Here is a 56,373-nt window from a genome sequence, read left to right as displayed (position 1 = left end):
TTTGACAGGGTAAGCCTGGATACGAAAAAAGGGGCCGTGAGGCCCCTTTGTCATTCGTCGCGTGAAGTGTTTAGCGCAGGCTGGCGCAGAAGCGCTGGATGCGATTGCAGGCTTCTTCGAGCAGTGCATCGGACGTTGCATAGGAAATGCGGAAGTTCGGTCCAAGACCGAAAGCCGAACCGTGAACCACGGCAACGCCTTCTGCTTCCAGCAGTTCGGTTACAAAATCTTCGTCCGTTTCGATGACCTTGCCAGCTTCGGTTTTCTTGCCGATCAGTCCGGCGCAGGACGGATAGACGTAGAATGCGCCTTCCGGCGTCGGGCACTGGATGCCCTTGGCCTGATTGAGCATCGATACGACCAGATCGCGGCGAGCCTGGAAGATTTCCTTGTTCTTCGGGATGAAGTCCTGCGTGCCGTTGAGTGCTTCAACCGCCGCCCACTGGGCAATCGAGCAGGCGCCGGAGGTCTGCTGACCCTGCACCATGTCCATGGCCTTGATAAGCTTCAGCGGGCCAGCGGCGTAGCCGATGCGCCAGCCGGTCATGGCATAGGCCTTGGAAACGCCGTTCATGGTCAAGGTGCGGTCATAAAGCGACGGCTCGACCTGGGCAGGGGTCGTGAAGACGAAATCGCCATAGACGAGGTGCTCGTACATGTCGTCGGTCAGGATCCAGACATGCGGGTGACGCACGAGAACGTCCGTCAGCGCCTTCAGCTCGGCTTCCGTATAGGCAGCGCCCGTCGGGTTGGACGGCGAGTTGAAGATCAGCCACTTGGTCTTCGGCGTGATGGCCTTTTCCAGGTCGGCGGCGGTCAGCTTGAAATTGTCTTCGATCTTGGTGTTGATGAACACCGGCGTACCGCCATTGATCGCCACCATTTCCGGATAGCTGACCCAGTATGGCGCAGGCACGATGACTTCATCGCCGGGGTTCAGCGTGGCCATGAAGGCGTTGAACAGGATCTGCTTGCCGCCCGTACCGACGATCACCTGATCCGGCGTGTAGTCGAGGCCGTTCTCGCGCTTGAACTTGGCAACGATGGCTTGGCGCAGCTCGGGGATACCGGCCACAGGCGTATATTTCGTTTCGCCGCGATTGATCGCGTCGATGGCCGCCTGCTTGATGTTATCCGGTGTGTCGAAATCGGGTTCGCCCGCGCCGAGACCGATCACGTCCTTGCCTTTGGCTTTCAGTTCGCGTGCTTTCTGGCTGACCGCGATGGTCGCAGATGGCTTTACACGGGAAAGGGCGTCGGCGAGAAATGCCATGATAGATCTCCATAGATGGCAGGCTCTGTTAACTGCGCTGGGAATGGCGCGGTTTTGCGGATTTTCTATGTCGCATCGGCACGGGAATCGCAACAGAAGGATTGGCATTTCGCCCGTATTTCGGGGTTTTCTCTAAAATGTGTTGCGGAAAGTGCCGGATAGATCAGCGTTGCTGACATAATATCTCAATGAAACTGATTGGACAGGCCATGACGGAGGCAGAGATAGTGCTGCGAAACAGGAGACATCCATGCTGACCATCTACGGACAACCCGATTCAGGAAATTGCTACAAGCCCCGCTTGCTGCTTGCCTTGCTGGGCAAGCCTTTTCGCCACGTGACCGTTTCATCGCGGGACGGGTCCACACGCCAGCCGGACTATCTCGCCAAAAATCCCAATGGCAAGGTGCCTTTGCTCGAGCTGGATGACGGACGCCTGCTGGCGGAATCGAACGCCATGCTTCTCTATCTGGCCGAGGGAACACCGTTTTTGCCCGCTGACGCCTATGAGCGGGGGCTGGTCTATCAATGGCTGTTCTTCGAGCAATATAGCCACGAGCCCTTCGTGGCGGTGAGCCGCGCGTTGCGGCTTTATCCGGAACGGGCCAAGCTGGCGACGCCGGAACGTCTGGCTTCGTTGCTGGAAGGCGGCAACAAGGCGCTCGCGGTCATGGAAACGCAGCTCAAAAAGACGCCTTATCTGGTGGGTGATGCTTATACGGTCGCCGATATCGCGCTCTATGCCTATACGCATGAGGCGCATCTGGGCGGGTTTGATATGCAGCAATATCCGGCGATTGAAACCTGGCTCAAGCGCGTTGCAGCCCATCCGGGGCATGTGGCGCTTGACTGGCTGCCTTGAGAATTTTCAAACGGTACAAATGATTAGAGCGCCGGTCAGACCGGCGCTCCAATTTCTTAGCCACATTCGTGCACAAGCCAGATGGAATATCCGGCGGCAAAATGTCTTAGGCTGCGACGAGGTTGTCTGCAGACGAACGGCCCGAACGGCGGTCCTGCACGATTTCGTAAGAAACCTTCTGACCTTCGTTGAGCGTAGCAAGGCCAGCGCGCTGAACGGCAGAAATGTGAACGAAAATGTCCGTGCCGCCCTGGTCAGGCTGAATGAAGCCGAAACCCTTGGTCGTGTTGAACCACTTAACTGTTCCCGTAGCCATGGGAATGTCCTTTGTAACGATAGTAATTTTTAGTCCGCATGCTCCGCATACGTCCCTGTGGATCGAATTTATGGACAGGAGATCGTCAGGAAGCACGGGCAGGCCGCACGGGTCTCAAAGTCACTCGACCGAAAAATCGATTGCCGAACTATATGCGACAAATTTGACCAGCACAAGAGAGCTAGAACCTGTGTCATGCCGTGAATTTGTTAAAAAAATCGCGGCTTTAAGGTTAACGGAACGTAATTTTTATCCAAAACGCCGCCTTTCCCGCGATTGCATGCAAGAACGGCGCTCTGCAGAAAATGTCGTGAGTCTGGTCGTTATCGAGCAAACGTTCCACCCTGTCAGAAAGGCGGGCTCACAAAACTGAGCCACGGGGCGGCAGGATATCGCGTTTCTTTGACTTTTGCGTGATATGCATAATGCGCATGGTGTGAATTGCCCGCGCGTTCGTCACAGGGATGAGCGACTGGGCATGTGGTGAGGCAAAGCATGACGTCTGAACCAGAACAGAAACAGCCGAAACGCAGTGCGCCGAAGAGGAGCCGCAAGCGCGGGAAATCCCAGCGCAGCGGCATCAAAGGCTTGCTTACCCGCCAGCCGGTCCGCGACGGCAATGATCTGTTCTCGCAGGTCTCGATGATGACCGGCGCATTCTGGAATTCGGCGGTACGCAACACACTCATCGCGCTTGGAACTGGCATTTTCGTGCTGATCGTGCTGATCGCAATCGGGCAGGTTGCGATCAACCGCTGGAACGAACCGTTCTATGACGCGCTGGCGCGCAAGGATTTACAGGCATTCTTCCATCAACTGATGGTGTTTTTCGGGATTGCCGGAAGTTTGCTGGTGCTCAACGTCGCGCAGACATGGCTGAACCAGATGTTCAAGCTGAAGATGCGCGAGGGACTGGCGCGAGATCTGGTCGGTCAGTGGCTCGCGCCAGGGCGGGCGTTCCGGCTCGCCAATGCGGGCGAGATCGGCATCAATCCGGATCAGCGTCTGCATGAAGATGCCCGCCACCTGGCCGAAACCTCCTGCGATTTGGGCATCAACCTGCTGCAATCGACAGTCATTCTGTTGAGTTTCGTCGGCGTGCTCTGGACACTCTCGAGCGGCTTCATCTTCCATGTCGGAGGCTACAGCTTCCCGATACCGGGCTATATGGTCTGGGCGGTGATTATCTATGCCGCCTCCGCATCGTGGCTGACATGGATCGTCGGGCGCAACCTCGTTAATATTAACGCCAATCGCTATGCGCGCGAGGCGGATTTCCGCGCGTCGCTGATGCGCGTCAACGAGCATCTCGATTCGATCACCCTGTCCCGCGGCGAGGCGGACGAACGCCGCCGTCTCGATCTCGATATCGATGCCGTGCTGGCCGCGATCCGCAAGATCGTCTACGCGACCACGCGCTTGACCTGGGTGACCGCCGGTTATGGCTGGCTCACCATTGTTGCGCCCATTCTGGTCGCGGCACCGGTCTATTTCTCCGGAGGGCTGACCTTCGGCGGACTGATGATGGCGGTTGGCGCGTTCACGCAGGTGCATAATTCGTTGCGCTGGTTCGTGGATAATTTCGGCGCCATTGCCGACTGGCGCGCCACGCTTCTCCGCGTCGCGACGTTCCGGCAGGCGATTCTGCGCATGGATGAATTGGGCCGTCTCGACCGTCAGGTCGATCTGGCCGTCAATGAGGACGATAGAATCAGTCTCGATGACGTGTCGATTGCAGCGCCCGATATCTGTCTGCGGCTGTCGAAGAGCGCCTTTGCGGTCAAGCCAGGCGAACGCGTGCTCGTGACCGGCGGCACCGAAACTCAACGAACTTTGCTGTTCCGGGCGCTGGGCGGCCTGTGGCCATGGGGCGAGGGGCGTATCGGCATGCCAGCCAATGACGGCGTCGCTTTCATGCCGCGCGCGCCTTATTTCCCACCTGGCGCGCTGAAGAGCGTGATTGTCTATCCGTTCGATCTGACAAAGTTCTCGCCCGAAGCGCTGGAAGGCGTGTTGCGGCGCGCCGGGCTCGCGCGGCTGATCGGCAGTCTCGATCACGTCACGCGCTGGGAGCGGGTGCTGACCGATGACGAGCGGCAATGTCTCGCCTTTGCCCGGCTCATTTTGCAGAAGCCGCAATGGATCATCATCGACGGCGCGCTGGATGGGCTCGACGCCGAGGCTTACGATCGCATCCGGGACATTTTGAACAATGAGCTGAGGCAAGCTGCCGTTATCCATCTGGGCAAGCCGCATCTGCATAATGGGCTGTTCTCGCGCCAGCTCACTCTGGAAGAGAACCCCGATGGCAAGCCGCTCGAAATTCCCGCTCTAAAGAGCGCATAAGAAAAAGCCGCCGGATCGCTCCGGCGGCTTTTCTCATTGTCTGTAAAACTTGTTATGCGCGGAAGTAATCCTGCAGCGGACGTACTTCCAGCGAACCGGCCTTCAGCGCCGCGATGGCTTCGGCGGCAGCTTCGGCACCGGCCATGGTGGTGTAGTAAGGCAGCTTCTGCATCAGCGTTGCGCGGCGGATCGACTTGGAATCGGACACAGCGCTGGCGCTGTCGGTCGTGTTGAAGACCAGATGGATCTGACGATTGCGGATCGCATCTTCCACATGCGGGCGGCCTTCGATGACCTTGTTGACCTTGATCGCCTCGACGCCATTGTCGGCGAGGAAACGCTGCGTGCCGCCGGTTGCCATCACGCGGAAGCCGAGTTCTGCGAGCTTGCGCACAGGCGCCAGAACGCGTTCCTTGTCTTCGTCGCGAACCGACACGAACACCGTGCCTTCACGCGGCAGTTCCACGCCAGCACCAAGCTGCGCCTTGGCGAAAGCCAGTGCGTAGTCGTAGTCGAGGCCCATGACTTCGCCGGTCGAGCGCATTTCCGGTCCGAGCAGTGTATCGACGCCCGGGAAGCGGGCGAACGGGAACACGGCTTCCTTGACCGCGATATGCGGGCGCGACGGTGCCTGCGGTTTGCCGCCATAAGCGCCGAGCGCTGCTTCAAGGCTTTCGCCAGCCATAATGCGGGCAGCGACCTTGGCGATCGGCGTGCCGATGGTCTTGGCAACGAACGGAACCGTACGCGATGCGCGCGGGTTGACTTCGAGGATGAAGATTTCGCCATCCTTGATCGCGAACTGGACATTCATCAGGCCGCCGACATTGAGGGCTTTGGCGAGCGCTTCCGTCTGGCGTTCGAGTTCGGCGACGGTTTCTGCCGAGAGCGAATGAACCGGCAGCGAGCAGGCGCTGTCGCCCGAGTGAATACCAGCTTCTTCGATATGCTCCATGATGCCCGCGACAAAGCTGTCCTTGCCATCGCAGAGGCAATCGACGTCCACTTCGATAGCCTGGGTCAGGTAGGTATCGAACAGCAGCGGGTTCTTGCCGAGCAGCGTGTTGATCTGACCGGTCTTGTCGTTCGGATACTTCGCCTTGATGTCTTCCGGAACGAGTTCCGGCACGGTGTCGAGCAGATAGGCCTGTAGCGTGCGCTCGTCATGGATGATCTGCATGGCGCGGCCACCCAGAACATAAGACGGGCGAACGACCAGCGGGAAGCCGAGGTCGGCTGCGACGAGACGGGCCTGTTCGACCGAATAGGCAATGCCGTTTTTCGGCTGGTTCAGGTCGAGCTTGACCAGAAGCTTCTGGAAGCGGTCGCGATCTTCCGCAAGGTCGATGGCGTCCGGCGAGGTGCCAAGGATCGGGATGCCAGCCTTTTCAAGCGCATTGGCGAGCTTGAGCGGGGTCTGGCCGCCGAACTGCACGATCACGCCGTGCAGCGTGCCCTTTTCCTGTTCAACGCGCAGGATTTCCAGCACGTCTTCCGCCGTCAGCGGTTCGAAATAGAGACGATCCGAGGTGTCGTAATCGGTCGAAACCGTTTCCGGGTTGCAGTTGATCATGATGGCTTCGTAATCGGCATCGCCGAGCGCGAAGGCCGCATGGCAGCAGCAATAATCGAACTCGATGCCCTGGCCGATACGGTTCGGGCCGCCGCCCAGAATGACGACCTTCTTGCGGTCCGACACTTCTGCTTCCGAACGCGGCTGTCCGACAAAAGGCGTTTCGTAGGTTGAGTACATATAAGCGGTCGGCGAAGCGAATTCGGCAGCGCAGGTGTCGATGCGCTTATAGACCGGATGCACGTCGAGATCGGCGCGCAGCCTGGCCACGTCCGTCGCTTCCTTGTTGGTCAGGCTGGCAAGGCGGGCGTCGGAGAAGCCCATTGCCTTCAGCATGCGCAGGTTTTCCGCATCCTGCGGCAGGCCGTGTTCGCGAATGCGTTCCTCGGTCTTCACGATGGCTTCGATCTGTTCGAGGAACCACGGGTCGATCTTGGAGGCGTCATGCACCTGCTCGACGGTCAGGCCGAGGCGCATGGCCTGCGCAACCATGCGCAGACGGTCCGGCGTCGGTGTGCCGATGGCGGCGCGGATGGCGTTCTTCTCGTCGCCTTCCTCAATGTTGGGAATGGCGATTTCATCAAGGCCGGTCAGGCCGGTTTCAAGACCGCGCAGCGCCTTCTGCAAGCTTTCCTGGAAGGTACGGCCAATGGCCATCACTTCACCGACCGACTTCATGGCGGTGGTCAGGATCGGCGAGGAGCCGGGGAATTTTTCGAAAGCAAAACGCGGGATCTTGGTGACGACATAGTCGATCGACGGTTCGAACGAGGCTGGCGTCGCGCCGCCGGTGATGTCGTTGTCGAGTTCGTCCAGCGTATAGCCGACGGCAAGCTTGGCAGCGACCTTGGCAATCGGGAAACCGGTTGCCTTGGAAGCCAGCGCGGAAGAGCGCGAGACGCGCGGGTTCATTTCGATGACGATCATGCGGCCATTGGCCGGGTTGATCGCGAACTGCACGTTGGAGCCGCCGGTTTCAACGCCGATCTCGCGCAGCACCGCAATCGAAGCGTTACGCATGATCTGGTATTCTTTGTCGGTCAGCGTCAGCGCGGGCGCGACAGTGATCGAATCGCCGGTGTGCACGCCCATCGGATCGAGGTTTTCGATGGAGCAGATGATGATGCAGTTGTCCGCCTTGTCGCGGACGACTTCCATTTCATATTCTTTCCAGCCCAGAACCGACTCTTCGATCAGAACTTCAGTGGTCGGCGATGCGTCGAGGCCGCGCTCGATGATTTCGAAGAATTCCTGACGGTTATAGGCAATGCCGCCGCCGGTGCCGCCGAGCGTGAAGCTCGGGCGGATGATGGCCGGAAGCCCAACCACGTCGAGCGCCTGCGCCGCCTTGGCAAGGGCATGGGTCATATAGCGCTGCTTGCGTTCGACTTCGCCGAGCTGCCATTCGGTTTCGAGCTTGTCGAGCGCCTTGTCCAGCGCGTCACCCGAATATTGCGCCTTGACTTCGGCGCGCTTGGCTTCGTGACGCTTGCGGTCTTCGTCCTTGATTTCGGTGGCGTTGGCGAGGCGGGATTCCGGTGTATCGAGGCCGATCTTTTCCATGGCTTCGCGGAACAGCGCGCGATCTTCGGCCTTGTCGATGGCTTCGGCATTGGCGCCGATCATCTCGACATTGTAGCGCTCCAGCACGCCCATGCGGCGCAGCGACAATGCGGTGTTCAGCGCGGTCTGGCCGCCCATGGTGGGCAGCAGCGCGTCCGGACGCTCCTTGGCGATGATCTTGGCGACAACTTCAGGCGTGATCGGCTCGATATAGGTCGCGTCCGCCAGATCGGGATCGGTCATGATCGTGGCCGGGTTGGAGTTGACGAGGATGATGCGGTAGCCTTCCTCTTTCAACGCCTTGCAAGCCTGCGTGCCCGAATAGTCGAACTCGCAAGCCTGGCCGATGACAATGGGGCCCGCGCCGATAATCAGGATCGATTTGATATCTGTACGTTTCGGCATGGGCGCTCATCCTATCTTCTTCGCGCGCATGATCTTGTCCGAAAACCGGTTCCCATTTTCGGGATCATGCTCTTGTTTCACGCATGCCTTTGTCTCGAAACCGGTTCCCACTTTCGAGTGACATGCTGCTTAGCCTGCCAGAAAAGCCCGCACGGTTTTCCGGCGGGTTGGCAGCGTATGAATTCTGTGGGCTAAGCGGGCCTTATAGGCAATGATGACCCAAAGCGGAACCCCACAAATACGCTTATTTCAAAGAAAATGCGGGCATTCACGAAAAATCTTGGCCGAGCGCAGTTTTCTTCTGCGGTGACGCGCCGGTGCGGTAACGCTCCAGCGCTGCTTTCTGGCTCGAACGGCTGACCGGGAGCAGCGTTCCGTCGCGTGTTTTGACGCTGAGCGCGCCATTGACGCGCTGCAATTCCTCGACATGAGTGTCTGCCACCCAATGCGAGCGGTGGATCTGCAAACCCGGCGTTTCGCCGATTTCTTTTACTGCATCGGAAAAGCGGATCAGGATGAGTTCCTTGCCCCGGCTGGTGACGACCTGTGTGTAATGATCGTCCGCGGACAGACGCAGCAACGGGCCGCGATTGCCGGGTTGCAGACGATTGAGCAGGACTGGGGCTTCCGGGCTCGTGTTTGAAACGGTTTTAATGTCTTTGCGAACGGTCAGATAGGCGAGGACGCAGAAGAGCGCGCCGAGCGGCAGCGAGACCGCCATGTTGCCGAGGAGCGTTTTGAACGACGGCGTTCTGATCAAGAAACCGTAGTCGACGAGGCCGACCCAAAGGCCGATGGGAATCGCTGCCAGAAGCGCGCCTGTCATCATGCGGGCAAAAGTGCTGGTGACCCACGGCTTCAACAGGGAATCCGCCAGAACGGCGAACAAGATTGCGATGGACCAGCCGCCGAACTGGATCAGCAGCCAATAGAAGAAGCGGATGGCGATGGGCATCGAACCCGTGCCCAGTGCCGCTGTTATGGTGAAGATCAGCACCACGACAAGAAACGTCATCCAGAGGCGGAGCGCGCGCAAAATGACCGTCATTTCACGAAGCGCGAATTGCACAATACCGCCAGCCACGAAGTTTTCCTGCATTCCACGTCATTCCAATTGAGCCGAGCGCAGTGTTGTCGAAGGAAGGTCGAAATTCAACCGGAGCATTGCCATGAATTTCGAGCCGCTTCTCCACGCACCGCTTGCGGTCCAGCTACACGTCGCCACTGTCATACCCGCAGCCTTGCTGGGTGCCTTTATTCTCCTGCGCCGCAAGGGTACGCGATTGCACAAGTATTTCGGGCGCATCTGGATGGCGTTGATGGTTGTCACCGCGATGACGAGCTTTTTCATACACCAGATCAACCTGTTCTGGGGTTTCAGCCCGATACATATCCTGTCTGTGCTGGTCATCGCCGGATGTATCCGGTCAGTGATCGCTGCGCGCCAGGATGAGATTGGCCTGCATCGCAAAATCGTGCGACAGGTTTATTTTCTGGGCATTGTCGGGGCTGGGCTCTTTGCCTTCCTGCCGGGGCGCATCATGCATGCGGTTGCGTTTCCGGATGCTGGCGCTTCGCACGTTGTCACGGGTGCGGTGGTGATCATCGTGGTCATGTTTGGCGGTGTCTTCTTTCGGAACAAGCTTCGTGCCGTCCGATAGCAAAACTCCCGAAAGCAAATATTGCGTGCGCGTTGCCGTTTGTGATGAGGCTTGCCATTTACTTTTTATATTGCGGTGCCAACTCTTTATGCGACAATTATACGAGATAATATTTTGCGCCGCGGGGTTTGAAGCGGCCGGTGTGAAGGGAGTGGGTGCATGCGCTGGCAAGGTCGTAGGCAAAGTGACAATGTGGAAGACCAGCGTAGTAGCGGGGGCGGCATAGGCGGCGGCTTCGGCGGTGGCGGCCCGGGTTTTCGGGTCGTGCGCGGCGGCGGGCTTTCCGGCATTCTCATTTTGATCGTGATGTTCTTCGTGCTGCGCGCCTTCGGTATCGATCCGATCCCGATTCTGTTTGGCGATGGCGGCATGGGCTCGTCCGTCCAGACACAGCAGCAGTCCAGCGGTCGTACGGCGGCTGAGGGCGGCACCGTCGCCAATGACGAGATGACCCAGTTTGCCCGCACCGTGCTTGCCGAGACGGAAGATGTCTGGAGCGGTATTTTCCAGTCGCGTGGCCAGACCTACACGAAACCGACCATGGTTCTCTTCTCGGGGCAGGTGCGCTCCGCCTGCGGTTTTGCCTCTGCCGCATCCGGACCGTTCTACTGCCCGGGCGACCGCAAGCTCTACATCGACCTGAGCTTCTATGACGAACTGGCCAACCGTTTCGGCGCATCGGGCAATTTCGCGCAGGCCTATGTGCTGGCGCATGAAGTCGGGCACCATGTCCAGAACCTGCTCGGTATTCTGCCGAAGTTCAACCAGATGCGCCAGCAGATGAACGAAGTGCAGGCCAACCAGATGTCGGTTCGCGTCGAGCTTCAGGCTGACTGCTTTGCCGGTATCTGGGGTTATTACACCGAGCAGAAGGGTATTCTGGAAGCAGGCGACCTTGAGGATGCGCTCAATGCGGCGCATCAGATTGGTGACGATACGTTGCAGCGTCGCAGCCAGGGTTATGTCGTGCCGGAAAGCTTCAACCATGGCACATCGGCCCAGCGCGCCAAGTGGTTCAAGCGCGGTTTCGATGCCGGCAAGCTCGAATCCTGCGATACTTTCAGCGGCGACATCTAAGCCGCTCTGATCCTTCCATAAAAGGCGGCTTCGGCCGCCGTTTCTTTGGGCGCGATACGGTGTTTCGCGCCAATTTCATCGACCTGTATCAAGCAGGCTTGTCGTAGAATAATTTTCCCTATAAAGGTTTCGCGACGGCGCGGCCCTTTTCCCAAATCATGCGTGACGCTCAACTTTGAGCGGCGATGACGCGCGATCCTTTCCAACAATCAAATCATGATGCTTCCTGCGGCAATCCGCATGAGCATATTCAGGTGTTCCAATGCTTGACCCCAAATTCGTAAAACGGGGCCTTTGGCTGGTCTTCATGACGCTGTTTCTCGATATTATCGGGATCGCGATCATCATGCCGGTTCTGCCGGCCTATCTGGAAGAACTGACCGGCGCGGATGTCAGTACGGCTGCCGTCGATGGCGGCTGGCTGCTTCTCGTCTATGCGGCGATGCAGTTCCTGTTTGCGCCGATGATCGGCAATCTCAGCGACCGTTTCGGACGGCGACCAGTTCTGCTGGCCTCCATTCTGACATTTGCAATCGACAATCTCATCTGCGCGCTCGCAACCTCATTCTGGATGCTGTTCGTCGGTCGTGTGCTGGCGGGCATCAGCGGCGCAAGTTTTGCGACCGCATCCGCCTATATTGCGGATGTCAGCGATGACAGCAATCGCGCGCGCAATTTCGGCCTGATCGGCATAGCCTTCGGCGTCGGCTTTGCGCTCGGTCCTGTTCTGGGCGGTCTTCTGGGTGAATTCGGCCCGCGCGTTCCGTTCTACGGCGCGGCGCTCCTATCCTTCATCAATTTCGTGCTGGCATATTTCCTGCTGCCGGAAACGCTCTCCCTGCAAAACAGGCGCAGTTTCCAGATTGGGCGCGCCAATCCGCTCGGCGCGCTGAAGCAGTTGCGCAGCTATCCTGGCATTGGCTGGGTGATGGCGGTCTTCTTCCTGTACTGGCTGGCCCATGCGGTCTATCCGTCGGTCTGGGCCTTTGTCGGCGCCTATCGTTACAACTGGAACGAGGCCCAGATCGGTCTTTCGCTCGGCATGTTCGGCATCGGCACTGCGTTCGTCATGGCGGTGGTACTGCCACGCGCTCTGCCTGTTCTGGGCGAGCGGCGCACAGCCATTACCGGCGTGTTCTTTGCCTGCGTCGGCATGATTGGTTATGCCGTCGCCTGGGAGGGCTGGATGGTCTACGCGGTCATCCTCATGACGGCGCTGGAAGGCTTTGCCGATCCGCCGCTGCGCAGTATCGCTGCGGGCAAGGTGCCGCCTTCCGCGCAAGGCGAATTGCAGGGCGCGCTGACCAGCGTGTCGAGTATCACGACGATCATCGGTCCGCTCATCTTCACGCAGCTCTTCAGCCATTTTACCGGAACGAACGCACCGTTTGACTTTCCGGGCATGCCCTATGCGGTCGCGGCTGGGCTGATCTTCATCGCGCTGGTCGTGGTGGTGGCGCGGGTTTATCCCAAGCCAAAGCCGAAACCTGTGGACGCTTAAAAGCCCACATCTGATCATGAAAAAAGCCGAGGTAATTGCCTCGGCTTTTTATTTGTTACCAATATGTTAATCGCAAAATCTCAGATTTTGATTCACGCCGCCTGTTCGCGTTCCGGCAGGAGGGCTTCGCCCTTCTTTTCGCGGATCAGATTGATGAACCGGCGGAAGAGATAATGCGAATCCTGCGGGCCGGGCGACGCTTCCGGATGGTGCTGCACGGAGAAGACCGGCTTGCCGATGACGCGCAAACCGCAATTGGTGCCGTCGAAAAGCGAGACGTGGGTTTCTTCGACATTCTCCGGCAGCGATTCGGAATCCACCGCAAAGCCGTGGTTCATGGAAACGATTTCTACCTTGCCGGTTGTGTAGTCCTTGACCGGATGGTTTGCGCCGTGATGGCCTTGATGCATTTTCTCGGTGCGGCCGCCAAGCGCCAGCGCCAGCATCTGGTGTCCAAGGCAGATGCCGAAAACCGGCAGGCCGCTGTCAACCAGCTTGGCAATGGTTGGCACGGCATATGCGCCGGTGGCTGCCGGATCGCCGGGGCCGTTCGACAGGAATACGCCATCGGGATTATAGGCCAGCACGTCATCGGCGGTTGCCGTTGCAGGCAGAACCGTCACCTTCGCACCAAGGCCTGCAAGCAGGCGCAGAATGTTGCGCTTCACGCCGAAATCGAGCGCGACCACATGATATTGCGGGCTGTCGAGTTCGCCGAAGCTTTCGCCCTTGATCCAGGGCGTTTCGTTCCAGACCTGGCTCTGGCCGATGGTGACATCCTTAGCGAGATCGAGATTTTCCAGACCGCTCCAGCCGGCAGCGCGGTCCTTCAAGGCGTCGATGTCGAACTTGCCGTTCGGATCATGCGCGATGACGGCATTCTGCGCGCCCCGTTCGCGGATCAGCGCGGTGAGGGCGCGCGTGTCGATGCCTGCAAGCGCAATGACGCCGCGGGCTTTCAGCCATGCATCCAGGTCTTCGCTGGAGCGATAATTGGACGGTGCGGTGATATCGGCCTTGAAGATCGCGCCGACCGCGCCGTGGCGGTTGGCTGGCGTCAGGTCTTCGATGTCTTCGACATTGGTGCCGACATTGCCGATATGCGGGAAGGTGAAGGTGACGATCTGCCCGGCATAGGACGGATCGGTCAGGATTTCTTCATAACCGGTGAGCGCCGTGTTGAAGACGACTTCCGCTTCGATTGCGCCGGTCGCGCCGAGGCCCTTGCCTTCGATCACGGTGCCGTCAGCAAGAACCAGAACGGCGGTTCGCTTTTCGGTTGTCCAGGGTGCGGTTTTCGGGGTCGTTTCGGTCATGTGTGCACTCCTGTTTGATTTGCGGCACCTAGATCCGCGCCGCGTTTAATGTTTTAGCGTTTCCGTACGCGCTGATGTTCCATCCCTCCAGCTTCACCTGTTACCGGTGAATGGCTTGAAAGACGGAGCGTCAATGGTCATATACGCGCCAACAGGCGACGGGGTCATATATGCGCCAAAAGGCAGCGGGGATTTCAAATCTCCCACTGTGAGCATGTACCGATGTCCTGCTAAGCCTTGATCAATAGAGAAACTTGATCGCCGGGTCAATCGTCCGAGCGGGCTCATTGGGGAAATAATCGCGAGCTTTCTCGCATTATTGTTCTGCGAGGGGGTAGTTCGGACAGTGCGTGACAGCGCGCGATTGCTTTATGGGTCACGTTGCGCGTAAGAAGAAACAAACACCGTCAGGAGATAATTCGATGCTTCGCCAGGAGATTTCCCAGGCCCTCACAACCGCGCTCAAGGCGCAGGACAAGCGCCGCACGTCGACGCTGCGCCTTATCCTGGCTGCCGTGAAGGATCGCGATATCGCAAACCGTTCCGCAGGCAAGGACCCGGTCGGAGACGAGGAATTGCTGGGCATTCTCGGCAAGATGGTCAAGCAGCGCGAAGAATCGGCGCGCATCTATGAAGAAGGCAGCCGCATTGAGCTCGCTGACGCCGAGCGCGAGGAAATTGTCATTATCTCCGAGTTTCTGCCGCAGCAGATGACTGAGGAAGAAGTGAAGAAGGCTTGCGAGGACGTCATCGCCGAAATTGGCGCGCAGGGTCTGCGCGACATGGGCAAGTGCATGGCCATCCTGAAAGAGCGCTATGCCGGCAAAATGGATTTCACCAAGGCAAGCGCGCTGGTGAAATCGCTTCTGCAGTAATCCTTGCTCTGACACGAAATGAAGAAGGCCCCGCCAAAAGCGGGGCCTTCTTGTTTCACCAGCCATGCAGATGTTATGCCGGGCAATCGAAAACAGTCAGTGAGATCGTTTGTCATGACTACTGCTCTGCTCATCATTGATGTTCAAAACGATATTGTGGCCGGGATGGGTACGCCTGAGCGTCAGCCTCTGATTGACCGCGCTCTGGACGATGTTGTTGCCCGATTGAGCGCGGTGAAGGCAAGAGCACATGCTGCCGGGATTCCGGTTATCCTCGTGCAGCACGATGGCGGACCGGGGGATGTGCTCGAAAAGGGCACGCAGGGTTGGGCGATCCGGGACGAGCTTTCACCTCAGGCAAACGACATCGTGGTTGAAAAGACCAGTTGCGATTCATTTCACGAAACTGAGCTTCAGGACCGGCTGAATGAACTGGCGATCACGCATCTGGTTATCGGCGGTTGCCAGACGGAGTACTGCGTTGACACGGCGGTGCGCCACGCAATATCGCTCGGCTATGATGTGACATTAATTGCCGATGGGCACGCGACTGGCGATACGGCGAGCTTGCAGTTCTCCGATATCGTGGCCCACCACAATGAGACGCTTAACGGGTTCCGGGCAGGAAGCACCCGTGGCCGAACCGCCAACGCCGCCGATATAACGTTTTAACCGCGTTAGCTCTGCTTGACGGTCTTGAGGCGGGTTTCGCTCAGCAGGCCCTGTTCTTCCAGAACCGGATAGGCCATGGAAGCCAGCAGCGAATTGATCTGCTTCAGGTCGCGGATCGTATCGAGATGGATGGTGCTGGTCTCGATGCTGCGGGTTGACCCTTCGCGCAGACGCGAGAAGTGGCGCAGGCTGGTCTGCTTTTCCAATTCGCGCAGGCGGTCCTTTTCCTGAACGAGCTGGCGCGCCGTGCGCCCGTCACGCGACACGACCACATTGAAAGCCAGATGCGCATTGGCCAAAACCATCGCGTGGAAGTGGCTGAGTTCCTCCCAGCCTTCCTCGGTGAATTCCAGCTTGTGGTCCATCTTCTTTTGCACCTGCGCCAGCATGTTGCGCACGATGATGTCGCCCACCTGTTCGAGCTTCACGCAGGCGCCAAGCAATTCCTGCATCCGCAAGGATTCGAACTCGTTGAGATCGTTTGCGGCCAGTCGGGTGAGGTAAAGTTTGATCGCCGCATGTTTCTTGTCCACACGGTCGTCGAGGGCGGCCAGCTCGTTGATACGGGCCTGATCCGGCTTTTCGTAGAGATCGATGATGCGGCGCAGCATCACCTCAACCGTATCGCAGACACCCACCACTTCGCGGGTGGCATTGGCCAGCGCCTGAGACGGACGGTTGAGCACGCCCGTGTCGAGGGCGCTATACTCTTCCATTTCGATGGGCTGCGCGGGTGCAGCCGTCTTGTCGGCATTGAGGCGAACGAGCGCTTCGGTGGTGCGCAGTACCAGCCCGGAGAGGGGAATTCCCGCCAGCATGACGATTACGTTGAACAGAATATGCGCGTTGACGACCTGCGATACGGGATCAGCGCCGAGGAATGCAATCGACGGCTTGAAGGTCTCATAAAGCACCAGCATGACCAGCGAGCCTGCGCCGCGCATCAGCAGGTTGCCGAGCGGCACCACGCGGGTTTCCGGCGGAGCATTGCGGGTGAGGATCGGCGCGATGATCGATGAACCGAGATTGACGCCAAGCACCATGACCACAGCCAATTCCGGATGAATGAGGCCGCGCGATGCGAAGGTGGTCAGCAAAATGACGGCTGCAACGCTGGAATGGAACAGCCATGTCATCAGCGCGGCCAGCAGATAGGTGGTAATGGGATCGCTCGACAGATAATCGACAATCACTGGCAGAAGCTCGCTCTGGCGCAGGGGCTCGGTCGCTTGCCCGGTCATTTCCAGCGACATGATCAGAAGGCCGATGCCGACCAGAATGCGCCCGATCTGCCGCCAGTCGCGGCGCTCGGTGGTCATGAAAATGCCGGTGCCGATCACAAGGCAGAGCGGAACGAGAATGGTCAGGTCATAGCTCAAAATCTTGACGACCAGCGCCGAGCCGAGTTCACCGCCGCGCACAGCCATCAGGCCCGCGACGCCGCTGACGAAGCCAGATCCGACGAAGGAACCGACCAGAAGTGTCACTGCCGTGGAGCTTTGCAGGGCGACCGCAAGCACCAGACCGAAGGCAACCGATAGAAGCGGGTTCTGCATCTGGTTGCGCAGGCGTCTGCGCAGACGGTCGCCATAAGCGCGCTCCACCCCAGTTCGCACCATGCGGGTGGCCCACAAAAGCAGGGCGACAGCCCCGGCAAGGTGCAAAAGGACCAAGGAACCATTCACGGCGAAATCCCTTCGGGTTGGCGGTTGACGTTGAAAGCTGGAATTATCTCTATAAAGCGAAGAAATTATGTTCCGGCTAATGAAATATCCAAGAGATATGGGCTTATTCGCGCATAAAATCAACAGGGCAGTACCGAATGTAAAAGTTATATGACAGTTTTGTGACAGCTGCGTGGCCATCATGCAGTTCAGACAGAAGACTGTGATTAGCGGGGAGGGATATCCGCGCGCGATGGACTGTCACAACCAGCGCGCCTATATACTCTATGCAAGACACGCCCGCAGTCGGGCCGAGCTGAAAGTGAAATCTGTAATGCGTTTCCCACCCTCCTTTCTCGATGAGATCAGAGATCGTGTGCCGATCTCGACGCTGATCGGAGCACGGGTTTCGTTCGACCGCAAAAAGAGCAATCCGCCGAAGGGCGATTTCTGGGCCTGTTGTCCGTTCCACGGCGAAAACACGCCGAGCTTCCACTGCGAGGACCGCAAAGGACGTTACCACTGTTTCGGCTGCGGCGTGACTGGCGATCACTTCAAGTTTCTGACCGAACTGGAGGGCCTGAGCTTTCCCGAAGCCGTGGAGCGCGTGGCCGATATGGCGGGCGTTCCCATGCCCGCGCGCGATCCGGAAATGGAAAAGCGTGAGGCTGAGCGCGCAACGCTTTATGACGTCATGGAACTGGCGGCGCAGTTTTTCGAAGGGCAGCTCCAGAGTGCAGCTGGCGCGAAGGCGCGCGCCTATCTGCGCGATCGCGGCCTTTCCAGCGCGACACAGCAGGCGTTCCGTATGGGTTATGCGCCGGAATCGCGCAATGCCCTCAAAGAGTTTCTGGCCAGCAAGGGCGTGTCCCGTGATCAGATCGAGGCTTGCGGTCTGGTGGTGCACGGCGAGGGCATCGCCGTTTCCTATGACCGCTTTCGCGACCGCGTCATGTTCCCGATTGAGGATCTGCGCGGACGTATCATCGCGTTCGGCGGTCGTGCGCTTTCTGCCGATGCGCCTGCCAAATATCTGAACTCGCCGGAAACCGAACTGTTCCATAAAGGGCGGGTGCTTTATAACGGTCTGCGCGCGCGCAAGGCCTGCCAGCCGCAAAACGGCGAACCGGCCAAGCCGATCATCGCCGTTGAAGGCTATATGGATGTGATCGCGCTGGCGCAGGCGGGGTTTCACCATGTCGTGGCGCCGCTCGGTACGGCGCTGACCGAGGAGCAGCTTGAACTTCTCTGGCGCATCAGCCCGGAGCCGGTGCTTTGCTTCGACGGCGACGGCGCGGGTCTCCGCGCCGCCTATCGCGCTGCCGATCTCGGTCTGCCGACCTTGCAGCCGGGCAAATCGCTGCGTTTTGCGCTGTTGCCGGAAGGGCAGGACCCGGACGATCTGGTCAAGGCGGAAGGTCCGGCGGCGTTTCAGGCCGTGCTGCGTGACGCCAAGCCGCTGGTCGATATGATCTGGACCCGCGAAACCGTGGGCGGCGTGTTCGACACGCCGGAAAAACGTGCCGAACTCGAAGCGCGTCTGCGTGAGATCACTAGCCGCATCGCCAATGAGGATATTCGCCGCCATTACGCTCAGGACATGCGCGAACGCGCCCAGGCATTCTTCGGGCAGGGGCGGCAGCAGGGCGGCCAGCGAAACGGGGCGTTCAATCGGCGCAACGATAACGGGCGCGGACGCGGCGGTCCCGGCATGGGCGGCGGTGGACGCCTGACGATCTCCGACAGCCTTGTTCGTTCCACGCTGGTCAAGGGCGGGCGGCCCGGTGCGGGCACCCATGCGCCGCTGCGGGAAACGGCAATTGTGCTGACATTGCTCAATCATCCTCGTCTGATCGAGGAAGATTTTGAAACGATTGCCGGGCTCGATCTGGCGCATGATGCGTTGAAGACGCTGCATCTGGCCATGCTCGACGTTCTGGCCTCAGACCATGTGGACGATGGCCTGGCCATGCGTCACGCGCTGGTCGGTGCCGGGCACCGTGATTTGATCGAAACGCTGGAACAGGCTGTGAAGGGCGCACGACTCTGGACGGCAACCGCGCTTGCGGCGGAAGACGATGCGCGGGAAGCTTTGCGGCAGGCGCTTCACTTGCATCAGCGCGCCCGCACACTACATAAGGAGCTGCGAGCCGTTGAGGCCGCACTGGAAACCGATGAGACGGGCGAACTTTATGCGCGCCTCATCGATATACAAAATCAGATTTTAAAGGCAGATGCGACGGAAGCGCTGATTGATGGTTTCGGTCTGTCGTCCGGACGCCCTCCCGGCGGTTTCTGATTCGGATTGCCCGAATCACTTTATTGAAAAGCGCCGGGTATACGGGGTTGCAGATGGCCAATCGCGCTCTAATTAGAGCATTTCCAGCAAAAGTGCGTAGCGGTTTTGCGTAGGATAATGCGTAAAAACAAATAGATAGAGCGGTCTCCCGATTCCGTTTTAACCGGAACCGCTCTAGCCCGCGAATGGGTCGCGACAACAAATGATTCGCTTTTTGGAGGCGAATCAGGTGAGTCGCTCTTGACGTATGGCGTAAATGACGGAATCACGACAGTTCGAACAAGGATAGAACGGATACCGATGATGTTCCGATACCTCTGCTCCGTGTGAAGCGGGATGCGGGACAAGGGCAAAAACCGTTGCGATGACCTGAAGTCACCGGATCTGCCCACAGAAAATCGATCACGATGGAGCCTGATACCGAGGGCAGGGTTAATCCGCCATTAACGGCAAATCAGCTACTCGCAGAATCAACCGGCGGCTTGCAGCCTCGCAAAACCGTTCGGACACTCTATATATCTTAAAAGCGACCGGGGTCGCCTGGAGAAGAACATATGGCAACGAAGGTTAAGGAAAACGAAGAAGCCGAAGTCGAGCGCGAAGGTGCCGCCGACGGTCCGCTTCTCGACCTTTCTGACGATGCTGTCAAGAAGATGATCAAGGTCGCGAAGAAGCGTGGCTATGTGACCATGGACGAGCTGAACGCCGTTCTTCCTTCCGAGGAAGTGACGTCGGAACAGATCGAAGACACCATGGCCATGCTGTCCGACATGGGCATCAACGTCGTTGAAGACGACGAGCAAGACAACGATCGCGAAGAAAATAACGACGACGACGCGGAAGAAGGCGGCGATCTGGTCGAGGCGGGCGGCACTGCCGTTGCCACCACGACGACCAAGAAAGAGCCGACCGACCGCACTGACGATCCCGTGCGCATGTATCTGCGTGAAATGGGTTCGGTGGAGCTTCTGTCGCGCGAAGGCGAAATCGCCATTGCAAAGCGCATCGAAGCCGGTCGCGAAACGATGATTGCCGGGCTGTGCGAAAGCCCGCTGACCTTCCAGGCCATCATCATCTGGCGCGATCAGCTGAATGAATCCAACATTCTCCTGCGCGAAATCATCGATCTCGAAACCACCTATGCCGGTCCGGAAGCCAAGCAGGCCCCGGTAATCGAGCGTGTGGAAGAAGAACGCCCGCGCGACGACAAGCCGGCGCGCCGTTCGCGTGACGACGACGACATCACCAATGTCGGCGGCGACATGCCGGCGGAAGAGGAAGAAGAGGACGAGGACGAAGCCAACCTGTCGCTGGCGGCCATGGAAGCCGAACTGCGTCCGCAGGTCATGGAAACGCTCGACCTCATCGCCGATACCTACAAGAAGCTGCGCAAGCTGCAAGACCAGCAGGTTGAAGGCCGTCTGGCCGCGACTGGCGAACTCTCCTCCAGCCAGGAGCGCCGCTATAAGGAACTGAAAGACGAGCTTATCACGGCCGTGAAGTCGCTCTCTCTCAACCAGAACCGCATCGAACAGCTGGTCGAACAGCTTTACGATATCAACAAGCGTCTGGTTCAGAACGAAGGCAAGCTTCTGCGTCTGGCTGAATCGTTTGGCGTGCGCCGCGACGAGTTCCTCAAGGAATATCAGGGCCACGAACTCGACCCGAATTGGGTTGAGCGCGTCGGTCTGCTGTCGGCTCGCGGCTGGAAGGATTTCGCCACCAAGGAAGTGGGCACGATTGCCCGTCTGCGCAGCGAAATTCAGAATCTCGCCACTGAAACCGCGATTTCGATCGGCGAATTCCGCCGCATCGTCAATCAGGTGCAGAAGGGCGAACGCGAAGCCAGCATCGCCAAGAAGGAAATGGTCGAGGCCAATCTGCGTCTCGTGATTTCCATCGCTAAGAAATACACCAACCGTGGTCTGCAGTTCCTCGATCTCATTCAGGAAGGCAATATCGGCCTGATGAAAGCGGTCGATAAGTTCGAATACCGTCGCGGTTACAAGTTCTCGACCTATGCGACCTGGTGGATTCGTCAGGCGATCACCCGTTCGATTGCCGATCAGGCGCGCACCATCCGTATTCCGGTGCATATGATCGAAACGATCAACAAGATCGTTCGCACGTCGCGCCAGATGCTGCACGAAATCGGTCGCGAGCCGACGCCGGAAGAACTGGCGGAAAAGCTCGCCATGCCGCTCGAAAAAGTGCGCAAGGTGTTGAAGATCGCCAAGGAGCCGATCTCTCTCGAAACGCCGGTCGGCGACGAGGAAGATTCACATCTGGGCGATTTCATCGAGGACAAGAACGCGCTTCTGCCGATTGACGCCGCCATTCAGGCGAACCTTCGCGATACGACGACCCGCGTTCTGGCTTCGCTGACGCCGCGTGAAGAGCGCGTTCTGCGTATGCGTTTCGGTATCGGTATGAACACCGACCACACGCTTGAAGAAGTCGGTCAGCAGTTCTCGGTTACCCGCGAACGTATCCGTCAGATCGAAGCGAAGGCGCTGCGCAAGCTCAAGCATCCGAGCCGTTCGCGCAAGCTGCGTTCGTTCCTCGATTCTTAAAACCGGAGGAAACCATGTCGTTTTTGAAGCGCCTGTTCGGCGGCGGTGGCGAAGCCGCTGAGAAATCAGCCGAGCCGAAAGAGGCCGGTCGCATCGAGCACAAGGATTTTCTGATTGTTGCCACACCTTACAGCGAGGGCGGTCAGTATCAGGTGTGCGGTGTGATCTCCAAAACGATCAATGGTGAGCTGAAGGAATATCGTTTCGTTCGCGCTGATCGCTGCCCTGGTATCGAAGATGCCGCCAGCATTGCGCTGAACAAGGGTCGTCAGATCGTGGATGAGCAAGGCGAGCATATCTTCCGCTGATCATCTCCATTTCAAATGAAAGCGCCGCGCATGGGATCATGCGCGGCGCTTGTTATTCATCTGTCCGGCGGACCGGATCAGTGCGGATGGCACACAAAAGCAACCATTCTGCGCACAATCGGCAAAAGCATCAGCAGAACGGGGAAAGCTACGATCCACGAAACCACCCATGAACTCATCCAGTTGGATGCAAGTTCGGGATGGGCAAAACCAAGGCTTTTTGCCGTGGCGATCAGGGAAACCACAAGCGTCATCAGCATCGAAAGAATGAGCGGCATGACGATAGAGGCGTAACGCGCTGGCAGCTTTCTGCGACGCGCTGGGTCATAATTTGACATAAGAATACCTGAAATTCAGAGCGGAAAGCGGAACACAACGTCAGTGCATCGGCGGCCGTTTCCGGTCGGTTGATGCGTTGCCTGACGTTAGACGCTTACGATCATTGAGATGACGGTTTTGCTTAGCCCAGGCAGATCGGGCTTTCAATAGTCAATTGGCAGTATCAATTAGAGCAGTTCCTGTTTTATCGGAATCATTGGGACTGCTCTATCCATTTGTTTTTTCGCATTGTCCTACGCAAAACCGCTTCGCACTTTTGCTGGAAATGCTCTAGCCGTGATTGGGGCGGCGATTTGTCCACGCTATTCCCGACATAATTCCGATATAGGCTCAGACATGACCGACAAACCTTTCTGGAAAACCAAAAAGCTCAATCAGCTGACCCGCAGCGAGTGGGAAAGCCTGTGCGACGGTTGTGGCCAGTGCTGTCTGCATAAGTTGCTGGACGACGATACCGACGAGATTTATTTGACGAGCGTGGCCTGTACGCTGCTCAACCCGGAAACCTGCCAGTGCCGTGATTATCCAAATCGCAGGGCTACCGTGCCGGATTGCGTATTCCTGACGCCGAAAATCGTCGATGAAGTGAACTGGTTGCCTTTCACCTGCGCCTATCGCCTCGTCGCCGAAGGCTCCGACCTTTATTGGTGGCATCCGCTGGTTTCCGGTTCGCGGGAAACCGTGCATGAAGCCGGAATTTCCGTGCGCGGCAAGGTAACCGCCTTCGATCACGACATGAAAGACGACGAAGATTATCTCGATCACATGGTCGTGCCGGATTGAGCTGAGCGTAATTTATAACATTGCTTAAATTTAATAGAGAGCGGAATGGTTTTTGTACCTCTCTTAATCCTTTGAACTTATTGTATTTTATGACGTACCTTTGAATGTCCTCGGCTTTACTGAATGGCCGATGAACGACGGCTTTTCTTTTCGTTCATCTTCCAGGGGCTAAGTGTCGGCTGTCTCAGGCGGAGGGCCTGACACTCAATTGGAAGAGGTTCAACATGTCCGCTATTTCGCTCAAGTCGTTTGCCGTTACCGCTGCGCTCGGTCTTGCCGCTGTCTTTACGGTCGGCGCATCGGCGAATGCCGCGTCTCCGATGAGCGGCCCGGCTGTCAGCACCGCTGCCCATGCCGCAGTTATTGATGTCGATTATCGCGGCCGCCCGCATCATGGTCGCCCGGCCTATCGCGGGCCAGCCTGCTCGGTTGAAACTGCCAAGATGAAGGCGCATCGCATGGGCATTCGCAATGCGCGTGTCATGTATCGCGGCAAATCCGTGCAGGTGCGCGGCTATCGTCACGGCCGTCCAAGCGGCGTTGTATTCGCCAATGCGCGCGGCTGCCCGATCATCCGTTAATGGGATGCACAGATAAAAGAAAAAGGGGCGCCTGTCGCCCCTTTTTGTTGTCTGGAACTGTCGTTATTCCTTGGGCTGTGTGATCTCGTAGACGACATTGACCGAAACATTGAAGCTGTTTTCGCCAGCCGCGACCGGCACCGAGTCTTCCGGAGCGGCGGCAGCCATCGTTTTGAACTGGCCACGTGCGATTGGCATCGGCATGGGCGGACGGCCCTGTTCGGTGATTTCAATAACGCGACCGAGACCGACCCCTGCGGCATCGGCAAGCGTCTTGGCCTTGGCGGCAGCGTCGGCCACGGCGCGCTTGCGCGCTTCGTTGATGGTCGCAGCCGGATTGTCGTTGACGAAGCTCAGATCGCCGCCCTGATTGACGCCGAGCGTGATGGACTGGTCCAGCACTTCGCCCACCTTGGCGAGATCGCGAACGCGCACCGTCAGGCTGTTGGAGACCGCATAGCTTGTGATGCTGGGCTCCTTGAGGCCATTCTTGTCATCGGGAAAGACATAACGCGGCTGAATATTGATGCCGCCGGTCTGAAGATCGCGTTCTTCGATGCCAGCCTTTTTCATGGCGTCGAGAACCTTGGCCATGGCTTCGTTATTGGCGGTCATCGCTTCGCGCGCGGTCTTTGCTTCGCGCAGAACGGTGAGATTGAGAATCGCCATATCGGGAGCGGCAGTCGTGGTGCCTTCACCGGTCACGGCAATGCGCGCAGGCTGTCTCGACATCTGGTTCTCCTGGGCTGCGGCAGGCAGGGCGAGAGCGCCTGCGAGCATGATTGCCGAAAAAGAGGCTGCTATAAGCGTGGTAGCGCGGTTTTTCATGAAATCTCCTGTAGAGAATGTTGAGGCAGCTTATTGTGAGCGATCCGGATTTGCCGGCCCGCTTTGTCATTGAAATCGTTAGTTTCTTAAGTTCCCTCTCATGCGCATCGCCATGATATAAGAATGGAAATGCCCGTTTAATGCAACCGGGAGCTTCAAATCCTGACCATCGTGGCCTGCTGATGCCATGCATCGCAATCGAATATGTGCGCATTAGGGCGGCTGACAGATTTGACAGTTGTATCTTCCTTTTCTTTAGGGTACGTGCAGTGTTGCGTGGGGCCTGTAGCTCAATTGGTTAGAGCCGGCGGCTCATAACCGCTTGGTTGGGGGTTCGAGTCCCTCCGGGCCCACCATTCTCTTTAAAAGCAACGACTTGCAGAACGGCCTTCGTGTTTCGGCGGCTGGGCATATTCCGTTTGTGCTTCTCCTCTTTCAGACCCCCACCATTCTTGATCCTGACCGCCCTGCTGGCCTCGCGCTGCTCGAATTGCGGAACCATATTCTCAAATTTTCAACAAATTTTTAGGTCTTTGTTAAGGAAATAGTAACGCAATGTTATAATTTTTTAACATGCGTGATTTTGTAATATTATGGAGGTTTTGGGCGATGAGAAAAAATGCAACCACCGTTGCGTTAGCACTGGCAGGGTTGGTAGCGAGTTCTCTCGTGGCGACGGCAAAGACGAATTATATCGGAGAATTCAGGGACTGGGGTGTTTATCAAAACACTGATCTTCCCGGTAACAAATGCTATGCTTTGACGGTTCCGATTAAATTTCATCCCGTCGATGTCAGGCACGGCGATAATTTCATTATTATTTCCAAGTCGGGCGGGCAATACAGCCCTCAGCTTGTCATGGGCTATGATCTCAAGTCAGACAATGCCGTGAATGTCATGGTTGACGGCACCGCATTTCCATTCTTCAGCGAAGGCAATCGCGCCTGGGCGGAAAATGTCGCCGACGAAACGCGGATCATAAAGGCAATGCGTGCAGGCAAGACGGTCAATGTACAGGCGGTTTCGGCGCGCGGCACGCAGACGCGCTATACATTCTCGCTGATCGGGCTGTCAGCATCGCTCCAGCGCGTGGATGGCTGCTAATACAGCCACCAGAGAAAGACCCCGCCATTGGGCGGGGCCTTAGGGGGGCGTTAAAGTCCAAGGAACTTGAACGGTTCGGTTTCCTTGAACTGATCGTTGGCCAAGCCGGAGAAGGTATTGGTCTGGTCGGGTCCGAGATCAAGCTTCTTCACCTTGCCGGTTTCGGGCGAAAAATCGACCTTGTTGAGGTCAATCCAGAATGTATTCGGCGTCAGTGCGGATTCGAAGAAATAGAGCTTGCGCTTGTGGTCGGCCACGGTGCGCCAGCGGGTCGATGAAATATTCGGCTGATCCGGCGTGCTGATGCCGAACGGCACCGAGACATTGCGAATCACGCTAAAAACGCTGGCAATGGTCTTCACAGGATCTTCTGTTTTCGGAATGGCGTCGACGTAGAACGAAGCCCGGGCAAAGCGGTCAGCGGCGCGATTGGTGCCCGGCAGCATGACGGTTCCGCCGATATCCTTCCAATAGGCGTTGAGCGCCAGCTGCTGGTCGAAGGTGGGCGAATTGGTCATCACCGGATATTGCTTGCCGTGGTGGATGACCTGCTTGCCATCAATATATTCGATGATGGCGCTGTCGCCGCTGGAATCGGACATGGCGAGATGCAGCGTCGCGAGGCGATCTTCGCCTGGCACCTTGTCCGTCACGATATTGAACGGATTGTCGCTCAGCGCTTTGACGGCTTCATCGACGGTTGCAAAATTGTCGAGGACATATTGCGCCCAGGCGGCAATGCTGAGGCTTGGATGCTTTTCATCGAAGGGTGGATATTCCGATTCCACAAGCCAGAGCACGCTGGCCGAAAGTCCCGCTTCATTGAGGCCGTCGGTGGTTGAAATGTCATAGCCGGATGCAATGACGCTGCCATATTTGGATTGCCACTGCACGGAATTCGGCCCAGCTTCGCCGGAACGCTTCATGCCGCGCGGGAAAATCCACAGATTGGTCGCCACATCGACCTTCCAGTCCATGGAACGCGCCGTGATGATCTGGTCATTGGCGCCGTGATAGACGAGGCGTGTGCAGGCCTTGGCGACAGGAGCAGCAATCATGCTGCCTGCTACGAGCATTGCCGTGCAAGTAGCAGCAAAAGAACGTTTCAATATCGTCATGGATGGCCCCTGTTGTGACTTCGTTTCAATGCAAGATCGGAACGGATCGGCGTGCAAAGCCCCGTAGCGCGATATAGGGCAAAGGGTAGCGAAGAAAAGCGTAGGCGCTGCCGCTTTCCGTCCTGTGAACTAGTGATGTCCTGTATTGCCGTCGGGCTTGCGATTGGCGCCCAGAAGGATGACTTCCAGAAGCCACGGCGTCTTTTCGATGACTTCGGACAGATCGTTAGCGTTAATGCCGAAACCGGCTTCCTTCAGCAGCGTGTCTGCGGCTGCGCCCGAACCGTTCTTCTTGTCGAGAGACAGATGGTGCGCGCGGCGCAGCAGCATTTCCGCCGGGGTAAAGCCGCCTTCCGCGAGGCTCTTTTCTATTCGGCGTTGAAGCTCTTCTGGAAGAAGCATAGTGCAATTGCCCTCATCGATCCTTGGTGTTGTTTGATACCGTACGGTTTGGATAGGTTCCGCCCGACGTTTCACCCATCACTATAGATAGGCCTATTGAACAATTTGAGAATATGAAAAGTAAAATCGTCGGATCACCCACGGAGGAAGGCAGTTCCGTCGATGAACAAAATTTTGCCGTTGTTTCCCTTGTTTGGCGATTTGATGCCTCTTACATAAGGCACTAGCCCGTCCGGGGAACGACATGGTGATTTTGATCGGTGTCGGGAAGGGTTTTGTCTATAGTCAAAACAGTAAAACGGTTTGCAATGGCCACCCTACGTTATTTTACATGGCCCATGATCTTTACAGTCGTGGGTCTCGCGGCTGCCGTCTGGCTCGGATACGAGATGACGGGCACTTTCGGGGGAATGGTATCCGTTTTCATCATCTGCGCCGTCCTGAGCGTCCTTGAGATTTCTCTTTCCTTCGACAATGCCATCGTCAATGCGCGCATTCTGCGCGACATGACACCCGAGTGGCAGCATCGCTTCCTGACATGGGGCATCGTCATTGCTGTTTTCGGCATGCGGATCGTTTTCCCGCTGGCCATCGTAGCGGTCGCCATGTGGACGGACCCGATTTCAGCGCTCAAACTCGCCATCTGGCAACCAAATGAATATGCCCGGGTGATTGCGGAATCGCATACCGGTATCGCGGCATTCGGCGGCACCTTTCTGCTGATGGTGGGCATGAAATATTTTTTCGACGTCGAGAAGGATGTGCACTGGATCAAGGCTATCGAAAGCCGCATGTCCAAATTCGCTTCCGTGCAGGGCGTGGAAATCGGCGTTGCCATCGCGCTGATCCTGTTCTTCTCCTACCAGCTGGATGCCGTTCATTCGCACACATTCCTCGTTGCAGGCCTGTTTGGACTTCTGACCTTCCTCGCGGTCGAGGGGCTGGGCGAAGTGCTGGATGCCACGCAGGAGCAGATGGACATGGTCCATCGTGGCGGTCTTGGCGCTTTCATCTATCTCGAAGTCCTTGATGCGAGCTTCTCGTTTGACGGCGTCATCGGCGCCTTCGCGCTGACGACAAACCTCTTCATCATCGCCATCGGTCTTGGCATCGGCGCCTTTTATGTGCGCTCGCTCACCATCATGCTGGTGGAGCGCAAGACGCTCGGCCAATACCGCTATCTGGAACATGGCGCGTTCTATGCCATCCTCGTTCTGGCGGTGGTTATGTATGTACAGACGCTGGTTCACATACCGGAAGTCATTACCGGCCTCATCGGCGCAGTGCTGATCGGCCTCTCCTTCATGTCGTCGCTGCGCTATAACCGGCTTAATCCGCACTGGCAGGACGACAGCGAAGAGGCCATTGGCCATTAAACTTCGACATCGATGACAAAAGGCGGCTTAGGCCGCCTTTTTTATTGCCCCGGATGATATGGTTTGCCAGTAGCCAATTTGGCCGAATCGACAGAACCATCGAGGGGAACCCATGATCATTACTCGCTTGAGCAAGACGGCTTTCGTGGCGGCGATCGCATTCTTTGCCACGTTGGTGGCCTTCGGCAATATCACCGATTACGGCACCAATTTCGCATTCGTTCAGCATGTGCTGATGATGGACACGATCTTTCCCGATGCATCGATCAAATATCGCGCCATCGACAATCCAACCCTGCATCATGCGGGTTACATCCTTATCATTGCGGCTGAAACGCTGACCGCGATCCTGTGCTGGATCGGCGCCTTCGCGATGCTGGGGCGGTTGACGGATCGCGCCGCCAGTTTCAACCGTTCCAAGAAGTGGGCCATTGCCGGGCTTTCGCTCGGCTTTCTGGTCTGGCAGGTCGGCTTCATCTCGATGGGCGGGGAATGGTTCGGCATGTGGATGTCGCAGACATGGAATGGCATAGAATCGGCCTTCCGATTCTTCATCACCATCATTGCCGTGCTGATCTATGTGGTCATGCCCGATGGAGAGTTAGAGTAAATGTGCGGCTGAAGCAGGCTCGTCAACCAGTTCGACGCCAGCCTGCTTCATCTGTTCCAGCATGGCGTTCATGGAGCCGTTGAGGTCAATGCCGCGGCAGGCATCGAGCCGTACACGCACCTGAAATCCTTGCGCAACCGCATCCAGCGCGGAATAGGCGACGCAGAAATCGGTTGCGAGACCGGCCAGCGTCAGCGAGCCGATGCCGCGCTCGCGCAAGTAACCGGCAAGGCCGGTCGGCGTTTCACGGTCGTTTTCGAAGAAAGCCGAATAGCTGTCGATGCCGAAACGGAAGCCTTTGCGGATGACGAGCTGCGCCCGCGTCCATTGCAGGGCAGGGTGAAAATCTGCGCCATAGCTGCCTTGCACACAATGATCCGGCCAGAGCGTTTGCGGCCCGTAGGGCATCTCAACCGTGTCGAAAGGTGCCTTGCCCGGATGGGTGCTGGCGAAGCTCGAATGACCGGCAGGGTGCCAGTCCTGCGTCAGGATGACGTGCTCGCTTTCCTCGATCAGCCGATTGACGGCGGGCAGGATTTCATCGCCACGGGCGACGGCCAGAGCGCCGCCGGGGCAGAAATCGTTCTGGACATCGACGACAATAAGGGCATGACCGATCATAAGCGCTCCTGCTTCGTTTCCCAGCTTTTCACCGCGACTATAATGAGCCCGTTTCGTTGAAACCAGCGAATATGCACGTTCTGGTATAACATGGATAAGGATGCTAGGGACGCCACTGACCAGTGACAACAAAGGCAGGGATCACCATGACAGACGAAATCACGCGCGATAGCAACGGCACGCAATTGAATGACGGCGATTCCGTCACGCTCATCAAGGATCTGAAAGTTAAGGGAACCTCGACGACGCTGAAACGCGGCACGATGGTCAAGGGCATTCGCCTGACCGGAAATCCCGCCGAAGTCGATTGCAGTACCAAACAGGTCAAGGGTTTGGTGCTGAGAACCGAGTTTCTAAAGAAAGCTTGATTTAAGCGTCGATCTCCACGCGACCGCGCGGACGGCTGCAACAGGCGAGAATGTAGCCTTCCGCGATTTCATCATCGCGGATGCCGCCATTGTGGTTCATTTCGGTCTCGCCGCCGAGGCACTTGACCTTGCATGTGCCGCAAATACCGAATTCGCAGGCGCTCGGTATTTTCAGGCCGCCATTACGGGCGGCGAGCAGGATGGTGTCGTTTTCGGTGCATTCGACTTCGACGCCCGAAAGGCTGAAGACCACGCTGGCTGCCGCCACCGCGGGCGCTGCCGGAGCCGCAGCAGCGGCGGCAGGCGCGGCGGGTGCAAGTGCGCTGGGTACAGGCACCGACGAGATTTCGCTCGCGGGTTGAAAACTCTCCTGATGATAATTGGCCATGTCGAAGCCGGATTGTTCCAGCAATCCGCGCACGCCGTTCATGAACGGCTCTGGGCCGCAGCAGAACACCTTGCGGTGCTGGAAATCCGGTGCCAGCAGTTCAAGCCGCGCCCGGTCGATGCGTCCGTGCAGGCCCGGCCAGACATGGCGGGCGGATGACTGCTCGACAATAAAGGCAAGCCGCATTGCATCCATACGACCGGACAGCAGTTCCAGTTCCTTGCGGAAGATGATGTCATCCGGTGTGCGGGCGCAATTGATGAAGGCTATGTCGGTTCCCGGTGCGCAGTCGAACAGCCAGCGGGTCATGGAAACCATCGGCGTGATGCCGGAACCAGCCGAGATGAACAGGTATTTTTCGCTCGGATGATTGGCGAGCGAAAAGTCGCCGTTCGGGCCGTAGGCCTTGATCTTCATCGGCGGGCGCAGATTGTCGAGCATCCAGCGGGTGCCGATGCTGTCCTTCTGTGCCTTGACCGTCACCGAAATATGGTAGGGCCGCGACGGCGTGGAGGACAGCGTATAAGTTCTGAGCACAGGGCCGAGACCGTCGGCCCGTTCCAGCGGCAGTTCCAGCGTGACGAACTGGCCCGGCGTATAGCGGAACCAGTTGCCTTCCTCGGTCTTGAAGGAGAAGGTCATCACATCGGGCGCTTCTTCGATGGCCGAAATGCATTCCAGCATTTGCAGCCTGTCGTTCCACGGCAGCATCTCGTCCAGATATTTCAGAGGCTGCATGGCCTTCTCGCTTCTCAATTCGTATTTCGGTCCTGTGCCGATCAGGCCACGCGGCTAAGCTTGGCCGTTTCACCGCTGAGGCGCGGCGTGATCGTGTTGGTGTACCATTCGAGGAACTGCATCACGCCGCCTTCATGCTCGACCGAATAGGGCCCGGGCTGGTAGGCGGGCGAGCGGATGCCGACGGCATTTTCCTCGACGATCTGCCGATCCTGATCATTGGTCTGTAGCCACACATGGGTCAGCTCGTCCAGATCGTAATCGACGCCTTCAACCGCATCCTTGTGCACCAGCCACTTGGTGGTGACGAGGGTTTCTTCCGCGCTGATCGGCAAGACGCGGAAGGAAATGGCGTGGTCGGCCATCAAATGGTTCCAGGTGGTCGGATAGTTGAAAAGCAGCATCGCGCCGATATTGGTGCTACCTGCAACCTGATCGCTCAGTGGCTTCTTGACGGCAGCCTTGCCCGACATGGTGTAGCTCACGGCATCGCGCAGAAGCGGAATGCGGGTGATGCGATAACGACCATCTTCGGACATTTTGAATTCCGCAGGCAGGCCAGCGCTGGCGCAGTTCTTCCAGAGCTGGTTGATTTCCGGGTCTTCCATCACGCCCTGAACGCCGGTCGCCGATGGCGCTTCGGGATAGGTGCGGCAGAGTTCCGGATGGTTGGCGGCGCAGTGATAGCACTCGCGATTGTTTTCCCAGACGAGCTTCCAGTTGCCCTTTTCGATGATCGAGCTTTCGAAAGCGACCTTCGCGTCCTTGATATTGTGCGGCGCGAGATAAGGTTCGACGAGATTGCGGAAGGAGGCAAAATCCGGCGCTTCGTCGGCGACGCAGATATAGATATAGCCTGCGACGGTCTCGCAATGCACCTGCTTCAGGCCATAGTCGGCGGGCTTGAAGTCCGGGCCGACCTGACGCGCGAAGAGCAGGCGTCCATCCAGCTCATAGGTCCACTGGTGATAGGGGCAGACGAGCTTGGCGGCCGTGCCTTTTTCGGCAGAGCAGATGCGCGAGCCGCGATGGCGGCAGGAATTGTGGAAAGCGCGAATGCTGCCCTGCGCGTCGCGCACGATGACGACCGGATAGGCGCCGACCTGCACGGTCATGTAAGAGCCGGTCTTCGGGAGTTCGCAATCATGGCCGACAAACAGCCAGTCGCGATAGAAGATGTTTTCCAAATCCAGCTTGTAAAAATCCGGATCGGTGTAAAACTTCTGCTCCAGGCTGAAATTGGGATCGCGCCCGGTCAAAAGCCCCAGCATTTCCCCCAGCACTTTATTGCGAACGTCCATCATCACGACCCTTGCTTCATCTTCGTTAGGATCGGCATTTGCTGTTCTCCCAGCGACCTTGGCCTGATCCGGTGTTCCCTTTGCCTTCCAGAAGCCCGGCTTTTGCCGCTACATCAATGGCTTGTTCGTTCCCGTATCGGGTTTCGAACTGGCTTCCGTTGTCATGATTCAATCACTGAACTGTTCTAAACGCGCATTGGGATGCGACATGGATTTCGCGTAAAGACGACACGCCAAAATGTCGCTTTTGCGGCAGGCGGGACGGACCGCAAATATGCGTGACCGCTGACATGCAAAGCATTTCCGGGATTGCCAACAGGCAGAAAAGATAGTTACCACACGAACCAGACAAAAACTGTTTCATTCCGTGGGAGGCCCAGAGGTCATGAAGCGCTCAGAAATCAACGAGATTATCCGCGAAAGCGACGCGTTTATCCGCTCATTCGGCTATATTATGCCGCCCTTCGCCTATTGGACCCCGGAAGAGCTGAAGCAGCGGACGAGCAGCGACGCCGCTGCCATCCGCGATGCGCGTCTGGGCTGGGATATTACGGATTACGGCCAGGGCAAGTTCAAGGACCTCGGCCTTTTCCTGTTTACGACACGCAACGGCAATGCCGATGACCTCAAGCGCGGCGGCGGCATGCTTTATGCCGAAAAGATCATGATCTCGCGCGAGAACCAGCTGTCGCCGATGCATCGCCATGTGGTGAAGGCCGAAGACATCATCAATCGTGGTGGCGGTACGCTGGTGCTTGAACTGTTCAATTCGCTGCCGGACGGCAGTGTCTGCGAACAGTCCGATGTTACGGTCGCGACCGATGGTCGTCTTGTGACGCAGAAGGCGGGCGCGCATCTGAAACTGTCGCCCGGCGAAAGCGTGACGCTTCTGCCCGGCAACTGGCATGCCTTCTGGGGCGAGGGCGGCGACGTGCTGATCGGCGAAGTCTCGACCGTCAATGACGATCTCACCGACAATATTTTCCGCGAGCCGATTGGCCGTTTTTCGAATATTGAAGAAAACGAGAAGCCCTTACACCTCTTGGTTTCCGATTACGACAAGTGGCTCTGAGCCAAACTGAAGGACTGAACATATGAAGCTGGCGATGATCGGAACGGGCTATGTGGGTCTGGTGTCGGGTGTGTGTTTTGCCGAATTCGGCTTCCACGTCACCTGTGTCGACAAGAACCCGTCGATCATCGAACGGCTTGAGGCGGGCAAGGTCACGATTTTCGAGCCGGGCCTCGACGAATTGCTCACCCGCAACATTCGTGATGGACGGCTGGATTTCAGCACCGATCTCGCATCGAGCGTCGCCGATGCGGATGTGATTTTCATTGCGGTCGGCACGCCTTCGCGGCGCGGCGACGGGGAGGCGGACCTGCAATATATCGAGGCGGCGGCAGATGAGATTGCTGCGGCAATGAAGCCGGGCGCCGTGGTTGTTATCAAATCCACGGTCGTCGTCGGCACCAATGCGCGCATCCGCGACCGCATAGCAGCGGCGCGTCCGGGTGTGCCGTTCTCCATGGTTTCCAATCCGGAATTCCTGCGCGAAGGCTCGGCCATCGAGGATTTCATGCGGCCCGACCGCGTTGTGGTCGGCGTAGAGGACGAGAGCGGCAAGGCTGCGATGCAGCGCCTCTATCGTCCGCTTTATCTGCGCGAAACGCCGATGGTCGTGACATCGCTCGAAAATGCCGAGATCATCAAATATGCAGCCAATGCATTTCTGGCAATGAAGGTGACCTTCATCAATCAGGTCGCGGATCTGTGCGAGAAGACTGGCGGCAATGTGCAGGAAGTGGCGCGCGCCATCGGGATGGATAACCGCATCGGTTCGAAATTCCTGCATGCTGGCCCGGGCTTTGGCGGCTCCTGCTTCCCGAAAGACACACGCGCCTTTGCAGCAACCGGCAAGCGCTACGCCGCGCCGCAGTCGTTGATCGAGGAAGTGATCGCCATCAACGAAACGCGCAAGCAGTCAATGGCGGAGCGCATCGTTTCCGCCGCGAAGGAAAGCGGTGCAAAGACGGTCGCGGTGCTCGGCATCGCGTTCAAGCCGAATACCGACGATATTCGTGAATCTCCGGCCCTGGATATTGTGACGGCGATCCAGAAGGCAGGACTTTCGGTGCGCGCCCACGACCCGGAAGCTATGGATGCGGCCAAAGCCGTTCTGCCGGGTGTGATCTGGTGCAATTCGGCTTATGAAGCGGCGGAAGGGGCCGGCGTGGTGGCGCTTCTGACCGAATGGAACGCCTATCGGGCGCTGGACCTGAAGCGCGTCGCAAAAGCGATGGCTGGCAACGTACTGATCGACCTGCGCAATGTTTATAAGGCGGAAGATATTGCCGAGACCGGCCTCGATTATCGGTCGGTCGGCCGTAGGCTGAAAGGCTGAAGCTTGGGGCGAGCTTTATTCGCTCGCCGCGAGCTGCTTCTTCTCATTGGCGATAAGCCAGAGATTGCGGACATAGACGATGAGGCCAAGACCCTGTCCCGCGATGAAGACGGGGTCTTTACGCTGGATCGCGTAGATGAGCAGCAATGCGCCGCCGAAGAGCGAGAAGAACCAGAAGGCCACCGGCATGACGCTTTTCTTGGCCTTCTCCGATGCCAGCCATTGCACGACAAAGCGCATGGTAAAGCAGGCCTGTGCAACGAAGCCAAGCACGATCCAGCCGTCCCACTGAGCCACGAAAACTTCGTGCAGCCACTGCGACAGGCTGTTGAAAATATCAGTCATGGGTAATCTCCGTCACGCGCGGCACAACCTTGCGGCGCTTGCGCAGCCACCAGACGCCGTAAAGATCGAGAATGCCGCGCAGTCCGCGATCAAGAATACCGTAATTGGATTTGCCGTGGCGGCGTTCGCGGTCGACCACATCCACATGCACGACGTCGAAACCTTCGCGCAGCGCCAGCGATGGCAGATAGCGGTGCCAGCCGTCGAAGAAAGGCAGCTGACGGAACAGGTCGGTATGCAGCGCCTTGAGGCCGCAACCGGAATCGCGCGTCTTGTCTTTCAGGATCGCGCCGCGCAGATTATTGGCGAAGCGCGACGACAATTGCTTCAGCTTGGTATCGGTGCGCTTCAGGCGCTGGCCAGCGGCAATCCCATAGCCTTCGCCAGCTTCGACGAGCGCATCGACCAGCACCGGAAGATAGGCCGGGTCGTTCTGGCCGTCGCCGTCCATCGTAACAACAATATTGCCGCGCGCGGCAAAAACACCGGAACGCACTGCCGCACTCTGGCCGGATGATCGGTCATGGCGCAAATGGCGCAGCGGCTTGCCTGCATGGATGCGCCGGGCGAGAACATCGCTTGTCGAGTCCGTCGAACCGTCATCGACGACAATCACTTCATAGGCGCGACCCTGCATCGCGGAATCCACTTCATCCAGCAAAAAGGCCAGATTATCCGCCTCGTTGCGGCAGGGGATGACCACAGAAATTGTCGGTGTTTCCACGCAGAGTGTTCCTTCGTTCCTTGCGCTATTCTTCAAGCGCAGGCTCCGCTTTTGATGTTCGGAGCCCCGGTATCGCGCAAGCCGCGGCTTGTTTTTTCAGCATCGGCTTTCCGGAAACCGATAATCGCTTTCGGGGCCGATGCTCTAGCACTGAATACCCGAAGAAGCCAAGATGCTTCAAGAAATCGTGAGCCGAGCTCGATACAGAAGATAATAGCCGCCTTTTAACTGGACCTGGTTGAAGACGGAAGGGTCTCCGCCAGCCAATCCAGAAATTTCTGTGTCACGTCGTGCCGGTTGATGTCGTTGAGGCTTTCATGGCGCGTTTCAGCGAGGATTAGGCAGGTCACGCGCGTGAAACCCATGCGCCGCAAGCGTTCCGCCAGCCGGGAGACCGCAGCGCCTTTGGCGGTGGCCGGATCTTCGCTGCCGCCAACCAGATGAAAGGGCAGGCTGCGCGGGATTTTGCCGAAGTTGCGGTCATCCGCGCCGCGTGCGGTCATGTGCACGAGATCGAGCCACAGCGACACGGTCGCGTCGAAGCCGCAGAGCGGGTCGGCGACATAGGCATCGACCTCCGCCGGATCGCGTGACAGCCAGTCGAAAGGCGTGCGATGGCCGGGGATGGCGCGGCCCCAGGCGCGGAAGGTCAGTTTCGGCAGAAGACTGCTTGGAACATCCGAGCCTTTCAACATACGCTCTATATAAAGAAGTGCTGCAGCGGCTTTGGCTTCAAGGCCACCGTCGAAATTGGCATTCCAGATTGCAGCGGCGTCCACCGTGTCGGCATGGTCGAGCACATAGTTCAGGGCAATCAGACCGCCCATCGAATGCCCGAACAGGACCACCGGCAAGTCGGGATACTGGTCATGGATGTGGCGGTTCAGTGCCCGTACATCCTTGATGGCCACATCATGGCCTTGCTTTTGTGAAAACATTCCTTTTGGCGCATGAGCCCCGATATTCACGCCATGTCCACGGTGGTCATGCGCATAGACGTGATAGCCAGCCTGAGCCAGCGCTTCGGCAAAGCGGCCGTAGCGGGCGGAATGTTCCGCGAGGCCGTGGCAGATTTGAACGACCGCGCGCGGCGCATCGGCAAGAAGACTGCGGAACGGCAGTTTCGTCGCGTCGGAAAGGGTGAGGTGGTGGATGGTTTCAAACGACATTTCGCCATCTGATTTTATGCCGCGCAAATAGTCAATTCCCCCGTTGGGCGCGGCATTAAAAGAGGCATGACAACGTTGTATGAGCGAATTTTAGGCAAAAGCGTTTTTTGTGCAAATTCTGCTTGAAATGCGTGAAAAGCTGGGCAAATCTACATTCAACGGGGAAATACAGGGGCTTTGACGGATATAAAGGGCGTCATTTAGAGAAATCCAAGCCATCATTTGCAGGCCGTCCGATGAAAGGGAGGAAACTTTCGCGGACGGTGGCCAGAGGGGAAACCGGGTGACGGAAATATCCGCGCCCGGTTTCATTCTTTTAAGCTCAACTTTTCCGGTGCGTGCTTCTTCGGGCACTGCCTTGCCCGTCATTTATGTTTTACGCGATGCCGTTTGCGTCCGCACTCTATTTGGCCTACATACGCCTCAGCAATTTCCGCGCGGTTCGGCTTTGTATAACCCGCCGCGCTTTCTAACCCGTGGAGACGACGCGCTTTATGGCACGCCAATTCATTTATCATATGTCCGGCCTGAACAAGGCATACGGAGCCAAGAAGGTTATCGAAAACCTTAACCTGTCATTCTATCCAGATGCGAAGATCGGTATTCTCGGCCCCAACGGCGCCGGCAAGTCGACGATCCTCAAGATCATGGCCGGTCTCGACAAGGAATATACCGGCGAGGCCTGGCTCGCAGACGGTGCTACTTGCGGTTATCTCGCGCAGGAACCGTATCTCGATCCAGAAAAGACTGTGCTCGGCAACGTTATGGAAGGTGTGGCTGCGAAGACGGCCATTCTTGAGCGTTACAACGAGCTGATGATGAACTATTCCGATGAAACCGCAGACGAAGGTGCGGCGCTTCAGGATGTCATCGACAGCCAGAACCTCTGGGATCTGGAGAGCCAGGTTGAAATGGCGATGGAAGCGCTGCGCTGCCCGCCAGCCGATGCCGATGTCACCAAGCTTTCGGGCGGTGAGCGTCGCCGCGTTGCGCTTTGCAAGCTGCTGCTGTCGAAGCCCGACCTGCTGCTGCTCGACGAACCGACCAACCACCTTGACGCTGAAACCACCGCATGGCTGGAAAAGCATCTACGCGAATATGAGGGCGCTGTCCTGCTTATCACGCACGATCGCTACTTCCTCGACAATGTGACTGGCTGGATTCTCGAACTGGATCGCGGTCGCGGCATTCCTTACGAAGGCAACTACTCGGCTTATCTCGAAGCCAAGGCCAAGCGTATGATTCAGGAAGGACGTGAAGAAGATTCGCGTCAGAAAGCGCTTGAGCGTGAGCGCCAGTGGATTGCCGCAAGCCCGAAGGCGCGTCAGGCCAAGTCGAAAGCCCGTATCAAGGCTTACGATCAGCTCGTTGAAGCTGCGGAAAACCAGCGTCCGGGCGATGCCCAGATTCTGATCCCGGCAGGCGAGCGTCTCGGTCAGGTGGTTATTGAAGCGGAAGGTCTGACCAAGTCGTTTGGCGACCGCATGCTGATTGAAAACCTGACCTTCAAGCTGCCTCCCGGTGGCATTGTTGGTGTTATCGGCCCGAACGGTGCTGGTAAGTCGACGCTGTTCAAGATGATCACCGGTCAGGAAAAGCCGGATTCCGGTTCGATCCGCATCGGTGATACCGTGCATCTCGGTTATGTCGATCAGAGCCGCGATCATCTCGATCCGAACAAGAATGTCTGGGAAGAAATCTCCGGCGGCAACGACATCATCAAGCTTGGCAAGTTTGAAATGAACTCGCGCGCTTATTGCGGCGCGTTCAACTTCAAGGGCGGCGATCAGCAGGCCAAGGTCGGTAATCTCTCCGGTGGTCAGCGCAACCGCGTGCATCTTGCCAAGATGTTGCAGGCAGGCGGCAACGTTCTGCTCCTCGACGAACCGACCAACGATCTTGATACGGAAACCCTGGCAGCGCTTGAAGACGCGCTCGAAAAATACGCGGGCTGCGCCGTTATCATCTCCCACGATCGTATGTTCCTCGATCGTCTGGCGACGCATATTCTCGCTTTCGAAGGCGACAGCCATGTCGAATGGTTCGAAGGCAACTTCGAGGATTATGAAGCGGATAAGGTCCGTCGTCTTGGACCGGAAAGCGTCAACCCGAAGCGGGTGACGTATAAGCCGCTCACAAGGTAATGATTTTAAGGCCGGTGCATCGCACCGGCCTTTTCATTTGTCGAAAGGAAACAGGATGAAAGACTGGTCCGCAAAACAGTATCTGAAGTTCGAAGATGAACGCAGCCGCCCGGCGCGCGATCTTCTGGCACAGATACCCCTGACCGCGCCGCGCAAGGTGGTGGATATCGGTTGCGGACCCGGCAATTCGACCGAGCTTCTGGTCGAGCGCTGGCCGGACGCGCAGATTTCGGGCTTCGACACCTCGCCGGATATGATCGCCAAGGCGAAGGCCCGACTGCCGGATGTAGAGTTCTTCATCGGGGATGCCGCCAGTTTCGAGCCCGATGCCGAAACGGACGTGCTGTTCTCCAATGCGGTCTTCCAGTGGCTACCCGACCATATCGAGCAGTTGCAGCGGCTTTTGTCTCTGCTGCAACCGGGTGCGTTTCTGGCGATCCAGATGCCGGATAATATGGGCGAACAAACCCATATCGGGATGCGCGACGTGGCCAAGACCGCGCCTTTTGCGGCCAAGATCGGCAAGACGGGCAGGGGGGCCTTGCCGCCGGTCGCCACCTATTACGATGCTTTCGCCGCCGATGCGGCGCGGATCGATATCTGGCATACGATCTATAATCACCCGCTCGCAGGCGTCGATGCCATAGTGGAATGGGTCAAGGGCACTGGCCTCAGGCCGTTCCTCGATCCGCTGGATGCGGACGAACAGGCGGCCTATCTCGCAGCCTATAAGGCGCGCATCGCGCCGCATTATCCGGCGACCCGTGACGGTAAGGTGCTGCTTCGATTCCCTCGTATCTTCATGGTTATCCAGAAGCGATAATCATGCCGAAACCGGCCACTACACGGGGATGTGATTGGCGCTCCTGATGTCGTTGGCCGGATTGATTGAGGGTTTTTCCAATTATTTCAAAGAACTGCGGCAGGCGGTAGCGGGTCAGTGACCATCGTCCGCTTTGCTGTTGGTTATAGATCGATAGATTGCATACAAACGATTTTGCACCTATGGTCTGGTCGCATTCTGGACCTGCGCTAATTTAGCAAATTAGCGGGCAATCTTGTAACGGTGCGCTTCATCCAACATTATCGCTGTCGTTCGATGTGGGTAGCAGAATCCGCTTTTGGGAGTTTTTAACATGAGCAATGCAGGAACGCATGTCGATGCCAATGGCGAGGTCGAAGCGGCGCATGACGCCCACGATACGCGCCGTCGTGTCTATGCGATTGTGGCCAGCGCCTCGGGCAATCTGGTCGAATGGTATGATTTCTATGTTTATTCGTTTGGGGCGCTTTACTTCGCAGCGCAGTTTTTCCCCGCCGAGGATCAGACCAGCCAGCTTTTGAATGCGGCTGCGATTTTCGCGGCAGGCTTTCTGATGCGCCCGATCGGCGGCTGGCTGTTCGGCCGTATTGCCGACAAGCTTGGACGCCGCACATCGATGCTGATTTCCGTCACCATGATGTGTTTCGGCTCGTTTGCCATCGCCATCCTGCCGACCTACGCCTCGATTGGCGTTCTGGCTCCGGTGCTGTTGCTGATCGTGCGCCTGTTGCAGGGGCTTTCGGTCGGGGGCGAATATGGCACGACAGCGACCTATATGAGCGAAGTGGCGCTCGCAGGGCGTCGCGGCTTCTTCTCGTCGTTTCAATATGTCACGCTGATCGGCGGCCAGCTTCTGGCCGTTCTGGTGATCGTGCTTCTCCAGTTCATGCTCACATCCGAGCAGCTTCACGCCTGGGGCTGGCGCATCCCGTTTGCAATCGGCGGTCTGGCAGCCATTGTGGCGCTCTATCTGCGCCGCACGCTGCATGAAACGACCACGGAAGAAACCCGCAGCAGCAAGGCTGCCGGCAGCTTCGCCACCATCTGGAAACATCACCGCAAGGCGTTTCTGGTTGTCGTGGGCTTCACGGCAGGCGGTTCGCTCGCCTTCTATACCTTCACCACCTATATGCAGAAATATCTGGTCAATACGGCTGGCATGAGCAAGGAAACCGCCAGCGAAACGATGACCTTCGTGTTGCTGGCCTATATGCTGATGCAGCCGCTGTTCGGCGCTTTGTCCGACAAGATTGGCCGCAAGACCATGATGATCGGCTTTGGCGGCATTTCCATCCTCACCACCATTCCGTTGATGACGCTGATCGGCTCGGTGCAGAGCTCGACCATGGCCTTCATCTATATCGTGATCGCACTGGCCGTGGTGAGTATGTACACGTCCATCAGCGGTATCGTGAAAGCCGAACTTTTCCCGGCGGAAGTGCGCGCGCTTGGCGTAGGCTTCTCCTATGCCATCGCCAATGCGCTTTTTGGCGGCACGGCGGAATATGTTGCGCTGTGGTTCAAGCAGCAGGGGATGGAAAGCGGCTTCTTCTGGTATGTGACCGTCATGATGGTCATCGTCTTCGCGGTCAGCATCTTCATGCCGAACCCGCGCAAGCACGGTTATCTGCAGGGGCATGGTTCCGTAGATTGATCAAAACGCCGCCTCCGGGCGGCGTTTTCACATCTCCACCGCTTCGTCGTCCTCCGGCGACAAAAGCCGGGTCGCGCGCCACTCGGTCAGCTTGGCGTTGATCGCATCGAGCACGAAGAAGCGCGCGGAATCCTTGTCATATCCGTCGTCGCGCAGCGCGTCGTAATCGGTATGGGCATGGCGCACATGCGCCACTGTTGCCAGCCAAACCGCCGTCGATGGCGGCAGGGCCTTCATATGCGGGGCAAGAGCCGCAGCCCTGATTGGTTCCGAGTCCGAATAGGGAACCGCCGGGAGCAGCAATGTGAGCGATTTGGCAATGGCCTTTTGACGCGTCGTGCTTGCACCCATGGCGCTTTCCTTTCCTGCATCTGCTGTGAACGAATCCCCAGCTCCGTTCATTCTGCCATGAAAAGCGCTTGCGTAGGAACGCCTTTCCATATAAACATATCTTTATATGTTTTTGATCGCAGCCAAGGCTGCATCGCAGCGGAAGAGCTTGAGGACATGGCCGGTTTGCAGTTGCAACTCGATCAGATGGTGGATGTGCTGAAGGCGGTGGCAGAGCCAAGCCGTATGCGCATTCTGGCGCTTCTGGCGCGGGGAGACCTGACGGTTTCCGATCTGACGACCATTCTCGGCCAGTCGCAGCCGCGTGTGTCGCGTCATCTCAAGCTTCTTGGCGAAGCCGATCTCATCGACCGCTATCAGGAAGGGGCGTGGGCCTATTTCCGGCTGGCGGATAATGCGATCAGCGGCGATCTGGCGCGCGGGCTTCTGGAGCGGCTCGATCGCTCCGATGCGCTGGTCGAGCGCGATCTGGAGCGGCTTTCGCAGGTGAAATCCAGCCGTCAGGAAAAAGCTGCGGCCTATTTCAGTGCCAATGCGGGCAGCTGGGGCGAAATCCGCAAGCTGCATGTTTCGGAAAATGCGGTTGAAACCGCACTCAAGAAGATTGTCGGCGAGAAGCCATTTCAGGCCATGCTTGATGTCGGCACCGGCACCGGGCGGTTGCTGGAACTTTTCGCGCCGCTTTATGCGCGCGGTCTTGGCATCGATATCAATCGCGACATGCTGGCCGTAGCACGTGCCAATCTCGATCTTGCAGCCATTGGCAATGCGCAGGTGCGCCAGGGCGATGTTTATGCCCTGCCGGTCGAGCGGGAGAGCTTCGATCTGGTGACGATCCATCAGGTGCTGCATTTTCTGGACGATCCGCTTGCGGCGATCCGTGAAGGCGCGCGGGCGCTGCGCCCGAACGGTCGTCTGCTGATCGTGGATTTTGCGCCGCACACGCTCGAATTCCTGCGCGAGGATCACGCGCATTTACGCCTTGGCTTCAGCGACGAGCAGATGCTGGGCTGGATGAAGGATGCAGGCCTTGAGCCTGAAAAGACGCTGGAATTAAGCCCGAAAGGCGCAAGCGGAGATGAGGGACTGACCGTCAAGCTTTGGCTTGCGCGCGATCCGCGTCTTCTCATTGCCGATCCGGCAACGAATGAATCAAGCATGACGGAGACAGTGTGATGGGTTTTTATGGTCTTTCCCGCCGACCGGATGTCGGCCAGACCACCCGGGTATCGTTCGAATTCTTTCCGCCGAAGTCGGAAGAAATGGAACAGCGCCTTTGGGAAACGGTCACACGGCTGGCGCCTTTGCAACCGGAATTTGTGTCCGTCACCTATGGCGCGGGCGGCTCCACGCGGGAACGCACAATCCGCACCGTCGCGCGTATCCTCAAGGAAACCGATATTCAGCCTGCTGCACATCTGACCTGTGTGGATGCAACACGCGAGGAAGTTGACCGCGTGGTGCGCGAGTTCGCCGATCTTGGCGTCAACCGTTTCGTGGCGTTGCGCGGTGACCCGGCTGCGGGTATTGGCGAAAAATATGTGCCGACAACCGGCGGTTATCTGAATGGCGCTGATCTGGTCGGCGGCCTGCGTCAGATTGCGGATTTCGACATTTCGGTTTCCGCCTATCCGGAAAAGCACCCGGAAAGCCCGGATTTCGCGACCGATATCGACATGTTGAAGCGCAAGGTGGACGCTGGCGCCACCCGCGCCATCACGCAGTTCTTCTTCGAAAACGATCTCTATGAGCGTTATGTCGAGCGGGTGCGCCGCGCCGGGATTTATATCCCGATCGTTCCGGGCGTGTTGCCGGTGCATAATTTCAAGCAGGTCAAGAATTTCTGCGCCCGTTCGGCGACGCATATTCCAGCCTGGCTGGCAGAGCGTTTCGACGGGCTGGACAACGACCCGCAGACGCATCAGCTGGTGGCTGCGGCCATTGCCGCCGAACAGGTCATGGACCTGATCGAACGCGGCGTGCAGGACTTCCATTTCTATACGATGAACCGCGCCGATCTTCCCTTTGCGATCTGCCATATGATCGGCATTCGCCCGAAGTCGGAAGCGGCTCTGGAGCCTGCATAAAAGCTTCGCATAACCAAGAAAAAGCCCGCCGAAATGGCGGGCTTTCTGTTTCTTGCGAGACCGGTCTATCCTCGAAACCGGTGTCGCCGTAAAGGTTTGATGCGTCAGCTTTACGGTATGACGCCTGCTATCAACGCTGCAACAAATGCAAATGCTGCACAGATCATGAGGACATTCAAAGATCGTGTCAGTCCCATCGGTCTGTCTCCTTCATATGCGCCCGACAAGTGCCCGGCGCGCGCTGGTAGAGACTGGAATCTAAGCGCAAAAAGCCGCGAACAAAAGAAGATTTCGTGCTGCAACTTGGCGTGATTGCGAAAAAAACCTTCTGTTTACCACCTAAGTTATTGAAATTTCTGACCGCAAAAATCTGTTCACATTTCATGAAAAAGACACAGAACTGACAGGATTTACGGGGAAATAGCCACAATTCACACAATGTTCCGGGGGCGAAATCCCGTTTCTGGTCAGCGGATCAGGGCGAGAAAAGCGGAGAGCGTCACCACCGAAATCACCGTCGAATAGAGAATGACATTGGAGGTGATGGCCGCCTCGCGCCGGTAATGTTCGGCGAGCATGAAAGGGCCGGTGCCCGTCGGCAAGGCGGCGAGAAGGGCAGCGCTCTCAGCCATCAGCGGCGGCAATCCGAAAACATAGACCGCAAGCAGCCATGTGGCGAGCGGCTGGACGATCAGCTTGACCGAAACGAGGAAGGCAATGGCGTTGACGCTTTCGCGCTCAACCTTGCGCGACTGCGCGAGGAACAGGCCGAGCGCCACAAGCGCGCAGGGCGATGCAGCGCCGCCGAGCATTTTCAGAAAAGTTTCGGCAGGGGCGGGGATCGTCAGCCCGAGGAAAGAGAAGATCGCTCCAAGCGCCGGTGCAAGAAGCAGCGGATTGCGGATGAGGGAGCGAATGACTTTCCAGGCGAGATGAAACGGTTTCTTCTCGGTTTGCAGGCCGATTTCGATCAGGATGATCGCAAAGGCGAAGGTGACGCAAACGGTGATGATCATCGAAATGGTGGTTGCGACCAGAACGCCGGAACCGAAAGCGATCATCGACAGCGGAATGCCCATATAGCCTGTATTGGGGTAGGCGGCGTTGAGGCCGTCGAGCGCCGTATCGGCAAGCGGCAGCTTTCCGCGCAACCGCACCAGAAAGGGCAGGACGAAGGCGATAACGCTGCTCAAGAGGAAGACGGCGATGAAGCCCGGCTGCCAGAGTTCGCTGCCGTGGGTGTTGGCCATGATGTCGAACAAAAGCGCAGGCAGCGCCAGATAGACCACGAAGCGGTTCAGTTCTGCAATGGCGTGCGGCCCCAGTATTTTCAGCTTGAACGCGCCCCATCCGGAGAAAATCAGCGCAAATACAGGCAGGACGACGAGCAGGGTAGTGAGCATGGGGCAGGCATTCGCAGTCGGTGTGTCGGAAAGGAAAAGGCGCGGGGGGTGCCCGCGCCCTCATTGTTACTCAGAGCTTGTCCAGCAGCTCCTGGGTTGGCCAGGAATCGGCGGGCATGCCAAGCCGCATCTGTTCGGCGCGCACGGCATCGCGGGTCAGGAGACCGTAAACACCGTCGATCTTGGGGCCCATATCGTAGCCGCGTGCCTGAAGCTTGGTTTGCAGCTCCTTCATCTGTTCCTGCGTCAGGCCCGGAACGGGATTGCCGGGATCGAATGCAGGCGCACCGGCAAGGCGCGTCGCGAAATAGGCGGCGGTCGTCGCATAGACGATGGACTTGTTCCATTCGACGAAGACGTCGAAATTCGCATAGGACAGGAAGGCAGGGCCCTTGCGGCCAAGCGGAAGCAGCAGCGAGGCATCGCCGTCATCCGGTCCGAGCGGGCCGTTCACGCCAGTCACACCCTGCTCAGCCCACCAGGAATGCGGCTTACGATTGGTGCGGATGGCTTCTTCCCAGGGCAGATCCTTGGTGATGCGCACTTCTTCCAGCCACGGCTGGCCGCGCTTCCAGCCGAGTTCCGAAATCATGCGACCGGCGGTCATCATGGCGTCGGGAACGCTGTTCTTCAGATCGACCTTCCCGTCGCCGTCGCCATCGACGCCGCGCTCCAGATAATCCTTGGGCAAAAGCTGCATCATGCCGATTTCGCCAGCCCATGCGCCGGTCGTGCTGGCATCGACAACGCCCGTGTCGAACAGCTTGAGCAGCGCGATCAGCTGCGGACGGAAGAGGTCCGGGCGGCGGCAATCATAGGAAAGGGTGACGAGCGCATTCAGCGTGTCGAAATCGCCCTGAATCGCGCCGTAATCGGTTTCAAGGCCCCAGAAGGCGGCGAGCACGGGACCCGGCACACCATAGGTGTCTTCGACTTTCTTGAAGACATCGGCATATTTGATCAGATTTTCCTGACCTTTTTTCAGGCGCGCTTCGGAGATGAGGCGCTTGGAAAATTCGGTGAAGGTCAGGTTGAAGACAGTCTGCTTGCGATCCCGGTCGAGCACCTTCTGCTCAAGCGATGCCTTGTGCAGTTCGTTGATGCCCTTGTCGCCGACACCGGCTTCGCGCGCTTCCTTGGCCAGATTTTCGATCCACTGGCCAAGATCGGTTTCGCATTCCGGCTTGGGTGCGTTGACGGCAGTTTCGGTCGGAGCCGCAGGCGCCGGAGAGGCACTGGCGGTCTGCGCATGCGACACGGCGGTCGAAGCGAGCAGGGCGACTGTCATGATGGAAGCAACAAACTTCATCGGTAACTCACACTCGTTTTGCAGGGAGCAACAGGTCCCTTCCAAGGATTGCCAAGCACTATAGTTGCAAATTCGTCAGGCCGAGGCGAAGCGAGTGAATTTTCGAGTACCGGAGCACAGGAAATTGCTCGTTCCAGACCGGCATCACGAAGAATGCAACTGTTGAGCTAAGCTATTGCCCCAACAAGCCATGGAAATGAAGCAAAACTTGATGTGTGAGGTCAAACAGGCCCGTCTTAACGGGCCTTGTTGCTTTCCAGCCACTTTTTCCATGTGGCGGCGTCGCCTGCGAAGACATTGATGTCCGCGTCGCCCTTGATGCCCGGAATGACGCCCGTGCCGGTATATTGCCAGAAGGTCCACGGATGCGGGCCGTATTTCTCATCCGGATGACCGGCGACCGAGCGAAGCCAGAATGGATAATCCGGTATCTGGCGCAGGTCGTTGTCGTCGAAGAAATCGACGGTCGTGTAGATGATCGGGCGCTTGCCATAGTGCTTTTCAAGCGCGGCAAGGAAGATGCGCATTTCCTTGCGCACAACAGCCGCATTGGGCCGCAATTTGCAGGTGGGCGATTGCGGATTCCATTCCATATCGAGAACCGGCGGCAGCGCGGACGGATCGCGCGGCACATTCTGGATATACCAGCGCGCCTGTTCGATGGCCGGACGGCAGAAATAATAGAAATGATAAGCGCTGCGGGGAATGCCCGCCTCGCGGGTGCCGTTCCAGTGCTCGAGGAAGCGGTCGTCCAGACGATCACCGCCCTCGGTCGCCTTGATGAAGGCGAAGGAGATGCCGCTGTCGCGCACGGCGCTCCAGTCGGTGTTGACCTGATATTTTGAAACGTCGGTGCCGTGGATCGGATAGTGCCATGGCGTCTTGCCGGTCCAGTCATGCGGATCGCTGTCGCCAAAGCGCGGGGCTTTTACCGATCCTGATGGCGGCGGGATGCGGGCAACCGTGCCGTGCTTTTTCACATCGGAAAAATCGTAATCCACCGTGGTACAGGCGGAAAGGGCAAGAACGCCAAAACAGGAAGCGAGAATGCTGCGGCTGGCCAGACGGCTCATGAGACGTTTCATGCAGGGTTTCCGGTGTCGCGAATCAGTCCCTACAACGGTTACGCGATCCGCGACCGGTCGTCACCAGCCTGCAGCGTTGTTACTCCGAATTTTATACAAAAGCCCGAATTATGACGATCCAGGCAAAGCCGCGATAAAGCACGCGGCGTTCCACCGACAGGCCGCGCTCCGTTGCAAGCCGCTCGCATAGAGTGAACATGTCCTGGCGCGGGGTGACGTGAAACCAGTCGAGCCATGTATAGAGCCCGCGCTTGAACCACCGGGGCAAGCCGCTTTGATTGCCGAAATCGACGACATGTAATTCGCCCTCCGGTCCCAGATGCCGAATGCTCTCGCGAATGACCGATTGCCATTGCGGGATCATCGATAGGGCATAGGAAATGAAGATGCGGTCGAAGCCGGTCTGGTGAAAAAGCCGTTCGGGATCGAACTGCGCCGCATCGGCCAGTTCCAGCCGGGTCCGGTTTTCAATCCCCGCACGTCTGGCGGCACTGCGGGCGGTATCCAGCATTTCTGCTGAAATATCGATGCCATAGAGTTTTGCGTCGGCGTAATGCTGTGCGGTTTTGACGAGATTGCGACCGGTTCCGCAGCCGATTTCCAGAACGCTGCCGCCATCCGGCACATCGAGTGTCGCGATCATCTGGTCGCGACCCAGAAGATAATATTTGCGGGTCGCATCATAGAAGTGGCGCTGATGGCGGTAGACCCGGTCCATCAGGCTTGCATGGCTTGCGCCCTGACCGTTGCCCTGTGCATGCAGCATGTCATGCGTCCTTCAGGACATAGAGGTGAAAGCCGCCATAGATCGATGAGCGGTCGCGTTCGTGCAATGTGCGGGATTCGTCAGCGCGATATTCCCAGCGGTCGAGGATTTCCGGGGCAACGCGACCGGGCAGCAGGCTCGGCTCGGCGGCGGTGCGGAAGATCACGCGCGCGCCCGGCGCGGCAGTGCGGGTGATTTCGCTCCACACGGCATTGAGCTGGCTGTCGTTCATCCAGTCCTGCGCGTCGAGAAGAATATAGCGATCCACCGACGCCGCAGGTTTGGCAGCCAGAAAGTCGGTGTAATTGGCGTTCTGCACTGTCATGCGGTCGGCACGGGCGCGCACCGTTTCGAAATTGGCGCGCGACAGATAAGGCGGCAGCGGACCGGTTTCCTCCCCGGTCTCTTCATTACGGCTATAGCCGCGCCCGAAAGCCTGCCAGGCAAAGTAGTTTTCCGCCAGCGGAAAGCCACAGGCGAGTTTTTCGAGGCGGCTGCGCAATACGTCGGCCATATTGCCGTTTCCGGCGGTGGCGAGAGCGTCATACTGCTGGGGCGGGATGCCAAGGCCGAACAGCGAGGATTTGCGCGCCGTCGCCCAGCGCACCATGCGTTTTTCGAACAAAGGCGCAAGCGCCGTGTCGAAGAAGCTGCGCTGTTCTTCCATGGTGCGCGACTTCAGGATATCGCGCGGGTCGATGCCATAAAGGCGCGCCACGCGATGCCCCATGCCGATGAACACACCCAGCAGTCCGTGGCGATAAAGATCGCGCCGGAAGATCGAAATGCGCTGGCGGCCGTTCCATTTGCGCTTTTCCCAGTAAGCGCGGCTTTCGGCATCGAGATGCGGACGCACGAAGCGCTTGTAGGCGGCGAGGTTGGTCTTGTCGTCCGCCTTGCCGTAGAAGCGGTAAAAGGCGCTGTAATCCGGCAGATGCTTCAGCGCAGCCAGTTTCAGCCGGTTGAAGGCGACATGGGCCTCGTTGAGATCAACAGCCTCGACGCGGGCAGGGTCGGCGGTCAGGTATGACAGGGCGTTGCAGCCGCCGGACGCGATGGTGACGATGCGATGACCGGGCTGGATGGCGAGGGCCGCCATATCCACATCCGGATCTTCCCAGATTTGCGGATAGACGAGCCCCTTGAAGAGCCAGGCAAACAATCGTTCCGAAAAACCGGCGCGGGAAAGCGCATGGTTCTGGGTTAGTGCACGCTTCAGAATTGTACCGTCGGCTGATTGGTCGGCCATCAAATTCCCCTCTGGGACGAATCCCGCGCTTGGTTTCAAAAAAGTTAAACACTGGGCATGACATCGCTGTGACATGGGGATTGACGGATGAACGACCGCTTTCTGACAGGGAAATGCGGGATTAAGTGTCTGCAATCTTGGCGTTTTATTACGAACGGTAAGACTAATTGAGAGAACCTTTCCTTTGGCCTGCCGTTTTCTTCTGTGACGGTGGGTATCGACAGGACTTCTGTGCCTGATCCAACCGCAAAAGTGATCGACCGGAAGGAGCCGGTCATACACGAAGAGAGCAGAGGGGTGTCTGCGCAAACTGCGCCATGCTCAACAGGGATAAGCTCGGATCGAGCAACCCACGCTAGGAAGGAGAGCCAACATGAAGAAGTTTCTAATTACATCTGTTGCCGCTGTATCGCTTCTGGGCCTTGCTGCCTGCAACGACAAGAAGGATGACGGAGCGAGCAACGCTCCGGCACCGGCCCCGACCACGCCGGCACCTTCGAACAATGATACGACGACCACGCCTGCAACGCCGGCTCCGGCTACTCCGGGCACGGGTACGGGTGGTACGGGTAGCGCACCTGCTAATTAAGCTTGATCGTTATTTAGCGCCAAGCAAGTGCGGGCAAGTTGCAGCCGGTGAGCCGTCATAGGCCCGTATGGTAAAAGTCATAGAGATGGCGGTCCAGGAAGCTGGATCGCCATTTGTTCCAGAAGGAATTGCAATGAATGAATGATCCTGCGGCATTTTACGGGAAAGACGGCACGCAAGCGATTTCCGTGTTTAAACGCAGGTTGTCTTCGGTTATGGCTTTGGTCATGAACCGTAACACCTTGTTTTTTGTTGCCGCTATCGTTCTGGTTGCGCTTGCTGCTTGCGGCAAAGGCAGTGATGAAAAGGCTGCCGCTCCGGCGCAGGAGGGCGCTGCTGTTTCGCAGCCTGCCGCGCCAGCGGAAGGCGCATCGGAGAAAAAGGGGCCGGATCTCGTCAAGGCCTTGCGCGAGAAGGCGGGTGTGAACACGCCCGAGGAACAGGCGGCTGCCATTGAACGCGCCCGTACCAATGCCGAAGCCGCCGCAAAGGCTGTCGGGCAAAATGCCGAGCAGGCGCAGGCTGCCGGGGAAGCTGCCGCCGCGACGGCACAACGCTCCTTCAATGAGCGCCAGAACGCCGTTCAGTCCAATTAATCGGGAACGGTGTCCATTTCTTATCACAGACCGGTGATAAGAGCATATAAATCATTGTTTTTTTGACTTCGCCTCATGCGGGCGGTTTTCAGCGGCTACAGAATTTTGTAGAAAAGCACCATGTCGATTTGGGTTCGCATCGGTGAGTTTGTGGCGTCAGTGACGTCAAACGCTATTACAGGCGTTATTGAGGCTGTGCGCACCGTTTTTGAAGGCGATGCCGATACCCGCAGGCGGGTTGCCTTCTCCATTGCCATGATCGCGCTCTCGGCAAAAATGGCGAAAGCCGATGGTGTAGTCACGCAAGACGAGATACGCGCCTTTCAGGATATTTTCGCGGTGCCGCAGGAAGAAACCGCCCATGTGGCGCGGCTCTATGATCTGGCCAAGCAGGATGTGGCAGGCTTTGAAAGCTATGCGCGGCAACTGGCCGGTCTTTGCCGCGAAGGGCAGAGCGAATGCCATCTTCTGGAAGATATTCTCGATGGGCTGTTTCATATCGCCAAGGCGGATGGCTATGTCCATGAGAAGGAATTGGCCTTTTTGACCGAAGTTGCAGGCATTTTCGGTTTTGACGAAGTCGCTTTTGATCGCATCGCGGTGCGGCATGTGCAGCGCGGCGAGGGCGACCCTTACGCCATTCTCGGCCTTGAGCGCGGTGTGTCGTTCAACGATGCGCGCAGCCGCTATCGAACGTTGGTTAAGCAGCATCATCCCGACCGGCTGGTTGCCGAAGGTCTGCCGCTCGAATTTATTGCTATTGCCAATGCGCGTCTTGCTGCCATAAACGCGGCCTGGGCGAGCATAGAAAAGCATTTGGAGGCTGCGTAATGCAGACGTCAAGCGACGCAACCGGATTTCAGGACGACGAATTGGCGGAACTGGCGCTGGAAAAGCCCGATTTTCCCGATGCTACTCTCAATCCTTCACCCAATTACGGTCCGCGCCGTGACGGCAAGACGCCTGTCTATCTGATCCAGCATTATACGGGTCTGGCGACCGCACAGGAGGCGATCGATATTCTCAAATCGCCCAAGATGGAGGTCTCCGCCCATTATCTCGTTCACGAGGACGGGCAGGTGGTGCAGATGGTGTCGGAAAAGGCCCGCGCCTGGCATGCAGGCAAGAGCTTCTGGAAGGGCGAAACCGACATTAATTCCGCTTCCATCGGCATTGAAATCGTCAATCCGGGCGTTCTGCAAGACTATCCGCCGTTCAAGGACGCGCAAATCGAGGCGGTGATCCGTCTCAGCCGCGATATTTGCGAGCGCTATGCCATCCTCCCTGAAAACGTGCTTGCCCATTCGGACATCGCACCTTCCCGCAAGACCGATCCGGGTCACAACTTTCCGTGGAAACGTCTGCACGAGGCGGGCATCGGCCACTTCATCGAGCCGACACCAATTCGCGGCGGACGTTTTCTGGCGCGCGGCGAGCAGGGGCAGCCTGTTGAGGCCTTGCAGTCCATGCTGGCGCTTTATGGCTATGGGATCGAGATCACCGGTGTCTTCGATGAGGATACGGAAACGGTGGTCAAGGCATTTCAGCGTCACTTTCGGACACAAAATGTAGACGGTGTGGCCGATGTTTCTACCATAGATACCCTCTACAGGCTGATTTTTTCCCGACAAAATGTTACCGCCTGAATGGGCGGTACGGATGGCCCACCTTTCGCAATTTAATTAGAATTTCGTTCAAATTTTCAAAAATTTAGCCGAATCAAATTGTCCGCCCTGCCTGCATAGCAGGGCGTCGGCTCGTGTCTGATTGAGTCGGTTTTATTACAACCTGTAAGACGATTTTACTTTTGCAACCAATCTTCGGCTGCATTTCCCCGTCAGATGATCGATTAATCCCGGCGCAAATGGGCCTTCGAGAGCCGATACCGACCGGGACCTGAATAACGGGATCGTCTCCCCCAAGACGGACGCTCCCTCATAAGAAACGTTCCAAGACGGTAGGTTATGAAAGTAAAATTTGTTATTGTTAGCGCCCTTGTTGGCGCGATGAGTTCGTTTGGCCTGAATCCGGCGCTTAGCGCCCCTGCAAGTGAACCAACCAACCTCGCAGCACTTCTCAAGGCCCGCCAGCAGAACAAAGTTGCTGAGGCTGATAAGGCAAAGCCTTCGGTCAAAAAGGTTTCAGTCATCACAAACCGTGCCGCGCCTGCGGGCAAGGGTTCGAAGTCCGGCGGTTCCAGCCGTGCGACCAAGAGCGGTGGAAGCTACTCGCAGATCATTAATCGCTACGCTTCCACCTATGGCGTGTCGTCCTCGCTCGCTCATGCGGTCGTGCGCCACGAAAGCAATTTCCAGCCGAATGTGCGCGGTGCTGCGGGCGAAATCGGCCTGATGCAGATCAAGCTCTCGACGGCGCGCGCCATGGGTTATTCCGGCTCGGCCAAGGGGCTCTATGAGCCTTCCACGAACATCCAGTACGGCATGAAATATCTCGCCATGGCCCAGAAGCTTGGCGGCGGCAGCACCTGCGGCACGATCCTGAAATACAATGCCGGTCATGGCGCAACGCGCATGAACCCGATCTCTGCAAAATATTGCAGCTCGGTGAAGGCATATATGGCCGGGCTTTAAGCTTCGCCTTCGGAGTTCGCTCCAGAATTTACGTCGGCGGTTGCGTAGAGTTTCAAGCCGTTTGATGTGAACGAAAAGCCGGTAGCGGTTTTGCTACCGGCTTTTCTGTTGCTTTTTCGCACAGAAGCGAATTTATACGCGGTGTCAGTCGGTCGGGCAGCCGCGCCTGTCATATGCCGAAAGGCGGCAGGTGAGGAAAGTCCGGGCTCCATGGAAACACGGTGCCGGGTAACGCCCGGCGGGGGCGACCCCAGGGATAGTGCCACAGAAAGTAAACCGCCTCGTCTTCCGTATCGTTGTGCGGCAGCTGCAACGACAGGGATGACGAGGTAAGGGTGAAAGGGTGGGGTAAGAGCCCACCGCGTCTGCAGCAATGGAGACGGCGCGGTAAACCACACCGGGAGCAAAACCGAATAGGGACGGCGCGTCGGTTCGCAAGAGCCGGCAATCGGTTTCCGGATCAGTCGTCCGGGTGGGTTGCAAGAGGCGGGTGGCAACATCCGTCCCAGATGAATGGCTGCCACGTCGGGCGAAAGCCCGGCCATACAGAACCCGGCTTACAGACCGGCTGACACTTCTTCGATAGAGCGGTTCCGGTTAAAACGGAATCTTAGAACCGCTCTACCTATTTGTTTTTGCGCATTATCCGACGCATCGAAGCAGGATCAGAAATCAGTCCAGTGGACTGATTTCCCTGCGCAGGCGCTACGCACTTTTGCTGGAAATGCTCTAGCGAAAAAGCCCGGCTTCGAGCCGGGCTTTTTGCTTATGCGCAGTTGCTTGGGAGGCTCGCGCTTGACCGATCAGATCGGCACGCCGGTGAAGAAGTCGTAGATGAGCTTCAGGTTCAGCACGACGATGATGACCGCAGTGATGGCGGCCAGGATGGTGACCCAACGCGGCGCGACCAGCGATCCCATCTTCTTCTTTTCCGCCGTGAACATGACCAGCGGTATGACCGCGAAGGGCAATTGCAGGCTCAGCACAACCTGCGACAGGATCAGAAGTTGCGTCGTGCCCTGCGAGCCGTACATGATCGTCACGACGGCGGCGGGCACAATGGCCACAAAGCGCGTGATGGCGCGGCGCAGCCACGGCTTCAACCGGATACGGATAAAGCCTTCCATGACGATCTGCCCCGCCATGGTGGCGGTGATGGTCGAATTCAGGCCGCAGCATAGAAGCGCGATGGCGAAAAGCATTGGCGCAAGCGATGATCCGAGCAACGGGTTGAGCAGGGCATGGGCCTTGTCGAGATCTTCGACGCCGGTATTGCCGGTCGCGTTGAAGCTTGCGGCGGCGAGGATCAGGATCGAAGCATTGACCAGCAGCGCGAAGGTCAGCGCGATGGTGGAATCGAGCGTCGAATAGCGGATGGCTTCGCGCTTTTCAGCGGTCGTGTGTCCATAATCGCGGGTCTGCACGATGCCCGAATGCAGATAGAGATTATGCGGCATGACCGTCGCGCCGATAATGCCGAGCGCTATGTAAAGCATATCCGGGTTGCGGATGATCTCCACCGTCGGCGCAAATCCGAGAATGACCTCGTTCCATTTCGGCTGCGCCATCAGGATCTGGATCAGGAAACAGAGCGCGATGACGGCCAGAAGCGTCATGATGAGTGCTTCGACGCGGCGGAAGCCCTTATTTTGCAGATAAAGCACCAGAAGTACGTCGGCGGCGGTGATGATGACACCGAGTTCGAGCGGAATGCCGAACAGTAGATTGAGGCCGATCGCCGTACCGATGACTTCGGCAAGATCGGTGGCGCAGATTGCCAGTTCTGCCAGCAGCCAGAGCGGCCAGGCGAGAAAACGCGGATAGGCGTCGCGGCAGGCTTGCGCCAGATCGCGTCCAGTCGCGATTGCAAGCCGCGTGCAGAGCGCCTGCAACAGAACGGCCATCAGGTTGGACAGAAGCACGACCGACAGCAGCGCATAGCCGAAGCGGGAACCGCCGGCGAGCGAGGTCGCCCAATTGCCGGGGTCCATATAGCCGACGGCGACCAGATAGCCGGGACCGACAAAGGCCATGGCTCTGCGAAATCGCGAACCGGAGCGATTGACCGCCACGGAGCGATGAACATCGGACATGGAGGCTTCGCCTCGATCCCGCCGCCAGCCTTCAAAGGTGACGTCATGACCTTCGGAGGGGCCCGCACCATGGGGTGTCATGCTAAATACCTTTATTACCAATATGCACTTGCAAACTATTTGCATTTAATAATGGCATATGGGTGGTG

The 56,373-nt window shown here is 57.7% G+C and carries 51 protein-coding genes, 1 tRNA gene, 1 other RNA gene and 1 pseudogene; 30 read left to right on the top strand and 24 right to left on the bottom strand.

The window, feature by feature from the left end:
• Positions 1–70 precede the first annotated feature (70 nt).
• Positions 71–1,273: a pyridoxal phosphate-dependent aminotransferase gene (locus tag JAU75_RS15120; RefSeq protein WP_199057329.1), complete on the bottom strand. Its 1,203-nt coding sequence runs from the start codon at positions 1,271–1,273 to the stop codon at positions 71–73.
• Positions 1,274–1,523: 250 nt separating this feature from the next.
• On the opposite strand from JAU75_RS15120, the gene JAU75_RS15115 reads away from it, so the two are divergent.
• Positions 1,524–2,135, top strand: a complete 612-nt coding sequence (locus JAU75_RS15115) for a glutathione S-transferase family protein (RefSeq protein ID WP_199057328.1) — start codon at positions 1,524–1,526, stop codon at positions 2,133–2,135.
• Between the two features lie 106 nt (positions 2,136–2,241).
• Here JAU75_RS15115 and JAU75_RS15110 read toward each other — a convergent pair whose 3' ends face one another.
• Positions 2,242–2,451: a cold-shock protein gene (locus tag JAU75_RS15110; RefSeq protein ID WP_078338706.1), complete on the bottom strand. Its 210-nt coding sequence runs from the start codon at positions 2,449–2,451 to the stop codon at positions 2,242–2,244.
• A gap of 495 nt (positions 2,452–2,946) precedes the next feature.
• Here JAU75_RS15110 and JAU75_RS15105 point away from each other — a divergent pair, with 495 nt between their 5' ends.
• A complete protein-coding gene (locus tag JAU75_RS15105) occupies positions 2,947–4,797 on the top strand; it encodes an ABC transporter ATP-binding protein/permease (RefSeq protein ID WP_199057327.1) in 1,851 nt (616 codons plus the stop codon).
• Between the two features lie 52 nt (positions 4,798–4,849).
• Here JAU75_RS15105 and carB read toward each other — a convergent pair whose 3' ends face one another.
• Together carB and JAU75_RS15095 are read right to left on the bottom strand one after the other, a co-directional pair.
• Positions 4,850–8,338: a carbamoyl-phosphate synthase large subunit gene (gene carB, locus JAU75_RS15100; protein ID WP_199057326.1), complete on the bottom strand. Its 3,489-nt coding sequence runs from the start codon at positions 8,336–8,338 to the stop codon at positions 4,850–4,852.
• 268 nt (positions 8,339–8,606) lie between these two features.
• Positions 8,607–9,422 carry a LytTR family DNA-binding domain-containing protein gene (locus JAU75_RS15095; protein WP_371836185.1) on the bottom strand — a complete coding sequence of 272 codons (816 nt, stop codon included), beginning with the start codon at positions 9,420–9,422 and terminating at the stop codon, positions 8,607–8,609.
• 85 nt (positions 9,423–9,507) lie between these two features.
• Between JAU75_RS15095 and JAU75_RS15090 the strand changes: the two genes are divergently transcribed.
• The 3 genes from JAU75_RS15090 to JAU75_RS15080 all read left to right on the top strand — a co-directional run bounded on the left by JAU75_RS15090 (position 9,508) and on the right by JAU75_RS15080 (position 12,577).
• On the top strand, positions 9,508–9,999 hold the full coding sequence (locus JAU75_RS15090; protein WP_199057324.1) for a DUF2306 domain-containing protein: 492 nt from the start codon (positions 9,508–9,510) through the stop codon (positions 9,997–9,999).
• 159 nt (positions 10,000–10,158) lie between these two features.
• A complete protein-coding gene (locus JAU75_RS15085; RefSeq protein WP_199057323.1) occupies positions 10,159–11,076 on the top strand; it encodes a neutral zinc metallopeptidase in 918 nt (305 codons plus the stop codon).
• Between the two features lie 262 nt (positions 11,077–11,338).
• The gene (locus JAU75_RS15080) at positions 11,339–12,577 is read left to right on the top strand and encodes a TCR/Tet family MFS transporter (protein WP_199057322.1); all 1,239 of its coding nucleotides are present in this window, start codon (positions 11,339–11,341) and stop codon (positions 12,575–12,577) included.
• 92 nt (positions 12,578–12,669) lie between these two features.
• On the opposite strand, the gene carA is transcribed toward JAU75_RS15080, so the two are convergent.
• Positions 12,670–13,893: a glutamine-hydrolyzing carbamoyl-phosphate synthase small subunit gene (gene carA, locus JAU75_RS15075; protein WP_199057321.1), complete on the bottom strand. Its 1,224-nt coding sequence runs from the start codon at positions 13,891–13,893 to the stop codon at positions 12,670–12,672.
• Positions 13,894–14,315: 422 nt separating this feature from the next.
• On the opposite strand from carA, the gene JAU75_RS15070 reads away from it, so the two are divergent.
• Both JAU75_RS15070 and JAU75_RS15065 read left to right on the top strand, forming a co-directional pair.
• A complete protein-coding gene (locus tag JAU75_RS15070; RefSeq protein WP_199057320.1) occupies positions 14,316–14,768 on the top strand; it encodes a GatB/YqeY domain-containing protein in 453 nt (150 codons plus the stop codon).
• Between the two features lie 114 nt (positions 14,769–14,882).
• Positions 14,883–15,440: a cysteine hydrolase family protein gene (locus tag JAU75_RS15065; protein WP_199057319.1), complete on the top strand. Its 558-nt coding sequence runs from the start codon at positions 14,883–14,885 to the stop codon at positions 15,438–15,440.
• A 5-nt stretch (positions 15,441–15,445) separates the two neighbouring features.
• Here JAU75_RS15065 and JAU75_RS15060 read toward each other — a convergent pair whose 3' ends face one another.
• Entirely contained in the window at positions 15,446–17,125 is a 1,680-nt protein-coding gene (locus tag JAU75_RS15060; RefSeq protein WP_199057318.1) for a Na/Pi cotransporter family protein, read from the bottom strand.
• A gap of 313 nt (positions 17,126–17,438) precedes the next feature.
• Here JAU75_RS15060 and dnaG point away from each other — a divergent pair, with 313 nt between their 5' ends.
• From dnaG to JAU75_RS15040, 3 genes are all read left to right on the top strand, one after another.
• On the top strand, positions 17,439–19,403 hold the full coding sequence (dnaG, locus tag JAU75_RS15055; protein ID WP_199057317.1) for a DNA primase: 1,965 nt from the start codon (positions 17,439–17,441) through the stop codon (positions 19,401–19,403).
• A gap of 554 nt (positions 19,404–19,957) precedes the next feature.
• Positions 19,958–21,976: an RNA polymerase sigma factor RpoD gene (gene rpoD, locus JAU75_RS15045; RefSeq protein ID WP_199057316.1), complete on the top strand. Its 2,019-nt coding sequence runs from the start codon at positions 19,958–19,960 to the stop codon at positions 21,974–21,976.
• A 14-nt stretch (positions 21,977–21,990) separates the two neighbouring features.
• Complete coding sequence (locus tag JAU75_RS15040) at positions 21,991–22,284, top strand: HlyU family transcriptional regulator (protein WP_199057315.1); 294 nt, start codon at positions 21,991–21,993, stop codon at positions 22,282–22,284.
• Positions 22,285–22,361: 77 nt separating this feature from the next.
• Here the strand turns inward: JAU75_RS15040 and JAU75_RS15035 are convergent, their stop codons facing one another.
• Positions 22,362–22,622: a DUF2798 domain-containing protein gene (locus JAU75_RS15035; protein WP_199057314.1), complete on the bottom strand. Its 261-nt coding sequence runs from the start codon at positions 22,620–22,622 to the stop codon at positions 22,362–22,364.
• A 337-nt stretch (positions 22,623–22,959) separates the two neighbouring features.
• Between JAU75_RS15035 and JAU75_RS15030 the strand changes: the two genes are divergently transcribed.
• The gene (locus JAU75_RS15030; RefSeq protein WP_199057313.1) at positions 22,960–23,406 is read left to right on the top strand and encodes a YcgN family cysteine cluster protein; all 447 of its coding nucleotides are present in this window, start codon (positions 22,960–22,962) and stop codon (positions 23,404–23,406) included.
• Positions 23,407–23,630: 224 nt separating this feature from the next.
• Entirely contained in the window at positions 23,631–23,987 is a 357-nt protein-coding gene (locus JAU75_RS15025; protein WP_199057312.1) for an antifreeze protein, read from the top strand.
• 63 nt (positions 23,988–24,050) lie between these two features.
• On the opposite strand, the gene JAU75_RS15020 is transcribed toward JAU75_RS15025, so the two are convergent.
• Positions 24,051–24,815, bottom strand: a complete 765-nt coding sequence (locus JAU75_RS15020) for an SIMPL domain-containing protein (protein WP_199057311.1) — start codon at positions 24,813–24,815, stop codon at positions 24,051–24,053.
• A gap of 279 nt (positions 24,816–25,094) precedes the next feature.
• Here JAU75_RS15020 and JAU75_RS15015 point away from each other — a divergent pair.
• Positions 25,095–25,171, top strand: a tRNA-Ile gene (locus JAU75_RS15015).
• A gap of 253 nt (positions 25,172–25,424) precedes the next feature.
• Entirely contained in the window at positions 25,425–25,919 is a 495-nt protein-coding gene (locus JAU75_RS15010; protein WP_199057310.1) for an invasion associated locus B family protein, read from the top strand.
• A 50-nt stretch (positions 25,920–25,969) separates the two neighbouring features.
• On the opposite strand, the gene JAU75_RS15005 is transcribed toward JAU75_RS15010, so the two are convergent.
• Together JAU75_RS15005 and JAU75_RS15000 are read right to left on the bottom strand one after the other, a co-directional pair.
• Entirely contained in the window at positions 25,970–27,037 is a 1,068-nt protein-coding gene (locus JAU75_RS15005) for a linear amide C-N hydrolase (RefSeq protein WP_199057309.1), read from the bottom strand.
• Positions 27,038–27,166: 129 nt separating this feature from the next.
• Complete coding sequence (locus JAU75_RS15000) at positions 27,167–27,439, bottom strand: hypothetical protein (protein ID WP_199057308.1); 273 nt, start codon at positions 27,437–27,439, stop codon at positions 27,167–27,169.
• Between the two features lie 308 nt (positions 27,440–27,747).
• Here JAU75_RS15000 and JAU75_RS14995 point away from each other — a divergent pair, with 308 nt between their 5' ends.
• Together JAU75_RS14995 and JAU75_RS14990 are read left to right on the top strand one after the other, a co-directional pair.
• Complete coding sequence (locus tag JAU75_RS14995) at positions 27,748–28,815, top strand: DUF475 domain-containing protein (protein WP_199057307.1); 1,068 nt, start codon at positions 27,748–27,750, stop codon at positions 28,813–28,815.
• 112 nt (positions 28,816–28,927) lie between these two features.
• Positions 28,928–29,425, top strand: coding sequence for a DUF2165 domain-containing protein (locus tag JAU75_RS14990; RefSeq protein WP_199057306.1), 498 nt, complete (start codon positions 28,928–28,930; stop codon positions 29,423–29,425).
• Here the strand turns inward: JAU75_RS14990 and pncA are convergent.
• Positions 29,417–30,046, bottom strand: a complete 630-nt coding sequence (gene pncA, locus JAU75_RS14985) for a bifunctional nicotinamidase/pyrazinamidase (RefSeq protein ID WP_199057305.1) — start codon at positions 30,044–30,046, stop codon at positions 29,417–29,419. The two genes, JAU75_RS14990 and pncA, sit on opposite strands and share 9 nt — an antisense overlap.
• 146 nt (positions 30,047–30,192) lie before the next feature.
• Between pncA and JAU75_RS14980 the strand changes: the two genes are divergently transcribed.
• Positions 30,193–30,414: an alkylphosphonate utilization protein gene (locus JAU75_RS14980; protein ID WP_121536434.1), complete on the top strand. Its 222-nt coding sequence runs from the start codon at positions 30,193–30,195 to the stop codon at positions 30,412–30,414.
• 1 nt (position 30,415) lies between these two features.
• Here JAU75_RS14980 and JAU75_RS14975 read toward each other — a convergent pair whose 3' ends face one another.
• Both JAU75_RS14975 and JAU75_RS14970 read right to left on the bottom strand, forming a co-directional pair.
• The gene (locus JAU75_RS14975) at positions 30,416–31,540 is read right to left on the bottom strand and encodes a hybrid-cluster NAD(P)-dependent oxidoreductase (RefSeq protein ID WP_199057304.1); all 1,125 of its coding nucleotides are present in this window, start codon (positions 31,538–31,540) and stop codon (positions 30,416–30,418) included.
• A 41-nt stretch (positions 31,541–31,581) separates the two neighbouring features.
• Positions 31,582–32,841: an aromatic ring-hydroxylating dioxygenase subunit alpha gene (locus tag JAU75_RS14970; protein ID WP_199057303.1), complete on the bottom strand. Its 1,260-nt coding sequence runs from the start codon at positions 32,839–32,841 to the stop codon at positions 31,582–31,584.
• Between the two features lie 385 nt (positions 32,842–33,226).
• Between JAU75_RS14970 and JAU75_RS14965 the strand changes: the two genes are divergently transcribed.
• Both JAU75_RS14965 and JAU75_RS14960 read left to right on the top strand, forming a co-directional pair.
• Positions 33,227–33,913, top strand: coding sequence for a D-lyxose/D-mannose family sugar isomerase (locus JAU75_RS14965; protein ID WP_199057302.1), 687 nt, complete (start codon positions 33,227–33,229; stop codon positions 33,911–33,913).
• A 22-nt stretch (positions 33,914–33,935) separates the two neighbouring features.
• Positions 33,936–35,246: a UDP-glucose/GDP-mannose dehydrogenase family protein gene (locus tag JAU75_RS14960; protein ID WP_199057301.1), complete on the top strand. Its 1,311-nt coding sequence runs from the start codon at positions 33,936–33,938 to the stop codon at positions 35,244–35,246.
• Between the two features lie 15 nt (positions 35,247–35,261).
• On the opposite strand, the gene JAU75_RS14955 is transcribed toward JAU75_RS14960, so the two are convergent.
• The 4 genes from JAU75_RS14955 to JAU75_RS14940 all read right to left on the bottom strand — a co-directional run bounded on the left by JAU75_RS14955 (position 35,262) and on the right by JAU75_RS14940 (position 37,853).
• A complete protein-coding gene (locus JAU75_RS14955) occupies positions 35,262–35,591 on the bottom strand; it encodes a lipid-A-disaccharide synthase N-terminal domain-containing protein (RefSeq protein ID WP_199057300.1) in 330 nt (109 codons plus the stop codon).
• A complete protein-coding gene (locus JAU75_RS14950) occupies positions 35,584–36,315 on the bottom strand; it encodes a glycosyltransferase family 2 protein (RefSeq protein WP_199057299.1) in 732 nt (243 codons plus the stop codon). Before JAU75_RS14950 ends, JAU75_RS14955 begins: the two co-directional genes overlap by 8 nt.
• Positions 36,316–36,539: 224 nt before the next feature.
• Positions 36,540–37,484: an alpha/beta hydrolase gene (locus JAU75_RS14945; protein ID WP_199057298.1), complete on the bottom strand. Its 945-nt coding sequence runs from the start codon at positions 37,482–37,484 to the stop codon at positions 36,540–36,542.
• Between the two features lie 90 nt (positions 37,485–37,574).
• Positions 37,575–37,853: a hypothetical protein gene (locus JAU75_RS14940; RefSeq protein WP_199057297.1), complete on the bottom strand. Its 279-nt coding sequence runs from the start codon at positions 37,851–37,853 to the stop codon at positions 37,575–37,577.
• Between the two features lie 125 nt (positions 37,854–37,978).
• On the opposite strand from JAU75_RS14940, the gene ettA reads away from it, so the two are divergent.
• The 3 genes from ettA to JAU75_RS14925 all read left to right on the top strand — a co-directional run bounded on the left by ettA (position 37,979) and on the right by JAU75_RS14925 (position 42,105).
• Positions 37,979–39,628, top strand: coding sequence for an energy-dependent translational throttle protein EttA (gene ettA, locus JAU75_RS14935; RefSeq protein WP_199057296.1), 1,650 nt, complete (start codon positions 37,979–37,981; stop codon positions 39,626–39,628).
• A gap of 55 nt (positions 39,629–39,683) precedes the next feature.
• Positions 39,684–40,451 carry a trans-aconitate 2-methyltransferase gene (tam, locus tag JAU75_RS14930; protein WP_199057295.1) on the top strand — a complete coding sequence of 256 codons (768 nt, stop codon included), beginning with the start codon at positions 39,684–39,686 and terminating at the stop codon, positions 40,449–40,451.
• Between the two features lie 313 nt (positions 40,452–40,764).
• Positions 40,765–42,105, top strand: a complete 1,341-nt coding sequence (locus JAU75_RS14925; protein WP_199057294.1) for an MFS family transporter — start codon at positions 40,765–40,767, stop codon at positions 42,103–42,105.
• A 27-nt stretch (positions 42,106–42,132) separates the two neighbouring features.
• On the opposite strand, the gene JAU75_RS14920 is transcribed toward JAU75_RS14925, so the two are convergent.
• Entirely contained in the window at positions 42,133–42,456 is a 324-nt protein-coding gene (locus tag JAU75_RS14920) for a DUF2293 domain-containing protein (RefSeq protein ID WP_199057293.1), read from the bottom strand.
• A 156-nt stretch (positions 42,457–42,612) separates the two neighbouring features.
• On the opposite strand from JAU75_RS14920, the gene JAU75_RS14915 reads away from it, so the two are divergent.
• Both JAU75_RS14915 and metF read left to right on the top strand, forming a co-directional pair.
• On the top strand, positions 42,613–43,632 hold the full coding sequence (locus tag JAU75_RS14915) for a metalloregulator ArsR/SmtB family transcription factor (protein ID WP_199057292.1): 1,020 nt from the start codon (positions 42,613–42,615) through the stop codon (positions 43,630–43,632).
• Complete coding sequence (metF, locus tag JAU75_RS14910; RefSeq protein WP_199057291.1) at positions 43,632–44,543, top strand: methylenetetrahydrofolate reductase [NAD(P)H]; 912 nt, start codon at positions 43,632–43,634, stop codon at positions 44,541–44,543. The genes JAU75_RS14915 and metF overlap by 1 nt, the downstream gene beginning before the upstream one ends.
• Positions 44,544–45,010: 467 nt before the next feature.
• Here metF and JAU75_RS14905 read toward each other — a convergent pair whose 3' ends face one another.
• The 5 genes from JAU75_RS14905 to JAU75_RS14885 all read right to left on the bottom strand — a co-directional run bounded on the left by JAU75_RS14905 (position 45,011) and on the right by JAU75_RS14885 (position 50,355).
• Entirely contained in the window at positions 45,011–45,946 is a 936-nt protein-coding gene (locus JAU75_RS14905; protein WP_199057290.1) for an AEC family transporter, read from the bottom strand.
• Positions 45,947–46,016: 70 nt separating this feature from the next.
• A complete protein-coding gene (locus tag JAU75_RS14900) occupies positions 46,017–47,255 on the bottom strand; it encodes a lytic murein transglycosylase (RefSeq protein WP_199057289.1) in 1,239 nt (412 codons plus the stop codon).
• A 236-nt stretch (positions 47,256–47,491) separates the two neighbouring features.
• Entirely contained in the window at positions 47,492–48,328 is an 837-nt protein-coding gene (locus JAU75_RS14895; RefSeq protein WP_199057468.1) for a GH25 family lysozyme, read from the bottom strand.
• A gap of 103 nt (positions 48,329–48,431) precedes the next feature.
• The gene (locus JAU75_RS14890; protein WP_199057288.1) at positions 48,432–49,106 is read right to left on the bottom strand and encodes a class I SAM-dependent methyltransferase; all 675 of its coding nucleotides are present in this window, start codon (positions 49,104–49,106) and stop codon (positions 48,432–48,434) included.
• Between the two features lies 1 nt (position 49,107).
• Positions 49,108–50,355, bottom strand: a complete 1,248-nt coding sequence (locus tag JAU75_RS14885) for a DUF3419 family protein (RefSeq protein WP_199057287.1) — start codon at positions 50,353–50,355, stop codon at positions 49,108–49,110.
• A gap of 373 nt (positions 50,356–50,728) precedes the next feature.
• Here JAU75_RS14885 and JAU75_RS14880 point away from each other — a divergent pair, with 373 nt between their 5' ends.
• From JAU75_RS14880 to rnpB, 6 genes and pseudogenes are all read left to right on the top strand, one after another.
• Complete coding sequence (locus JAU75_RS14880) at positions 50,729–50,944, top strand: hypothetical protein (protein WP_199057286.1); 216 nt, start codon at positions 50,729–50,731, stop codon at positions 50,942–50,944.
• Positions 50,945–51,085: 141 nt separating this feature from the next.
• Positions 51,086–51,540, top strand: a pseudogene (locus JAU75_RS14875) (antifreeze protein).
• Between the two features lie 120 nt (positions 51,541–51,660).
• Positions 51,661–52,371: a DnaJ family molecular chaperone gene (locus JAU75_RS14870; RefSeq protein WP_199057284.1), complete on the top strand. Its 711-nt coding sequence runs from the start codon at positions 51,661–51,663 to the stop codon at positions 52,369–52,371.
• Positions 52,371–53,186 carry an N-acetylmuramoyl-L-alanine amidase gene (locus JAU75_RS14865; protein WP_199057283.1) on the top strand — a complete coding sequence of 272 codons (816 nt, stop codon included), beginning with the start codon at positions 52,371–52,373 and terminating at the stop codon, positions 53,184–53,186. The genes JAU75_RS14870 and JAU75_RS14865 overlap by 1 nt, the downstream gene beginning before the upstream one ends.
• 318 nt (positions 53,187–53,504) lie before the next feature.
• Positions 53,505–54,131 carry a transglycosylase SLT domain-containing protein gene (locus JAU75_RS14860; protein WP_199057282.1) on the top strand — a complete coding sequence of 209 codons (627 nt, stop codon included), beginning with the start codon at positions 53,505–53,507 and terminating at the stop codon, positions 54,129–54,131.
• Between the two features lie 144 nt (positions 54,132–54,275).
• Positions 54,276–54,707: RNase P RNA component class A (gene rnpB, locus JAU75_RS14855), an RNA gene on the top strand.
• A gap of 227 nt (positions 54,708–54,934) precedes the next feature.
• On the opposite strand, the gene JAU75_RS14850 is transcribed toward rnpB, so the two are convergent.
• Positions 54,935–56,305 (bottom strand): Nramp family divalent metal transporter, encoded by a 1,371-nt coding sequence (locus JAU75_RS14850; RefSeq protein ID WP_199057281.1) that lies wholly within the window; start codon positions 56,303–56,305, stop codon positions 54,935–54,937.
• Positions 56,306–56,373 lie beyond the last annotated feature (68 nt).

This window comes from Ochrobactrum sp. Q0168 (genome assembly GCF_016427605.1).
Taxonomy (GTDB): Bacteria; Pseudomonadota; Alphaproteobacteria; order Rhizobiales; family Rhizobiaceae; genus Brucella.
The sequence above is the reverse complement of the archived record's forward strand: the minus strand, read 5'-3'. Positions and strand labels throughout refer to the sequence as shown.

What these genes read in the sequence shown, in the direction of transcription:
- JAU75_RS15120 (WP_199057329.1), bottom strand. Translation starts at nt 1,273, where the DNA reads ATGGCATTTCTCGCCGACGCCCTTTCCCGTGTAAAGCCATCTGCGACC.
- JAU75_RS15115 (WP_199057328.1), top strand. Translation starts at nt 1,524, where the DNA reads ATGCTGACCATCTACGGACAACCCGATTCAGGAAATTGCTACAAGCCC.
- JAU75_RS15110 (WP_078338706.1), bottom strand. Translation starts at nt 2,451, where the DNA reads ATGGCTACGGGAACAGTTAAGTGGTTCAACACGACCAAGGGTTTCGGC.
- JAU75_RS15105 (WP_199057327.1), top strand. Translation starts at nt 2,947, where the DNA reads ATGACGTCTGAACCAGAACAGAAACAGCCGAAACGCAGTGCGCCGAAG.
- carB (WP_199057326.1), bottom strand. Translation starts at nt 8,338, where the DNA reads ATGCCGAAACGTACAGATATCAAATCGATCCTGATTATCGGCGCGGGC.
- JAU75_RS15090 (WP_199057324.1), top strand. Translation starts at nt 9,508, where the DNA reads ATGAATTTCGAGCCGCTTCTCCACGCACCGCTTGCGGTCCAGCTACAC.
- JAU75_RS15085 (WP_199057323.1), top strand. Translation starts at nt 10,159, where the DNA reads ATGCGCTGGCAAGGTCGTAGGCAAAGTGACAATGTGGAAGACCAGCGT.
- JAU75_RS15080 (WP_199057322.1), top strand. Translation starts at nt 11,339, where the DNA reads ATGCTTGACCCCAAATTCGTAAAACGGGGCCTTTGGCTGGTCTTCATG.
- carA (WP_199057321.1), bottom strand. Translation starts at nt 13,893, where the DNA reads ATGACCGAAACGACCCCGAAAACCGCACCCTGGACAACCGAAAAGCGA.
- JAU75_RS15070 (WP_199057320.1), top strand. Translation starts at nt 14,316, where the DNA reads ATGCTTCGCCAGGAGATTTCCCAGGCCCTCACAACCGCGCTCAAGGCG.
- JAU75_RS15065 (WP_199057319.1), top strand. Translation starts at nt 14,883, where the DNA reads ATGACTACTGCTCTGCTCATCATTGATGTTCAAAACGATATTGTGGCC.
- dnaG (WP_199057317.1), top strand. Translation starts at nt 17,439, where the DNA reads ATGCGTTTCCCACCCTCCTTTCTCGATGAGATCAGAGATCGTGTGCCG.
- rpoD (WP_199057316.1), top strand. Translation starts at nt 19,958, where the DNA reads ATGGCAACGAAGGTTAAGGAAAACGAAGAAGCCGAAGTCGAGCGCGAA.
- JAU75_RS15040 (WP_199057315.1), top strand. Translation starts at nt 21,991, where the DNA reads ATGTCGTTTTTGAAGCGCCTGTTCGGCGGCGGTGGCGAAGCCGCTGAG.
- JAU75_RS15035 (WP_199057314.1), bottom strand. Translation starts at nt 22,622, where the DNA reads ATGTCAAATTATGACCCAGCGCGTCGCAGAAAGCTGCCAGCGCGTTAC.
- JAU75_RS15030 (WP_199057313.1), top strand. Translation starts at nt 22,960, where the DNA reads ATGACCGACAAACCTTTCTGGAAAACCAAAAAGCTCAATCAGCTGACC.
- JAU75_RS15025 (WP_199057312.1), top strand. Translation starts at nt 23,631, where the DNA reads ATGTCCGCTATTTCGCTCAAGTCGTTTGCCGTTACCGCTGCGCTCGGT.
- JAU75_RS15020 (WP_199057311.1), bottom strand. Translation starts at nt 24,815, where the DNA reads ATGAAAAACCGCGCTACCACGCTTATAGCAGCCTCTTTTTCGGCAATC.
- JAU75_RS15010 (WP_199057310.1), top strand. Translation starts at nt 25,425, where the DNA reads ATGAGAAAAAATGCAACCACCGTTGCGTTAGCACTGGCAGGGTTGGTA.
- JAU75_RS15005 (WP_199057309.1), bottom strand. Translation starts at nt 27,037, where the DNA reads ATGACGATATTGAAACGTTCTTTTGCTGCTACTTGCACGGCAATGCTC.
- JAU75_RS15000 (WP_199057308.1), bottom strand. Translation starts at nt 27,439, where the DNA reads ATGCTTCTTCCAGAAGAGCTTCAACGCCGAATAGAAAAGAGCCTCGCG.
- JAU75_RS14995 (WP_199057307.1), top strand. Translation starts at nt 27,748, where the DNA reads ATGGCCACCCTACGTTATTTTACATGGCCCATGATCTTTACAGTCGTG.
- JAU75_RS14990 (WP_199057306.1), top strand. Translation starts at nt 28,928, where the DNA reads ATGATCATTACTCGCTTGAGCAAGACGGCTTTCGTGGCGGCGATCGCA.
- pncA (WP_199057305.1), bottom strand. Translation starts at nt 30,046, where the DNA reads ATGATCGGTCATGCCCTTATTGTCGTCGATGTCCAGAACGATTTCTGC.
- JAU75_RS14980 (WP_121536434.1), top strand. Translation starts at nt 30,193, where the DNA reads ATGACAGACGAAATCACGCGCGATAGCAACGGCACGCAATTGAATGAC.
- JAU75_RS14975 (WP_199057304.1), bottom strand. Translation starts at nt 31,540, where the DNA reads ATGCAGCCTCTGAAATATCTGGACGAGATGCTGCCGTGGAACGACAGG.
- JAU75_RS14970 (WP_199057303.1), bottom strand. Translation starts at nt 32,841, where the DNA reads ATGGACGTTCGCAATAAAGTGCTGGGGGAAATGCTGGGGCTTTTGACC.
- JAU75_RS14965 (WP_199057302.1), top strand. Translation starts at nt 33,227, where the DNA reads ATGAAGCGCTCAGAAATCAACGAGATTATCCGCGAAAGCGACGCGTTT.
- JAU75_RS14960 (WP_199057301.1), top strand. Translation starts at nt 33,936, where the DNA reads ATGAAGCTGGCGATGATCGGAACGGGCTATGTGGGTCTGGTGTCGGGT.
- JAU75_RS14955 (WP_199057300.1), bottom strand. Translation starts at nt 35,591, where the DNA reads ATGACTGATATTTTCAACAGCCTGTCGCAGTGGCTGCACGAAGTTTTC.
- JAU75_RS14945 (WP_199057298.1), bottom strand. Translation starts at nt 37,484, where the DNA reads ATGTCGTTTGAAACCATCCACCACCTCACCCTTTCCGACGCGACGAAA.
- JAU75_RS14940 (WP_199057297.1), bottom strand. Translation starts at nt 37,853, where the DNA reads ATGACGGGCAAGGCAGTGCCCGAAGAAGCACGCACCGGAAAAGTTGAG.
- ettA (WP_199057296.1), top strand. Translation starts at nt 37,979, where the DNA reads ATGGCACGCCAATTCATTTATCATATGTCCGGCCTGAACAAGGCATAC.
- tam (WP_199057295.1), top strand. Translation starts at nt 39,684, where the DNA reads ATGAAAGACTGGTCCGCAAAACAGTATCTGAAGTTCGAAGATGAACGC.
- JAU75_RS14925 (WP_199057294.1), top strand. Translation starts at nt 40,765, where the DNA reads ATGAGCAATGCAGGAACGCATGTCGATGCCAATGGCGAGGTCGAAGCG.
- JAU75_RS14920 (WP_199057293.1), bottom strand. Translation starts at nt 42,456, where the DNA reads ATGGGTGCAAGCACGACGCGTCAAAAGGCCATTGCCAAATCGCTCACA.
- JAU75_RS14915 (WP_199057292.1), top strand. Translation starts at nt 42,613, where the DNA reads ATGGCCGGTTTGCAGTTGCAACTCGATCAGATGGTGGATGTGCTGAAG.
- metF (WP_199057291.1), top strand. Translation starts at nt 43,632, where the DNA reads ATGGGTTTTTATGGTCTTTCCCGCCGACCGGATGTCGGCCAGACCACC.
- JAU75_RS14905 (WP_199057290.1), bottom strand. Translation starts at nt 45,946, where the DNA reads ATGCTCACTACCCTGCTCGTCGTCCTGCCTGTATTTGCGCTGATTTTC.
- JAU75_RS14900 (WP_199057289.1), bottom strand. Translation starts at nt 47,255, where the DNA reads ATGAAGTTTGTTGCTTCCATCATGACAGTCGCCCTGCTCGCTTCGACC.
- JAU75_RS14895 (WP_199057468.1), bottom strand. Translation starts at nt 48,328, where the DNA reads ATGAGCCGTCTGGCCAGCCGCAGCATTCTCGCTTCCTGTTTTGGCGTT.
- JAU75_RS14890 (WP_199057288.1), bottom strand. Translation starts at nt 49,106, where the DNA reads ATGCTGCATGCACAGGGCAACGGTCAGGGCGCAAGCCATGCAAGCCTG.
- JAU75_RS14885 (WP_199057287.1), bottom strand. Translation starts at nt 50,355, where the DNA reads ATGGCCGACCAATCAGCCGACGGTACAATTCTGAAGCGTGCACTAACC.
- JAU75_RS14880 (WP_199057286.1), top strand. Translation starts at nt 50,729, where the DNA reads ATGAAGAAGTTTCTAATTACATCTGTTGCCGCTGTATCGCTTCTGGGC.
- JAU75_RS14870 (WP_199057284.1), top strand. Translation starts at nt 51,661, where the DNA reads ATGTCGATTTGGGTTCGCATCGGTGAGTTTGTGGCGTCAGTGACGTCA.
- JAU75_RS14865 (WP_199057283.1), top strand. Translation starts at nt 52,371, where the DNA reads ATGCAGACGTCAAGCGACGCAACCGGATTTCAGGACGACGAATTGGCG.
- JAU75_RS14860 (WP_199057282.1), top strand. Translation starts at nt 53,505, where the DNA reads ATGAAAGTAAAATTTGTTATTGTTAGCGCCCTTGTTGGCGCGATGAGT.
- JAU75_RS14850 (WP_199057281.1), bottom strand. Translation starts at nt 56,305, where the DNA reads ATGACACCCCATGGTGCGGGCCCCTCCGAAGGTCATGACGTCACCTTT.